Origin of the sequence: Ensifer sp. Root954 (assembly GCF_001429005.1) — a bacterium.
Lineage (GTDB): Bacteria > Pseudomonadota > Alphaproteobacteria > Rhizobiales > Rhizobiaceae > Ensifer > Ensifer adhaerens.
In genome coordinates this window covers 1-56,463 of sequence record NZ_LMJM01000050.1, presented here as the reverse complement: position 1 = coordinate 56,463, position 56,463 = coordinate 1, and the positions used below count along the sequence as shown (strand labels likewise).

The window sequence follows — 56,463 nt, the reverse complement described above, 5'->3', positions numbered from 1 at the left end:
CCCGCAGCCGGTCATAGCAGCCGTCGACGGCATCTGCGCCGGCGCCGGCGCCATTCTGGCCATGGCCTCGGACTTCCGTGTGGCAACGCTCGAGGCGAAGACGGCCTTTCTCTTTACCCGCGTCGGGCTGGCCGGCGCCGACATGGGCGCTTGCGGCATTCTTCCCCGCATCATCGGCCAGGGCCGCGCCGCCGAACTGCTCTTCACCGGCCGCGTCATGACCGCGACGGAAGGCCACGCCTGGGGCTTCTACAATGCTCTGCACGAGCGTCCATCGCTGCTTGCCGAAGCCCAGAAATTTGCACGCAGTATCGCCGACGGCCCCTGGTTTGCCCATGCGATGACCAAGAAGATGCTCGACCAGGAATGGGCGATGGGTATCGACCAACTGATCGAATCGGAAGCCCAGGCGCAAGCGATCTGCATGGCGACCGGCGACTTCCGCCGCGCCTTCGAGGCCTTTGCCGCCAAGGCGAAGCCTGAATTCAAGGGGAACTGAGCATGAGTTCCCATGGCACGACCTTGCGCCCACCTTCCCGCGATCATCTCGACTGGCCGTTCTACGATGACAGTCACCGTGCGCTCGCTGCGGAACTCGACGCCTTCGTGGCTCGTGGCGGCCTCGGCGAGATCGATCACGCTGATGTCGATGCCGCCTGCAAGCAGCTGGTCGCGGCACTCGGTACTGCAGGCGTGCTTCGCCATTGCGTGCCAAAGGCGTTCGGCGGTGCTAGCGACGAGATCGACAGCCGGTCGCTCTGCCTCATCCGCGAAACGCTCGCCTACACAGACGGGCTTGCCGACTTTGCCTTCGCCATGCAGGGCCTCGGGACGGGTGCGATCAGCCTGTCCGGCTCCGAGGCGTTGAAACACGCCGTCCTGTCCAAGGTCGCCCGCGGCGAATGGATCTCCGCCTTTGCGCTTTCCGAACCCGAGGCCGGCTCGGATGTCGCGGCGATGGCGTGCGCTGCGCGCCGGGATGGCGATCATTTCGTACTCGACGGTGAAAAGACCTGGATCTCGAACGGCGGCATCGCCGACGTCTATACCGTCTTTGCCCGCACAGGCGAGGCGCCGGGTACGCGCGGCATTTCCGCCTTCGTGGTCTTCGCCGATACGCCGGGCTTTACCATCCCCGAGCGCATCGAGACGATTGCGCCGCATCCGCTCGCCCGCCTTCGTTTCGACAATTGCCGCATCCCGGCGTCGCAACTTCTGGGCGCGTCTGGCGAAGGCTTCAAGATCGCCATGCGCACCCTCGACATTTTCCGCCCGTCCGTGGCAGCCGCCGCGATCGGATTTGCCCGGCGCGCGCTTGACGAGGCGGTGGCCCACGCGAAGAGCCGCAGGATGTTCGGCGCGACCCTTGGCGATCTGCCGACGGCGCAAAGCACGCTTGGCGAGATGGCGACCGCTATCGACGCGGCAGCCCTTCTGACCGGCCGCACGGCGTGGCAACGCGACGTGCAGAAACGACCAACGACGCGCGAAGCGGCGATGGCCAAGATGACCGCGACCGAGAACGCGCAATGGGTCATCGACCAGGCGCTGCAGCTCTTTGGCGGCCGCGGCGTGCGCGTCGGCGAGATCACCGAGCGGCTCTATCGCGAGATCCGCGCGCTCAGAATCTACGAGGGCGCAACCGAGGTTCAAAAGCTCATCATCGGTCGCGAGCTGATGAAGGGCACGGGACGATAACAAGGGGTGTCGAACATGCATGGTTCGAAGGCGTCATTCGACTGGCAGGACCCGTTCAACCTGGATCAGCAGTTGAGCGAAGAAGAACGCATGGTGCGCCAGACCGCTGAGCGCTATGCAGAAGACCGGCTGGCTCCGCGCGTCCAGGAGGCATTCCGCCACGAGAAAACCGATCCGTCGATCTTCGCCGAGATGGGCGAACTTGGCCTGCTCGGTCCGATGGTGTCGGAGGAATACGGTGGCGCCGGCCTCAACTACGTTTCCTACGGCCTGATCGCCCGTGAGGTCGAACGCATCGACAGCGGCTACCGCTCGATGATGAGCGTGCAGTCTTCGCTTGTCATCGTGCCGATCCATACCTTCGGCAGTGAAGCGCAGAAGCGCAAATACCTGCCAGGACTGATTGCCGGCACAAAGATCGGCTGCTTTGGCCTGACCGAGCCAGACCACGGTTCTGATCCCGGATCGATGATCACCAAGGCCGCCAAGGTCGATGGCGGCTATCTGCTGTCCGGTTCAAAGACATGGATCTCCAATGCGCCGATAGCCGACGTGTTCGTCGTCTGGGCAAAGACGTCAGATGGCGCCATCCGCGGCTTCATCCTCGAAAAGGGGTGGAAGGGTCTCAGCGCGCCGGCGATCCACGGCAAGGTGGGCTTAAGGGCATCGATCACCGGCCAGATCGTCATGGACGGGGTCTTCGTGCCGGACGAAAACATGCTGCCTGAGGTGACAGGACTGAAGGGCCCCTTCACCTGCCTCAACTCCGCGCGCTTCGGCATCGCCTGGGGCGCCCTTGGTGCAGCCGAGTCCTGCTATGACACGGCGCGGCAATACGTGATCGACCGCAAGCAGTTCGGCCGGCCGCTTGCCGCCAACCAGCTGATCCAGAAGAAGCTTGCGGACATGGCAACCGAAATCGCCCTTGGCCTGCAGGGCTGCCTGCGCCTCGGGCGCATGAAGGATGAAGGCAATCCGCCGGTCGAACTGACCTCGATCCTCAAGCGCAACTCCTGCGGAAAAGCGTTGGAAATCGCCAGAACTGCGCGCGACATGCTCGGCGGCAACGGCATTTCGGACGAATTTCCGGTGGCCCGCCACCTCGTCAATCTGGAAGTGGTCAACACCTATGAGGGTACGCACGACATCCATGCGCTGATCCTCGGCCGTGCCATCACCGGCATTGCCGCCTTTGCGAACTGAGGTCGGCATCGATGTTCAGGACCACGAGACCACTGCGGTTCGGAGACTGCGACCCCTCGGGGATCGCCTACTTCCCGTCCTATCTCAATATTCTTGTCGGGGTGACGGAGGACTTCTTCGCCTCGCTCGGCTTTCCCTGGAAAGCCATGAACGACGAGCGGCGGATCGGCGTGCCGACGGTGCGCCTCGATCTCACCTTCTCTCGACCGGGCTTCCAGGGCGACGATCTGGATTTCGCGCTGGCGGTGCGCGGCATTGGCCGCTCGTCGCTCGACATGGAGCACACGGTCTCGGCGAGAGGCACCGTGCTCTGGACAGCAAAACAGCGGGTCGTTGCCACCTCGCTCGACAATCACGCTTCTTGTGCCTGGCCGGACGATATCCGCGCCGCGCTGACACAACATCTGGAGACGACCGATGCACACCATCCTGCAACCTGAAGGCTGGGCTAAGCCCATCGGCTATGCCAACGGCGTCTCGGCCAAAGGCCGCACCGTCTTCATCGGCGGCCAAATCGGCTGGAACGCGCAGTCCGAGTTCGAGACCGACGATTTCGTCGAGCAGGTGCGCCAGACGCTGAAGAACGTGGTCGCAGTGCTTGCGGCCGGCGGCGCCGAGCCGCAGCACATCACCACCATGACCTGGTACTTCACTGACAAGCAGGAATATGTCGGCAATCTGCGCGGCATCGGTCAGGCCTATCGCGACATCATCGGCCGGCATTTCCCGGCCATGGCTGCGATGCAGGTCGTCTCGCTCGTCGAAGACCGCGCCAAGATCGAGATCCAGGCAACGGCCGTCGTCCCCGATTGAGGTTTGGCAGCATGGCCGAGATCCGATTTTCCGAAAGCGTTTCCGCCCGACTTGAAGGTGGCGTTCTCCTCGTTACCATCGACAACGCGCCCGTCAACGCGCTCTCCGCGGATGTCCGTTCCGGCCTGATGGCGGCGCTTGACCATGTTGCCGAACGGTCGACGATTGCGGGTCTCGTCATCACCGGCGCCGGCAATACCTTCATCGGCGGCGCGGATATCAGGGAGTTTGGCAAGCCGCCGGTCGACCCGCTGCTTCCCGAAGTGATCGAGCGCATCGAGACCTTCGACAAGCCGGTTGCCGCAGCCGTCGACGGCCCCGCCCTTGGCGGCGGCTGCGAAGTGGCGCTTGCCTGCCACGGCCGGATTGCCGGCGAGAAGGTGTCGTTCGGCCTGCCCGAGGTAAAGCTCGGGCTTGTCCCGGGTGCTGGCGGGACGCAGCGCTTGCCACGCCTGATCGGCACGGTCATGGCGATCGATCTCATCGGAACCGGTCGTGCCGTGAAGGCCGCCGAAGCTGTGGCGCTTGGGCTTGCCGACAGCATTGCCGCCGATCCTGTCGCTGTCGCTCTGGCTTTCGTTCAAGAGCAAGCTGGCAAGCCGCTCCGTCGGACCGGCATGATCGCCGTCCCGCCTGCGCACGCCAAAGCCGTCGGCGCGGTGGAAGCGAAGGTTCTGGCAAAGGCCCGCGGCCAGGCTGCCCCCGCCGAGGCAATCCGCCTCGTTAAGGCAGCCGGTGAACTCGACCTGAAGCAAGGACTGGCTGAGGAACGCGCGACTTTCCGGCGTCTGCGGGATTCGGTCGAGTCAGCGGCCCTCAGGCATGTGTTTTTTGCGGAGCGCGCCGCCGGCAAGGTCGAAGGGCTCGACAAGGTTTCGCCTCGGCCGATCGCGATCGTCGGTGTCGTCGGCACCGGGCTGATGGGGTCCGGCATCGCGGTCTCCGCCTTGATCTCCGGCTACCGCGTGGTCGCCTTGGAGCAGACGGAAGAAGCCGCAGCCGGCGGACGGGCACGCATTGCCGAGACGCTCGACAAGACCGTGCGGGCTGGACGATTGACTGCTGACGGACGCGACGAATGCCTCGCGCGGCTGCAGACCACCGCAGAAGCCGTTGAGCTCGCGAAAGCTGACCTCGTCATCGAAGCGGTGTTCGACGACCTCCAGGTCAAGACGGAGTTGTTTCAGAAGCTCGACGGCATCGTCGCACCGGGCGCCATCCTCGCGACCAACACCAGTTATCTCGACCCCGATGCGATCGCGGCGGCGACGGTCGATCCATCACGGGTGGTGGGCCTGCATTTCTTTTCGCCCGCCAACGTGATGCGGCTCGTCGAAGTCGTTGATTGCGCCAAGACCGCGCCGGACGTCCTGGCGACGGCGCTTGCCTTCGTCAAACGCCTCGGCAAGCTGCCGGTCGTAACCGGGGTCACCGAAGGCTTCATCGGCAACCGCATTTTCTCGGCCTATCGCCGCGAGGCGGAGTTCATGCTGGAAGATGGGGCACTGCCGCAGGAGATCGACGCCACGCTCGAGGCCTATGGCTTTCCGATGGGCATCTTCGCCGTCAACGACATGGCCGGACTGGAGATTGCCTGGGCACGACGCAAGCGACAGGCGGCAACACGCGATCCTGCCGCACGCTATGTCGAAATTGCCGACAGGCTCTGCGAGGCCGGCCGTCTCGGCCGCAAGAGTGGCCGCGGCTGGTACGCCTATCCCGATGGTGAGCGCACCGTTGATCCCGACGTCACGGCGGTGATCGAGGCCGCGCGCGCAGCCAAGCGCATCACGCCGCGCGCCTTTAAATCCGATGAGATCATGAACCGGCTTCTGAACGCCATGTGCGACGAAGGCAAGGCGCTGCTCGCCGAAGGCATCGCGGCACGTCCCGACGACATCGATCTCGTGATGATCAACGGCTACGGATTTCCCGCGCACAAGGGAGGGCCGATGTTTGCAGCCGGGCAAAGCAAAGGATAAATCTCATGGCTGAAGCCTACATCGTCGGCGGCGTGCGCACCCCCATCGGCCGCTACGGCGGGGCACTCTCGAGCGCCCGCCCGGACGATCTTGCGGCCCATGTGATCCGCGAGGCGCTGGCGCGTGTTTCGTCCATTCCGGCCGAAGCGATCGACGAGGTCGTACTTGGCTGCGCCAACCAGGCGGGTGAGGACAATCGCAACGTCGCCCGCATGGCCGCCTTGCTCGCCGGGCTACCGGAGACGGTCGCCGGAACGACGATCAACCGGCTGTGCGGTTCCGGTCTGGACGCGGTCGGTTATGCCGCTCGCGCGATCCGGCTGGGAGAGGCCGAAATCGTGGTCGCCGGCGGCGTCGAAAGCATGTCGCGTGCGCCCTTCGTCATGCCGAAGGCCGAAAGCCCGTTCCAGCGCAGCACCGAGATCCACGACACGACGATCGGCTGGCGCTTCATCAACACGGCCATGAAAGACCGATACGGCATCGACTCGATGCCGGAGACCGCCGAAAACGTCGCCGCCGAATTTTCCATCTCCCGCAAAGATCAGGACGCCTTTGCACTGCGCAGCCAGGCGCGCGCGGCAGTTGCGCAAAAGAGCGGGCGTCTCGCTCGCGAGATCGCCGCCTACGCGATCAAGGGACGCAAGGGCGAGACGACCCACGTCGAACACGACGAACATCCGCGCGAGACGACGCTCGAAAAGCTTGCGAGCCTGCCGACGCCGTTCCGCGCCAATGGCACGGTAACCGCGGGCAACGCATCGGGCGTCAACGACGGCGCGGCCGCGCTCATTCTCGCCTCAGCCGGCGCGGTCGAGCGCTACGGACTTCAGTCCTTGGCCCGCGTCGACGGCATGGCAACGGCCGGTGTTGCCCCACGCATCATGGGCATCGGACCGGTCTTTTCCACGCACAAGCTCCTGGAACGTTTTGGTCTCGGCATCGGCGACATCGATGTCGTCGAGTTGAACGAGGCCTTTGCAGCGCAGGCGCTCGCCTGCATGCGGCAACTGGGGCTTGCCGACGATGCGCCCCGTGTCAATCCGAACGGCGGCGCCATCGCGCTCGGCCATCCGCTCGGCATGTCCGGTGCACGCCTGGCGTTGACCGCCGCGTTGGAGCTCGAAGCGCAGGGTGCCAAGCGTGCGATCGCCACCATGTGCATCGGCGTCGGACAGGGCATCTCGATGCTGTTGACACGGCCGTAGCGGCTGCACGCTTCGTGCCGTCAGCCGAAGGCCGCTCAAGACGATGAGAAAGCTGGGCTTGCTACTCAGCTGATGGGACTGAGACCGAGCCGCAAGCGGCTCGGTCTTCAAGCTTATTTTCCACCCCAGGCGGCGGGATAGTCCGGCAGCTTCTCGCAGCCGCACATGGCGTGATGCAGCGGGGGCATCTTGGCGTCGACATATTGATCGAGCGTTTCTGCCGTGATCGCCGGCTGCGGCATTACCCATTCCGGACCCGGCACCGCCTCGCCCTGCAGCACCTTCACTGCCGCGATGATTGGCGTGCGCCATTGGTAGGTCGGATAGGTCGGGGCTATCGCCTTGAAGCCTTCCGACTTCCACTTGACCAGGAAGTCCTGCTGGTCCTCGCCGGTAATGATCGGGGGCGGCAGGCCCGCATCCTCGAAGGCTTCGAGGGCTGCAACTGCTGTGGCACCAGCGTCCATCCAGATCGCGTCGATTTTGCCGCGTTGCAGGTAGTCTTCGACGATCGACTTGGTCTTGGCATTGTCGCCCTCGGTGAATTCCTCGCCGATGACGTTCAGCCCTGTCTCCTTGAAAATGCGCTTGGCCGCGGACGCGCGGGTCTCGAGCACATCGACACCCGGTACGATGCGCAGCATCAGGACGTCGGCGCCCGCGGGTGCCGTCGCCGCCACGAACTCGCCTGCCTGGATACCGAAGCCGTAACCACCCACCGGATGGATGAAGGTGACCGGGCATTTGGTGTTGACGCCGCGGTCAAAGACGATCACCGGCAGCTTGGCACAAGCCTTCTCGACTGCAGGCGTCAGGGCTGCCGTCGTATTCGGCGAGACAATCAGGGCCGAACATTTGCCGCCGTTGATGAGGTCGTCGATGTCGGCGATCTTCTTGTCGTCGGACCCTTCGGCATCGACGTGAATGAGCTCCTTGATTTCCGGATGGAGCTTTACTTCGGCCTGCATGTTCGTCCAGCCGGTTACCCGCCACGCATTGTTCACGCCGGCGTTTGAAAAGCAGATCGTGTAGGGACCTGGCTTCTTGTACTTTGCGGTGTCGGCCATCTGGTCGCCGTAGTACTGCTCCCAAGGCTCCCCTTCCGGACCATTGGCCTTGGCCGTCAGCAGCGTCCGCTGTCTGTCGAACTCGGCAGTATCGTCGAAGTTCAGCTGTTGGCTATGCGCCGTGCCGGCGACGAGCGCAGCCGAAAGTGCGGCGGTCAGCAATTTTTTCATGTCTCACTCCCATTGATCATGATTTTTCAGTTCCTCCCGATGGCCTGGAGCGGAATGCGGAAAGTGCCCGCAACCGCTCTGACCCTCGAAATCAGGTCCCGCCGGCGCGGTTGCGCCGGTAGGTTGCAAGCACGACTGCGGCGATCAGGATCAAGCCCTGGACGACATCGCGCGTCGGCTTCGGCAGTCCGATGAAGTTGAGCAGCGTGAAGATGGCGGTCAGCGTCAGCGCGCCTGCAATCGAGGCGGGCACGGAGCCGCGGCCGCCGAGAAGCTGCGCTCCGCCGATCACGCAGGCGGTGATCGCCTGCAGCTCGTAGCCGACGCCGACATCGGTTGATACGCCCGCAAATCCACCGAGCAGGATGCCGGCCGTCACCGCGCTCAGCGACGAGGCGACAAAGGCGATGATGCGCACCCTCTCGATCGGCACACCCGACATTTGCGCCGCGCGCGGATTGTCGCCGAGCGCATGCAGCATGCGCCCGAGATTGGTGCGATGCATGAGCCAGAAGAAGACGAAGCCGACGACCAACAGCACCAGCAATGCCACCGGCAGGAACTGGATCAATGGAATGCCCTGAAGGCTGGCGCGCCCGAAGAAGCGGAACGTCTCCGGCACGTAGCCGCGCGGTGATCCGCTCGACCACATGAAGGCAGCACCATTGAGCGTGATCATCATGCCGAGCGTGGCGATCAATGACGGCACCCGCAGATAGGAAACGACCAGGCCGTTCACCACGCCGACGGCGAACCCCACCGCATACATGACCGCAATCACCCACCAGGTCGCATCGGCACTGTTGTCGAGCAGCATCGACGAGCCGACGACCGTCAGCGTGATGAGCGAGCCAGCCGAAAGGTCAAAGCCGCCGGAGACGATGACGTAGATTTGGCCGGCCGCAAGGATTGCAAGAGGAGCGGCTCGCTTCAGAAAATTCATGTAGCCCGTGGGCTCGATGAAGTTCGGGTTCGAAAACGTGATGGCGACGAGAAGGGCTGCCAGCACGAAGAAGACGGGATTGATCTTCGGCAGCCGCCCAATGCTTGCCACGCCGCGCGTCTTTGCGGAGCCGACGGTTTCCTGGATCATGCCACTATCCTCTTTGAACGGACTGCGTAAAAGGCGACGGCGGCGACGATGATGATGCCGCGCATTACCTGCTTGGCGAAGGCGTCAATGCCGGCGAGATTGAAGATGGAATCGATCAGCGAGAAAATGATCACGCCGGCAACAGTGCCCCAGATCCCACCCTTGCCGCCGGAGAGGATTGTGCCGCCGATGACGACGACGGCGATCGATTCCAGATCATAGGCGCCCTCCGTGCCGATCCAGGGCGAACCGGATTTCAGGCGGCTGGCCAAATAGAGGCCGGCAAGCGCCGCGCAAAGGCTGCAGATGATATGGCTCGCCATGACGACCCGCGTCGTGTTGATGCCGGCCGCGCGCGCCGTGTCGCGGTTGCCTCCAACCGAGTAGATGTTGGAGCCAAAGCGCGTGAAGCGCAGGACGATCCATGCGCCAAGGACCAGCAGCGCCAGAACGACCAGGCTGACCGGCAGCCCGAGCACCTCGCCATAGGCGAAATACTGGAACGCATCCGGTACCGAGCCGCCGAACCGGCCATGAAAGGAGGCAAGACAGCCCTGAATGATCAGCGCCATGCCGAGCGTCGCGATAAGCGGGTTGACATCGAGGCGGGTGATCAGGAGCCCGTTGAGCGTTCCGACAACCGTCCCCATGACAAGCACCGCAGCAACGGCCGGCACCATCATCGCCGGGTCGCCGTTCATGATCGCAGAGGACACCACGGCCGAGGCCGAGATGAGATGGGCCACCGACAGGTCGATCGAGCCGACGAGGATGGTGAAAGTCTGTCCAACGGCGGTGATGCCGAGCGCGATGGACCGGTTAAGGATGGAGACGGTCGCCTCCGGTGTCAGGAAGCGTGTCAGGCCGAGGCTGAGCGCAATCGCCGCATAGATCAGGACGGCCAGACCGAGCAGAAGCGCCGGCGCGTAATGTTCCATGCGCCAGGCGGGACGCCGAGTGAGAGTTGCCTTGTTCATGCTGCCACCGCCTCCTCGCCAGTTGCCGCCAACATCACATCGGCTTCAGAGGCCCCGCGCGAAAACGCCGCGACGAGTTCGCCGTTCCGCATCACAAGGACGCGGTCGGATGCGCCGAGAACCTCCGGGAGATCGGACGAGACCATCATGATGGCCGTGCCCTTGCGCGCGAGATCGCGCATCAGGTGGTAGATCCCGGCCTTGGCATTGACGTCGATGCCGCGTGTCGGCTCGATGAAGATCAACAGCCGAGGCGCCAGCGCCAGCCAGCGCGCAACGATGGCTTTCTGCTGGTTGCCGCCCGACAGCGCCTTGATGTCCTGGGCAAAGCTGCCGGGGCGCACGTCGAGTTCGCGCAGCAGCTTTTCCATCGCTTCCGCCGAAACGAAAGGCGTCGCATTGGCATTGCCGGAAAGGCCGGAGAGTGCGCGAGACGTAAGCATGCCGTTGTCGACGACCGATTGCATCAACACCAGCGCTTCGGCCTTGCGATCGCCCGGCAGCAACCCGACCCCGGCGCTGATCGCCTCGCGCGGACTGGTGAACCGCGCCGGCTTGCCGGAAAGGGTGATCTCACCCTTGGTGAAGGGAGAAAGGCCGAATATCGCCTGCGCGAGCGCGACGCGCCCTGCCCCTTGCAAGCCCGAAAAACCGACGATCTCGCCTGCGCGCAGTTCGAAGGACACATTTTTCAGCCGTTCGTTGCCGGCGTTGCGGACTGAGAGCACGACGCCGCCGATCTCCTGCGGTGCTGCCGGTTCCGCATAGAAATCGCCAAGGTCGCGGCCCACCATGGCTCGTACGATCGCCTCGGGCTCAGGCACATGGTCGAAGCGAACCGCCACCTCGCCATCCTTGAGCACGGTAACACGATTGGCCAGCCGCGTGATTTCGGGCATGCGGTGGGTGATGTAGACGATCGCCACACCGCTTTTCTTCAAGGTGTCGACGAGACCGTAGAGCACCTCGCATTCGGCCTCGTTCAGCGCTGCCGTCGGCTCGTCCATCACGATCACCTTTGCCTCCAGCGACACCGCCTTGGCGATCTCCACCAGTTGCTGGCTGGCGACGTCGAGGTCAGCGACAACGGTGCTCGGCTCGATCCGGTGCGCCGAGCCGAAGAGCGCAAGCACGCGCCGCGCTTCGTCGTTCATCGCCCTGTGGTCGATCAGACCGCGGCGCGTCGGCTCGCGGCCGAGGAAGATGTTCTGTGCGACGGTTCGCTCGGGCAGCAGGGAGAATTCCTGATAGATGACGGCAATGCCCGCGCGGATCGCCGCAAGCGGATGCGTGAAATGCCGTTCCTCACCGTTTACGACAACCGCACCTGCGTCCGGCCGATAGATGCCGGAGAGGATCTTCATCAGCGTCGACTTGCCGGCACCGTTTTCTCCCGCCAGCGCATGGACCTCACCGCAATGCGCGGAGAAGCTGACGTTTTTCAACGCCTTGACACCGGGGAAACTCTTGGCGATGCCGCGCATCTCGATAGCGGGGTGTTTCGTGTTCATGCAGCAGCCCATGTCTTGCGGATGAATGTCGCGCTCTCGGAAAAGAGCGTATCGAAGTCGGGAAACAGCGGCCGCCAGACGCGGGTCGCCGTCGCGATCGCCGGCAGCCCGGCGCCGAATGCCTCAAGCGTCAGCCAACCGTCATAGCCGATCTCCTTCAACACCGTGAACATCGCGCCAAATTCGATATGCCCCCGCCCGGGAATGCCACGATCGTTCTCGGAGACATGGAAGACCCCGATATCCTGGCCAATCAGGCGGATCGCCGCCTCCGGCCGACGCTCCTCCACATTGGCATGGAACGTGTCGTACATGATCTTGAAGGCAGGATGCGCCACGCGATCCACATAGGCACGCGCCTGCTCCATCGTGTTGAGAAAATAAGTCTCGAAGCGATTGAGCGGCTCGAGGCTCAAATGCATGCCGTTGGCCGCCGCCCGCTCCGCCAGCGCATGGTGCGCGTCTGCCCCATACTTCAACTCGTCTTCGCTGGCGCCCCTGCCGGTAAAGAAGCCGATCGGGGCATGAAACGGCCCGCCCATGCTTTCAGCACCAAGCGCTATTGCGCAATCCAGCGCCCAGTCGAGATGGGAAAGCCCGCGCGCCCGCACTTCGGCATCGCAACTGACGGGGTTTGCCTCAGGCGTTGGCACGATCGATGTGGTGGATCGGCCAAGGCCGAGCCCGTCCAGTTCGCGGCCCAGGCGTTCGTAGTGACTGACCTTGCCCGACAGAACCGGCACTTCGACGCCATCATAGCCGAGATCGCGCAACCGGCCGATATTGTCGAGATGCCTCTCCTCGACGAAATCGGTCAGGCAAAGGAGATTGATACCAAGCTTCATGACGCGCTCACTTCAGCGAAATGCCGAGATCGCGACACGTCGCGCGGATCCAGGCCAGTGACGTTTCGATCATCGGGCCGGCGGCGCCTTCGCATTCGAGGCTGAGTACGCCGTCGTAGCCGTGGTCGCGAAGCATGGCGAGACAGGTCTTGATATTCTCGGCATTGACGCCATCGCCGAGCGCACAATGGCTGACCGCGATCCCGGTCTGTCCGCCACGGGCAGCCGCTGCCAGCGACGGTGACACGTCCTTAAGATGGACATGAGACACCCTGTCGATGAACCGCGACAGAAACTGCGGCGGTTCCTGGCCGGCGATGAAGGTGTTGCCGGTGTCCATGTTCATGCGCAGCCACTTGCTGTCTGCGAAGGCGAGCATGCGCTCCATGAATTCCGGACGCGTCGTGAAATGACCATGAGGCTCGATGTTGACGACGATCTCGTGCGCTTCAGCGACTTCGACGATCTTTTCGTAGCTGCGCTTCATCAGCGCCATCGAGTCTTCTTCGGTAAGTCCGGGCGGCATGTGGAGCCCGTCGGTCGTGTCGACGCAGGGACTGCCGGCCTGCGCGGCCCAGGCAATCGACTTCAGCACATAGGGCACACCTCTGAGCGGTCCGTCCTCACCAGACAGCGGATAGGCCGCATCGACCTGGGAAAAGCGCACGCCGTAACGCTCCATCTTGCGACGCAAGAGGACCGGGTCCTCGTAGAGCGCGACATGCGGTTGATAGCCCAGTCCGTGGATCCAGCTCACGCCGTCGATCAGACCACACTCGATGAAGTGCAAATCGTTGTCGCTTGCCCATTCCAGGCATTTTTCAAACGACCAGTAGGCCGAGTTGAACGCGTCCGTGTGGAAGCCTATCCGCACCGGCAAAATCCTCCCAATTTCCCCCATGCCATTGAGTTTCAATGGCAAATCATCAGCGTCTCCAAAATGGAGCTTGATGATGTCCAAGCATTGCGCAATAAATCGCTGCCTGCGTTCGAAATAGACGACTGGTAAATTTTAAACATCAGCGGGGGAGCGGGATGACGAAGAGCAGTAACGAACGGGCGGTCAATCGGCCCGCTGTCTTCCGCGAGCCGGGCGCCCTGCTCTATGCCGGCAATTGCCAGGACCTGATGAAGGCCTCGCTTGCCGGCCAGGTGTCGCTCAACGCCTGGACGCGACGCGGCTATCCCGGCATCGACCTCGGCGCGGCGCTGCCGCAGGTCTGTTCCGTCGGCGGATGGGATGCGACGACCCCGCAGGACTGGGGCCTGCGCGAACATTGCAACGAGGGGGTCAAGATCGCCTATCTGGCGCGCGGCTCATTGACGATCACCATGGATGGCCGCAGGACGACGATCAATGAAGGCCAGATGTTCGTCGTGCGGCCCTGGCAGTTGCACGCGCTCGGCGATCCCAATGTCGGTGCCAGCCACATAATCTGGGTGCTCATGGATATGGGCGTGCGCCGACCACACGAAACCTGGCTGTGGCCCGACTGGATCGGCTGGCCCGAGCGCGACCGAAAGCGCCTGAGCGAACTTCTGTCGAAGAACGAACAGATTTCCTACAACGCCTCCCGCGAAGTTACCCGCACCTTCCTCGACATCCACGAGGTGGTGGCAGGCGGCGATATCGACGGTGGAGAGGCGCACCTGCGCCTCTTGATTTCGATGATGCTGCTGCAATTCCGCCAGATGCTGGAAAGCCAGGCACCGGTTCTCGATCTTGCTCTTGCAAGCTCGAAGCGCACGGTCGAGATCTTCCTGAAGCGGCTGCGTCATGCGCTCGACGAGGACTGGACGCTCGAGAACATGGCGGCGGAGTGCAATCTTTCCCGCACGCAATTTTCGCAGCATTGCCAGGTGCTGACCAACATGACGCCTGTCCGCTACCTCCAGACGCTCCGACTCAACGCCGCACGGCTGCTTCTTGAAAGCGGCGCACAATCGGTCACCAACATCGCGTTTGATTGCGGCTTCTCATCGAGCCAATACTTTGCCACCTGTTACAAGAAGCGCTTCGGGTTTTCACCAATGGAAACGCCGCGTCAGTCGCTATCGATCGCCAACTGAAAGTGGGCCGCCGCGACCGGATCAAAGCCGAATGGACAAGAAAGCTCTCCTGACGCCACGAAAGGTCGCTTCGCAGCAACGCTCGCGAGCGATGATCGAGGCCTTGGTCGAAGCGACTGCGCGTGCATTGATCAAAGATGGATTTGAACGCGCCAACACAAACCGGATTGCCGAAGAGGCCGGCGTCAGCATCGGCTCTCTCTATCAGTATTTTCCGGGCAAGGAAGCGCTCGTCGTTGCCGTCATCGAACGCCACAAGAGCGAGATGGTGGATGTCTTGCGGGGTACGCTGGCCAAAGTGGCGACGCTGCCGCTCGACAGTGCCGTGCGCGAACTGGTCAAGACGATGATCGATGCTCATCGTGTGAACCCGGACCTTCATCGGGTGTTGGTCGAGGAAACGCCACGTGCAGGGCGGATCGGTACGATCGACGGTTTTGACAGAGAGTTCTACGGGTTGATCAGGGCTTATCTCGAATTGCACAAGGCAGAACTGCGGCCGATGGATCTGGATCTGGCCGCTTACATTTGCGTCAGCTGCACGGAGGCGCTGACGCACGGCGCGGTGGTCGACAGTCCAGAGAAGCTAAACGATGGGAACGTCGACGCCTTCATCAACGAAGTGACGACGCTGATCACGCGCTACCTGAAGTAACGTCCTTCAGGTAGCAGACATCCAAGATGCGAGCTGGGTCTTGGCGACTTGATGTCGCTCCGTGAACGCCGGCGTCCAACTGCGCGAACTACCGGGGGAATATGAACCGGGAGCGCTCGCAGAGACAGCTTCTCGAACGCGAGTAGATTTTTGCGAGTGATCGCTCACAATTAGGGCTGCACGCGGCCAGTCCGACAGCCGACCTCGTGTCGAAATCAAATGCAGCACGAGCGGTCGAACGACCGCTTCTCGAAGCTCCATACCAAGGTAACAAGAGATGTACGCACACGTCGTGATGATTCATGCCGCGGCCATGGGCACGGCATTTCTGCTGTTTGCAGCAAGGGAGCTCCTTTTCATTTCTGCCCGGCGAGGGCAAATCGGGGCTGCAAAGTTGGCCCTGACCGCAAACAGGATTGCAGGCCTGCTCACCGGCATAGGGATTGCCGGAGGCATTGGCCTCATCGTTTTGGGTGGGTGGCCGCTATCGACACCCTGGCTACTGATATCATTCCCCCTGATCGCCGCCTTGATGATTGTCGAAAGCAGGGTCGTGCGGCCATGGGAGGCACAGGTGCATCCAGCCCTTGAAGGCACGATCGACAAATTGGAAGTCCGAACGCTTCTTAGAAACAAGCGCGCTTTGGGCGGCCGCCTGGCATCGATCTCGCTTTTTGCTCTGATAATAGCGCTGATGGTCGTCAAACCCGACCTACTCGGCGCCTAGGGCGACGCCATCGGACGCATCGGTCGCTCATCAACGGAGTTGAACTCACCGCCCCTATGTGCGGAGCGATGAATTCTCTTTTCAGGGCGTCATCACGCCAGCGCGGGCAGCAGCTGGTCGATGCTCTTCTTGGCGTCGCCGTAGAACATGCGGGTGTTGTCCTTGTAGAACAGCGGGTTCTCAATGCCGGAGTAACCGGTTCCCTGGCCACGCTTGGAGACGAACACCTGTTTGGCCTTCCAGACTTCGAGCACCGGCATGCCGGCGATCGGTGAGTTCGGATCCTCCTGGGCGGCCGGATTGACGATGTCGTTCGAGCCGATGACGATGACGACATCGGTTTCGTGGAAGTCTTCGTTGATCTCGTCCATCTCGAGCACGATGTCGTAGGGAACCTTCGCTTCGGCCAAAAGCACGTTCATGTGGCCCGGCAAACGGCCGGCGACCGGATGAATGGCAAAGCGCACGTTCTTGCCGGCCGCCCGCAGCTTGCGGGTGAGCTCGGAGACCGATTGCTGCGCCTGCGCCACCGCCATGCCGTAGCCCGGCACGATGATGACGCTGTCGGCGTCGTTAAGGGCTGCGGCCACGCCATCGGCATCAATGGCGATCTGCTCGCCGGTGATTTCCATGGCCGGCCCCGTGGTTGCCCCGAAGCCGCCGAGGATGACCGACAGGAACGAGCGGTTCATCGCCTTGCACATGATGTAGGAGAGGATCGCACCCGATGAGCCGACCAGCGCGCCGGTGACGATCAACAGGTCGTTGCCGAGCGTGAAGCCGATGGCCGCGGCCGCCCAGCCGGAATAGCTGTTCAGCATCGACACCACCACCGGCATGTCGGCGCCGCCGATGCCCATGATCAGGTGATAGCCGATGAAGAAAGCGGCGAGCGTCATGACAAGCAGCGTCCAGGTGCCGGCACCATTCACGTAGAGCACCAGCAGCACGAGCGAAAGAAGGGCCGCACCGGCATTGAGCAGGTGACCGCCCGGCAGCTTCTTGGCCTTGCCGTCGACCTTGCCGGCAAGCTTGCCGAAGGCGATGACGGAGCCGGTGAAGGTGACGGCGCCGATGAAGACACCGAGGAAGACCTCGACCTTCATGATCGACAGTTCCACCGGTTCCTTGTGGGCAAGGATCGCGGCAAAGCCGGTCAATGCAGAGCGGGCCGCCGCATCGAGGCCGGCGACATCAGCCGCTTCGATATGGGCGTTGAAGCCGATGAAGACTGCGGCAAGACCGACGAAGGAATGGAGTGCTGCAACGAGTTGCGGCATCTCGGTCATCTGGACGCGGGAGGCGACGAAGTGGCCGAGCAGGGCGCCGCCCGCGATCATCAGCGCGATGATGAACCAGTTGCCGACATCAGGTCCGAAGACCGTGGCGACAATGGCAAGCGCCATGCCCGTCATGCCGTACCAGACGGCGCGCTTGGCGCTTTCCTGGCCCGAAAGCCCGCCGAGCGAGAGGATGAAGAGGACGGCTGCCGCAATATAGGCGGCCGATACGATACCGATCATCATAATGTTTACCCCTGCCCGATCAGGATTTCTGGAACATGGCGAGCATGCGCCGCGTGACGAGGAAGCCGCCGACGATGTTGATCGTGGCGATCAGCACCGACAGCGCCGCAAGCAGCACCACCAGCCAGTTGCCAGACCCGATCTGCAGCAGCGCGCCGAGAATGACGATGCCGGAAACCGCGTTGGTGACGGCCATGAGCGGGGTGTGCAGCGAATGCGAAACGTTCCAGATGACCTGGAAGCCGACGAAGCAGGCGAGCACGAAGACGACGAAGTGGCTCATGAAGGCAGGCGGAGCAAAGGCGCCGACCAAAAGCAGCAGCGCCGTGCCGACGGCGAGAAGCGTCAGCTGGCTCTTCGTCTGGGCCTTGAAGGCTGCGGTCTCGGTCGCACGCTTTTCCTCCGGCGTCGGCTCCTTCACCTTCTCCTTTGGTTTCTGCGCCGCGATCGCGGCGATCTTCGGCGGTGGCGGCGGATAGGTGATCGCACCCTGGAAGGTGACGGTCGCGCCACGGATGACGTCGTCCTCCATGTTGTGGACGAGCTTGCCATCCTTGCCCGGCGTCAGGTCGGTCAGCATATGGCGGATATTGGTGGCATAGAGCGTGGATGCCTGCGCGGCCATGCGGCTCGGGAAATCGGTATAGCCGATGATGACGACGCCGTTGTCGGAGACGATCCGCTGATCGGCAACGGTCAGGTCGCAGTTGCCGCCACGCTCGGCCGCAAGATCGACCACCACCGATCCCGGCTTCATCGCGGCGACCATGTCGGCAAGCCAGAGTTTCGGTGCATCACGGCCTGGGATCAGCGCCGTGGTGATGACGATATCGATCTGAGGCGCAAGCTCGCGGAACTTGGCAAGCTGCTTCTCGCGGAACTCCGGCGAAGAGGGAGCCGCATAACCGCCGGTGGCAGCGCCATCCTGTTGAGCGCCCCCCTCACCATCGGCAAAATCGAGATAGACGAACTCGGCTCCCATGCTCTCGATCTGTTCGGCAACTTCCGGCCGCACGTCAAAGGCATAGGTCTGAGCGCCAAGCGAGGTGGCGACCCCGATCGCCGCAAGACCGGCGACGCCCGCACCGATCACCAGGACCTTGGCCGGCGGCACCTTGCCGGCGGCCGTCACCTGGCCGGTGAAGAAGCGACCGAAATTGTTGCCCGCCTCGATCACCGCGCGATAGCCGGCGATATTGGCCATCGACGACAGCGCATCCATCTTCTGGGCGCGCGAAATGCGCGGGACCATGTCCATGGCGATGACGTTGGCGCCCTTTTCCCTGGCGAGCCCCAGAAGTTCGGCATTCTGGCCCGGATAGAAGAACGAGATCAGCGTCTTGTCCGCAGACAGATAAGCGACCTCGCTCGGCGCAGGCGGCCGTACCTTGGCGACCACATCTGCCGAAGCCCACAGCGCCTCTGCCGACGGGGCCACCTCGACGCCCACGGCCCGATAGGCATCATCGGAGAAACCGGCCGCAACGCCCGCGCCCGTCTCAATGATGCTGCTATAGCCAAGTTTCGCAAGTTGCACCGCGCTGTCAGGTGTCAGCGCCACGCGCGCCTCGCTTGCGGTTACCTCCCGCGGCGCGCCAATTTTAATCGCCATGCTTGTCTGTCCTCTCCTGCCGACTAGGCAATGCCTTGTCCCTCAACAATGCGACAGCAGAACAAGCAAACCTTGAGAGTACTGTCCAGTACGCTTTGCCGCGAATCCGTCCATTCTTGTCGCTTTTTAGTTTTCACTAATCGTTTTTATCGGCCAAGCACTCAGCCGACGGGCCGCTCGGGCACCGATGGCCAACAAAAAGGGGACGGCGACGGCCCCACGAAGAGGGTGCTGCATCGGCTCCAGGGGGCCGCCGATTGCGTATGTGAAGCGACGCTTCACCAGAGAGGGGTCCCGACCTGCGCGCGTTTCATGAAACGATCGTGCCGAGCCGCGACTGACAATCCGGCGCCTGGCGTCGACACGCTACGGGGCCGCTGCTGCAAGCCCTCCTTCGGAGGTTTTTATTTCAATGCCCTCGGCACGGCACGGCGACGCGGTCTCGCCGCGTGCCGCGCCGTGCGGCCCCTTGGGAGGACGTTCTAGTTGCGGCTTTCGTTGCTGCTCAGATTTAAAGGGGTGACGAGCTCGAACGTGAGCGACCCGCGCGTCCACGTCCTCAAAGGGATTCGTCGACAATGACGACCGGTCGCCCCAGGGAGCAGGCCTCCACCCGCGCCTCGACGCGATAAACCGAGCGCAGCATATCCGCGGTGATGACGTCGTGGGTGGGGCCGCTCGCCAGCACCGACCCGCCACTGATGACGATCGTGTCGTTGCAATAGCGCAGCGCATGGTTCAGGTCGTGCAGCGCGATCAACACCGCCATACCCGACTGCGCCGACAAACGCTTCATGAAGCCAAGGACCTCGATCTGGCGAAAGAGATCGAGCGCCGAGGTCGGTTCGTCCATCAACAGCACTTCGGGCTTACGCACGAGAGCTTGCGCGATGGAGACGAGCTGGCGCTGGCCGCCTGAGAGCTCACCAAGGCCACGAAAGGCGAGATCGGCGATCCGGAGTTCGCCCAGCACTCGGTCGATCTCGGCGAGTTCGGCGTCCTTCACCTTCCAGCCTGAGCCTTGCTTGGCCGACAACAGCACCGACTCGTAGACGGTCAGCACGGCATTGGCGCCGGTATCCTGCGGCATGTAGCAGATGCCTTCGGATCCCTTGGCCGTATCGGACAGGTGGACAGTGCCGGGACCGGAGGTCAGGTTTGCTATGCGCTTGAACAGCGTCGACTTGCCGGCCGCATTAGGACCAATCACCGCCGTCAGGCCACCGCCGCGCAAGACACCGGTGTTGACATCTAAGAGCACCGTGCGCCGGCCATAATTCGCGCCGACCTTTTCCAGCGACAGGCTTACCATGCGCGCCTCCTGTTGGTGAAAATCAGCACGAAGAAGAAGGGCACGCCAACGAGCGCGGTGATGACTCCAATCGGCAGGACGGCACCCGGAATAATCATCTTGCTGACGACCGAAGTGACCGAAAGAAGGAGCGCGCCGCACAGCACAGAAGCTGGCAGGAAGAAGCGCTGATCCTCGCCGACCAGCATGCGTGCGATGTGCGGAGCGACGAGACCAACAAAGCCGATCGTGCCAACGAAAGAGACCGGGATCGCCGCAAGCAGGCTGACCGTCATCATTGCTTCGAGCCGGAGCCTTCGAACATTGATACCGAAGCTCGCAGCCTTATCGTCACCAAGCCGAAGCGCGGTCAGCGCCCAGGCGTGCCGTGCAAACAGCGGCAAGGCGAACAGCAGCACGGCGCCGGTGATCCAGACCTTTGGCCAGGTTGCCTTGGTGAGACTGCCCATCGTCCAGAAGACGACGGCGGCCAGCGCCTGTTCGGAGGCGAGATATTCGAGCAAAGACAGCGCGGCATTGAAGGTGAAGACGAGCGCAATGCCGAGCAGAACGATTGTTTCGACCGTAACGCCGCGCATGGTGGAGGCGAAATGGATGAAGAGCGCCGCCAACATCGCCATAAGGAAGGCGTTGATTGGCACCATGTATTGGACGGCGACGGGAAAAACCGCCACGCCGGCAACGAGACCGAGGGCCGCACCGAAGCCGGCAGCGGCGGAAATGCCGAGCGTGAATGGACTTGCCAGTGGATTGGCAAGGATCGTCTGCATCTGCGCGCCTGCGACCGACAATGAGGCACCCACCGTCACGGCCATCAGGGCGATCGGCATGCGAATGTCCCAGATCACCACCCGGAGCTGGTCGCTTACAGTTTCCGGTCGAAAGAGCGCGGTCAGCACATCCGCGAGCGGATAGTTCGCAGGCCCGAGAGCCATGTCGACTGCAACCGACGCAAAGAGCGCGACGATGAGGCAGAAGATCAACACCAAGCGGCGCAAAACGAGAGAGCGGTAGCGCCCTCGCCCTTCAACGCCGGATACTTGTTCGGTCATGGCAACCATCATTCACCACTCTTTGGAAGCGAGGCGAAGTAACCCGCGCGGTAGGTCACCGGCAGAAACTTCTCATGGAACTCGCGGAAAGTCCGGTCAGGGTCTATGTCGGCAAAGAGCTCCGGATGGAACCACTTGGCAAACTGCTGGATCGGAATGAACTCGTAAGGGGCGCCGTAGAACTGATGCCAGACGGCATGCACATTGCCCTCCTTCACCGCCTTCAGGCCGGGAAAGCCCGGGCGCTGCATAAGGCCGCGCAGGCGATCTTCTGCCGCCGCCGCATCGGCGCCGCGTCCGACGCTAACGAACTGGTTGAGATCGGATTCCGCCGACCAGTTACTGCCGGTGATAATGACATGATCCGGATCGCTGACGATCAGCTGCTCAGGATTGAGGTCGCCGAAGGTCCCCTTGATGACGTCAGAACCGATATTGTGGCCGCCGGCCTCTTCCACCATTTTGCCGAAGTTGGCCGGACCGAAGGTGCGGCAGCAGACAACGTCGCCGGTGATGCCGGGAGAGCGCTCGATGAAGACTTTCGGCCGCACAATTTCCCCCGCCTTCTTGAGGCGGTCCGTCACCAGCGCGATTTGAGCATTGCGATAGTCGATGAATTCGCGGGCCTTCGCTTCGGCACCGAAGAGCTGGCCGAGGATTTCGACCGATTTTTCGCTATTGGCGGCAGGATCCACGCGGAAATCGAGATAGACGACGGCAATGCCGGCGGCAGCGGCCTTTTCGATGAAGCCCGATTCTTCGACCGCCTGCTGCGCTTCGAGATTGAGCGTCAGAACGTCAGGCTTGAGCGCAATCGCTACCTCGAGGCTAAAATCGCCCGAAGGGATATAGCCGAACCGCGGCAGTTTCTCGATTTCGGGGAAGCGCTCCACATAGGCAGCGTAGGAGTCCGGATCCTTCTTCAAAAGATCATCGCGCCAACCGACGATCGTGTCGAAGACATGCTCGCCTTTCAGCGCTGCGGCCACGTGGATCTGCCGCGCCTCGCCCAACAGGACGCGCTTGGCCGGAAGCGCAATTTCGACCCGACGGCCGGTGACGTCGACGATTTCAGCCGCACTGGCGGGCAAAGCCGCCAATACCAAGGCTGCGACCATCGCCGACGCGATTTTCCCGAAGATCGACATTCTCATTCCTTTTTAGTTGCGACGCCGGAGTCCTCCCCTCCTCCAGCTGTCGAACCGCTTACTTGGCTGACGTCAGCGAGACGAAGTAGCCGCTCTTGTAGGGAAGCGGCAGGAAGCGCTCATGCAACTCCTTGAACGTCGCCTCCGGGTCGAGGTCCGCGAAGAGATCCGGGTGCAGCCACTTGGCGATCTGCTGGATGGCCACGAACTGGTAGGGATTGTTGTAGAACTGGTGCCAGATGGCGTGAACCTGGCCGTCTTTCACGGCTTCAACGCCGGTGAAAGCCGGGCGCTTGGTCAGGTTTTCGAGCTTGCGGGCCGCTTCCTTCTCATCGGCGCCATAGCCGACGCCAACCCAGGCACCACCCGGCACATAACCCTGCCAGTTGCCGCCGGTGATGATGATCTGATCGGGATTGGCAGCGATGATCTGCTCCGGATTGACCACGCCGAAGGTGCCGGGAATGATGTCCTTTGCCATGTTTACGCCGCCGGCGAACTCGACCATCTTGCCGAAGTTCTCGTTACCGAAAGACATGCAGCAATCGTCGGAGTAACCACCGGCGCGTTCGACAAAAACGAGCGGCTTCTTCGGATTGGCCTTCGCCAAAACGTTTGTCACCTTGGCGATGCTCTCGGCGCGAAACTTGATGAACTCCTCGGCCTTCTCTTCCTTTCCCAAAAGCTTGCCCATCACGCGCATGCTCGGCTCGGTGTTTTCCATCGGCTTCTCGCGGAAATCGACGTAGACGAGCGGGATACCGACCTTGGCAAGCTTCTCGATGTAGCCAGCCTCCTCCGTCGCCGTCTTGGCGTCGACGTTCATCAGAACGACATCGGGTTTCAAGGCAACCGCCTGCTCGATGTCGAAGGTGCCATCCTTCATGCCGCCGAAGGTCGGCAGCTTGGCAATGCCAGGGTACTTTGCGAGATAGGCGGTATAGCTTTCAGGGTCTGCCTTTGCCAGATCATCGCGCCAGCCGACGACGCGCTTGAACGGCTCGTCGCGGTCGAGCGCGCCGAGGAAATAGATCTGCCGCCCTTCGCCGAGAATCACGTGCTCGACGGGTACGTTGACCTCGACATCGCGGCCCGTGACATCCTTCAACGTCACGACATCAGCGAAGGCTGCCGTAGAAAAAAGCACGCAAAGGCTTGCGGCGGCCGCAGCCACCCTGTTGAAAAACCGCATTGTTTTAGCTCCGCTGGAAAATTCAGGCGATCTAATGTTTCATGACTTTATTAGTCAACATTTATCTTTTAGAACGCCTCCAAACAGGAACGAGCGGTATCGACATGAGCGACGTGACGGAGCGGCAGAACTACAACCTGCGCGATGAAATCAAGGCCTACTGGTCGGACCGCGCGGCTACCTTCGATCTGTCCCCGGGCCACGAGATCTTCTCGGAGGAAGAACGCGCGGCCTGGCATCAACTGTTTCTCCGTCACCTTGGGCCGGGCGCAGGGCGTGCCGCGCTCGATCTTGCGAGCGGCACCGGCGTCATCTCGCATCTTCTCGATGAACTCGACTTCAAGGTGCAGGGCCTCGACTGGGCCGAGCCGATGCTCGAACGCGCCAGGGATAAGGCGCGCAAGCGCGGGCGAGCGATCCGCTTCGCCCTCGGCGACGCCGAAAATACCATGGAGCCCGACAACCACTACGATGTAATCGTCAACCGGCATCTGGTCTGGACGCTCGTGGACCCGGCCGCAGCCTTTGGCGAATGGCTACGGGTCCTGAAGCCCGGCGGCATGTTGCTGATCGTCGATGGCGACTTCGTCAATACAACCGCGCTCGAGCGGCTGTTCTCCAAGCTCAGCACATGGGGACAGCGCCTCGGCCTGTTCAAGGCTGAGACGCCAACCGGTTCGCCGCAGATGACGGCGACGCACCGCAGCATCCTCTCCCGCGTGCATTTCGCACAAGGCGCCCGCGCCGAGGCCGTCGTCGCGCTGTTGCGCGAAGCCGGCTTTACCGAGATTACGATCGACAGGGACCTTCGCGAAATCCATCGCACCCAGGCCGCGAATTGGAACCTTTTCAAGGGCTTGGCGCGACAGTCGCAGCATCGCTACGCCATTCGCGCGACGAAACCTTAGGGTCGAGGCAAACCCTACGCAGTCAGTGACTGTGTTCATGCGCAAAAACGACCAGGCTCACGGCTGCGCAATCTCCCTGCCAATCCGCAGGACCTCCGAGATTAAAAGGTTCAGGTCGTCCGGGCGGGTGCGATGATTGCAGATCGCCGCGCGCAGGCAATGCTTGCCCCGGATCGTCGTGTCGGAAAGCGCCGCCACGCCGGTTTCCTGCAGGCGCAGCATGATCTCGAGGTTGGTCTTCTTCAGTCGCTCCTCATTTAGACCTTCGGGCGCATAGCGGAAGCAGACGATGTTGATCTCCGGTTCAACGATGAGTTCCAGAGGCGGATTCCAACGGACGAGATCGGCGAGGAAGGCGGCCTGCGCGACGTTCTGGTCGATCAGCCGGCCGAACTTGGCGATGCCGTGCTCCATCAGCGCCATCCAGACCTTCAGCGCCACGAAGCCGCGACTGGTCTGAAAGCCGAATTCGTGCAGCCACTGACCGGAGGCGATGCCACGCGGCATGCCCTGCAGAAACTCCGGCGACACCGCAAAGGTTTCCCGGTGCCTCGCCCGATCCCGCACAAGCGCGCAACCGACCTCAAAGGGGGCATGCAGCCATTTGTGCGGGTCGAGCGCGACGGAATCCGCCCGCTCGATGCCCTTGACGCGCCAGGCGTTCTCGGGCGCGATCGAAAGCAGCGCTCCGATACACCCGTCTACGTGGAACCACAGGTTCTCCTCCGCGGCGATCCCGGCCAAGGCGGTGAGATCGTCTACTGCACCGGAATTGACCGTACCGGCAGTACCAATGACGCAGGCAGGCCTGAAGCCCCGCGCGCGATCCTCGGCGATCGCCGCGCGAAGCGCCTCAAGGTCGATGCGGTAACGGGAATCGGTCGGGATCCGTCTGAGTGCCTTGTTGCCGAGGCCGAGCGTCTCGACCGCCTTGCGATGGCAGGAATGAACCTGATCCGAGGCGTAGAAGCGCATGGGTTCCGTGAGGGCCGCAACGCCCTCTTCGCGCAGATCGATGCCCGCCATGGCGTTGCGGGCAACCGTCAGCCCGACGAGGTTGGCCACCGAACCGCCACTGACCAGCGTGCCGCTCGCTGCCTTGGGAAAGCCGATCATATCTCGCAGCCATCCGACGACCTGCTGGTCGACGAGGGCAGCGGCATGGCGTCCGCCCCCGAGATTGGAACCCTGGATCGCTGCGAGAAAATCGCCGAGCGCCCCGGTGAAGTTGCCGGAGCCCATGTACCAGGACCAGAACCGTGGATGGATGTTGCCCATTGGATAGGCGAGCACCGTGTCCTTGACCTGTCGGTACACGTCCTCGAGGGGCGTCGGCCGATCCGGGACCGGCGCCTGGTACAGCGCTTCGATCTCCTCCGGCAGCGGTTGCCAGACCGGACGCTCGCGCACGCGGCCGAGATGGCCGACGGCATCGTCGATGATCCGGTGGGCGAGCGCCGAGACGGACGACCAATCGGGTGGGTCGAGGGTCTCGAGCGTAGCCAGGAGTTCCGGTTGCGTGAAGGCTCCCACGCTTTGCCTCGGTGATCGCGCTCCCATCGTTCCTCTCCCTATTCGGCGGCGAGCTGGAAGCCGGGCGTGGATCGCGACAGCTCCATCTCCTCGTCATCCATGTCCGCCGGGATCGTTTCGAACAGCGGCGTCGACAGATAGCGCTCCCCTGTATCAGGCAGCATGCACAGGATCACCGAGCCGGCCGGCGCGTGCTCCGCGATCTGGCGCGCAACGCCGAAGGTCGCGCCGCCCGAAACGCCAGTGAAGATGCCCTCTTTCTGTGCGAGCGCCTTGGCCCATTCCATCGCCTTCGGACCGGCAATGGGGACGAGTTCGTCATAGTAGCGGTTGTCAATCGCCTCCTGCAGGACGTCGGGTATGAAGTCCGGTGTCCAGCCCTGGATCGGATGCGGCTCGAAGGCGGGATGGCTGGCGGCCGGCGCACCGCCCGTTCCGCGCTGTTGCGCATGACCGCTGCCGAGCAACTGCGCGTTGGCGGGCTCGGCAAGCACGATCTTCGTCTCCGGACGCTCACGCCGCAAAACCCGGGAGACGCCAACCACCGTGCCGCCGGTGCCGTAGCCTGTGACGAAGTAATCAAGACGGGAGCCGGCAAAGTCGTTGACGATTTCCCGGCCGGTCGTCGCCTCGTGGATCGCGGCGTTGGCTGTGGTCTCGAACTGCCGGGCGAGGAACCATCCGTTCTTCTCTGCGAGTTCGATCGCCTTGCGGTACATGCCGAGGCCCTTCTCGGCGCGCGGCGTCAGAACGACCTTGGCGCCCAGCATGCGCATCAGCCGGCGGCGCTCGACGGAGAAGCTATCGGCCATGGTGACAACCAGCGGATAGCCTTTTTGCGCACAGACCATCGCCAGTCCGATGCCGGTGTTACCGCTGGTGGCCTCGACTACGGTCTGTCCGGGCTTCAGCTTGCCTGTGCGCTCGGCCTCCTCGATGATCGCAATCGCCAGCCTGTCCTTCACCGACGAAGCCGGATTGAAGAACTCCGCCTTGACATAGATGGTCGCGTTGCCGACGCCGAGATTGTTGACGCGGATCGCCGGCGTGTCGCCGATCGTCTCCAGCACGCTGTCGAAAAGCCGCCCGCGGCCGCTCGTGGTTCTCAGTCCAGAATTGTTTGGCATGGGTCCTCTCACTCTTCCGGATGCTAGGTTCGGCGAGGGATGCTAAAGTGCTGGCGTGGGAGCCGGCGTGGGAGTGCGCATGGAAACGGATGGCCCGGACGTGGTTTTTTCGGCAAAGGAGCTGGAACTGCGGCTGCTCGGGCCGATGAAACTCATGCGCCGCGGGGTGGCCGTGCCGTTACCGCCGTCGCGCAAGGTGCGCGCGCTGCTCGCTTATCTGGCCCTGACGCCAGGTTCGGTTCCTCGGGAACGGCTCTGCCATCTGCTCTGGCAAGTGCCGAGCGATCCGCGCGGTGAATTGCGCTGGAGCCTGAGCAAAATCCGCTTGCTCATGGACACGGATGGCCGCAAGCGCGTGATCACGGCTAACGACCGGATTTCACTCGATCTCGAAGACTGTGACATCGACGCACGCCACATCCAGGAAGCAAGGCGGCGCGGTATCGGAAACCTCGATCTGGAGGCGTTGCGGCCGATTGCTGGACGATGCGGAGGCGATCTGCTCGAAGGGGTCGAGATCGACAACAGCCCTGCCTTCGAGCACTGGCTGACATCGGTGCGGAGCGAGTTTCGCCTATACGCGCTGGAGATCGCGGCAGAAATCGGCAAGAAAACACCCGTCGGCGGTGAGGACGGCTTGCCGGCAGCCCGGCAATGGCTCGACCTCGCGCCGCTCGACGCAGACGCAAATCTCCGCTTCCTGGCGGAACTGTCCCGCAGGCGGATGGGCGACGCCTGCAACCGGCATCTCGATGCGGCAGCGCGCCTCTTTGCCGATGAGGGCGAGGACTTCGCGCCGATCCGAGAAGCATGGGAACGCCTCAGGCCCCTGTCCCGACAACCGGCGGTCGTCGTCGTTTCTGACGGTGTTGGCAGACCTTCCGAGCCCATCCACGTGACGGTCGCGCGCCGCGCCTCGATTGCCGTCATGCCGTTCCGCGAACTTGTCGCGGGCGGGGCGGGCCGGAACGATCTCGGCAGCGCGGTCGCGCATGACGTCATCAGCAAGCTGGCGCGCCTGCGCAGTCTCTTCGTTATTGCCCGAGGCTCTGTTTTTGCCATCGCTGGCGAAGGGCTCGAACTGCCGGAAATCGGCCGCCGGCTCGGCGTCGACTATGTCGCCACCGGCTTCCTGGAACAGCACGAACTCGGGATCGCCGTGAACGTGGAGGTCGCAGAGGCGGCCACCGCCCATATCGTCTGGACTGAGCGATTCGAGGCGCGCGCGGCCGAGCACTTTGCCGTCGTCGACGAGATCAGCAACAGCATCGTGTCGTCGATCGCCGCTGAAATCGAGAACGAAGAGCGCAACCGCGCGATCCTGAAGCCTCCGGATTCGCTCGACGCCTGGGAGGCCTATCATCGCGGCCTCTGGCACATGTTTCGCTTCACCGCCGAGGAAAACGAGCGCGCCGCCGAGTTCTTCCGCCTTTCGACACGCCTCGATCCAACCTTCTCACGCGCCCATGCAGGGCTGTCCTTCACGCACTGGCAAAGGGCCTTCCAGCGCTGGGGCGACCGCGACGGCGAGACCCGGGACGCGCTCAAGGCCGCCGGGCAGAGCCTCTTGGTTGACGATCAGAACCCCGCCGCGCACTGGTCGATGGGGCGTGCCCTCTGGCTGACCGGAGACCACGACCAGGCGGTGCGCGCACTGGAGCACTCGGTCCTTCTCAGCCCCAATTTCGCCCTCGGGCACTATGCGCTCTCCTTCGTGCACGCGCAGTCCGGCGACCCCGCAGCGGCGATCACCGCATCTGATTACTCGCGGCTTTTGAGCCCCTACGACCCGCTGCTGTTCGGCATGCTCGGCACCCGCGCGATTGCCCTCATCCGGCTGGACGCCTTCGAGGAGGCTGCAGACTGGGCGATCAAGGCGGCAGCCCGTCCGAACGCGCATGTGCACATCCTCGCGATCGCAGCCCATTGTCTTGCGCTCGCCGGACGCCTCAGTGAGGCTCGCAGCTACGCGGCCCGCATCCGGCTGCAGAACCCGGATTACCGTACGGACAATTTCCTCGACGCCTTCCACTTCACACCCGACGTCATCGCCCGATATCGCCAAGTGGCGGCCTTGATCGGGCTGGCGACCTGAGTGGTCGGTGCCGGCCAAATTCGCCTGCGTGTCTTAGAGCCGCTAGAGAAGGCGGTAGCGTTCAAGGATTTCAGCGATCTGTTCGTCCTGTGCCTTGTTTGGCAGAAGTGCTGGCTGTCGGCTTGCGCCGACAGATGCATCCTGCAGGTAGAGGGCGCGCTTGACCATCGCCGGGGCAAAGCCGAGTGCATAGAGGTCGGTCCGAAAGGCAGCAAAGGTTGCCTGCTGCTTCTGCGCTTCGACAATGTCGCCGGCATTGAAGGCCTTCAAGATACCTGCAAGCACATCCGGCATGGCGTTGCCGAGGCCCGAGATGCAGCCAGCCGCACCATTCTGCAGTGCCCAGAGCACGAGATGATCGGGGCCGGAGTAGACTTCGAAACCATCGACCTCGTTGGCAATCTGCAGATAGGCTTCCAAAGTTTCTTTCGCGCCGCCGGAATCCTTGATGCCGGCAATGTTGCCGTGGCCGGCAAGGGCGCGCGCCGTGTCGGGCTCGATATGGTTCTGCGTGCGGGCGGGTATGTCATAGAGGTAGACTGGCGTCTTCACGGCATCGGCGACGGTCGAGAAATGACGGACAAGGCCATCCTGGGTGCAGGCAATGAAGAACGGCGTGATCACTGCGATCCCGTCGACGCCGATCCGGTCGAATTCTCGGGCGAGTTTTACTGTCTCGAAGGTGGCAGGCATGCCGGCATTGACGATCACCTTGACGCGGCCGCCGACCTCATCAACCACCTCCTCCGTGAGGCGCACCTTTTCCTCGTATGTCAGCGCGGTGAAGTCACCGTTGGTTCCGGCGCACATGATGTTGTTGCCGGCTGCGACCTGTCGGCGGACCTGGGCGCGCGTCGCCTGGTAGTTAATGGTCTCGTCGTCGTTGAAGCAGGTCACGAGGGCGACGAAGGCTTGCTTGGTCATGCGGATTTTCCTCTCAATGGACGGCGCCTCAGGACGCGCGCTGAAGACGGGCGGCGCGATGAGCGGCCTGGACGTCGGGATCGGGGTCGAGGCCGGCTGCAAGCAGCGCACGCGTATAGTCTTGCTGCGGCGCGTCGAACACCTCGCGCACCGTGCCAAGCTCGACGATGTTGCCCTTCTGCATGACCATGACGTGGTCGGCAAAGTCGCGCACCACCGGCAGATCGTGGGCGATGAAGATAAAGGCGATACCCATTTCCTTGCGCAGCCGGTCGAGCAGCGCGATCACCTGCGCCTGCACCGAAACGTCAAGCGCCGAGACCGCCTCGTCGCAGATGATCAGCTGCGGCTCGAGTGCGAGTGCGCGGGCAATTGCGATGCGTTGGCGCTGGCCGCCGGAAAACTGATGTGGGTAGCGGCCCATGTGCTCCGGGCCGAGACCGACCTGCACAAGAAGATCAGCCACCCGCTCGCGCCATTTCGCCTTGGGCAAGATATCCGAATGAATGACCCAGGCCTCGGAAATGAGCTGGTAAACGGTCATACGCGGATTGAGCGACTGCGTCGGGTCCTGGAAGACCATCTGCAGGTCGCGGCGCAGCTTGTAGAGTTCCGTGGGCGACATCGTGAAGAGGTCGCGGCCCTTCCACAAGGCGCTGCCACTATCCGGTTCGTCGAGGCGAAGCAGGATGCGCGCCAGCGTCGACTTGCCTGACCCGCTCTCGCCGACGACGGCCATGGTCTCGCCGGGCATGAGGTCAAAGGACAGGCCCTTCAGCGCCTCGAAGGAGCCATAGCGTTTGCGCACGTCGCGAACTGAAAGAACGGGTTCGGCGCGAGCGGCTGGCACATGCATCTCGCCCTTGCCTGGGGCGGCGGCAATCAGCTTCTTGGTATAGGGATGCTGCGGGTTCTTGTAGACCTCGCGCACCGTGCCGGCTTCGACCAGGACGCCTTTTTCCATCACCACCACGCGATCGGCGATCTCCGCGACCACGCCGAGGTCGTGGGTGATGATGAGGACCGCCATGCCGGTCTCTCGCTGCAATTCCTCAAGCAGCGCGAGCACTTCGGCCTGCACGGTGACGTCGAGCGCCGTCGTCGGCTCATCGGCGATCAGGAGATCTGGCCTGAGTGCCAATGCCATCGCAATCATGACGCGCTGGCGCTGGCCGCCGGAGAATTCGTGCGGATATTTGTCGAGCGAGCGCTCCGGGTCGGGGATGCCGACCCGGGTCAACAGCCGCAACGCCTCGGAAGCGGCTTTCGCGGCGTCGGTCCCGTGGGTGGTGAGCGCCTCGCGGATCTGCCAGCCCACGGTATAGACCGGGTTGAGATGGCTCAGCGGGTCCTGGAAGATCATGGCGATACGGCGCCCGTTGACCTTTCGCCTTTCCTGCGCCGGCATTGTCAGCAGGTCGACGCCGTCGAGCAGGATCTCGCCCGAGCTGATGCGTCCCGGCGGCATGTCGATCAGGTTCATGATCGCCGAGGAGGAGACCGACTTGCCGGATCCGCTCTCGCCAAGGATTGCGAGCGTCTCGCCACGGTCGAGATGGTAGGAGATATTGCGGACCGCTTTCACGACGCCGACTGCGGTGTGGAATTCGACCGACAGGTCGCGAACTTCCAGGAGATGGTCAGCCATTCTTGCGACCTTTCATTTCAAGACGCCAGCGCTGCACTGGGTCGAGCGCGATGCGCAGCCAGTTCGACAAGAGGTTTAGCGACATGGTGGTAAGGATGATCGCAAGGCCGGGCCAGAACGAAAGCCACCATGCGTTGGTGAGGTACTGACGTCCCTGCGAGATCATCAGGCCCCAGGTGATTTCCGGCGGCTGGATGCCGATACCGAGGAACGAAAGCGCGCTTTCGGCCAGCATCACATAGGCGAAGTCGAGCGTCGCAAGCGTCGTCAGCGTCGGCAGCACGACAGGCAGAATGTGGCGGAACAGGATGCGCTTGCTTGATGCGCCCATCACGCGCGCGGCCTGCACGAACATGCGTTCACGGATTTCCAGCACTTCGGCGCGTGTGGTTCGCAGGTAAACCGGGATGCGTGTGATCGCCAGCACCAGCATGAGGTTCAGGATCGACGAGCCGAGAATATAGAGAACGATGACCGCGATCAGCAGCGACGGAAAGGACATGATCACGTCCGCAAGCCGCATGATGATCTGATTGACGCGCGGCGAGGAAAAGCCGGCGACAAGGCCGAGGAAGGTGCCGACGGTTGCTGAAAGCGCGACGGCACCGGCGGCCACCATCAGCGTGTTCTGGGTGGCAACGATGATGCGGGCAAGCAGCGGCCGCCCGAGGGCATCGGCCCCCATCCACCAGACCCAGCCGCGCTCCCAGTCGAAAGGCACGGCGTTGCGGCCTCTAAGGTTCTGTTTGGTCGCGAGATCGCCGAGCCAGGTCGGCCCGATGATTGCGATGATGAGAACGAAAAGCAGGAAGATCGCGGCGCAAAGCGCGAATTTGTCGGCAAGCAGCATGCGGAACATGCGGGTCGCAAAGCGCGGTTCTTCGGTAACAACGGTATCGGCGGTCTGCAGGGTCATGGTCCCCTCCTCAGTGCCGGATGCGCGGATCGAGCAGCGCGTAGGCCAGATCGATCAGCAGGTTCATGAGGAAGATCGCCAGCGCCGTGACGAGGATGGCGGCGAGCACGACGTTGAAATCGCGCTGCAAGATGGAATCGATCATCAGCTTGCCGACGCCCGGAAACCCGAAGATCGTCTCGACGATTACCGCGCCGTTCAAAAGGCTCGCGGCCTGGTCGCCAATGACGGTGATGACCGGCAGCATGGCGTTGCGCAGCGCATGCACGAAGATGATCGGCCCGGATTTGACGCCCTTGGCGCGCGCCGTCTTCACATAGGCCGAGGAAAGCGCCCCGATCATCGAGCCGCGCACCACCTGGACGATGATGCCGAAAGGCCGGATGAACAGAACCGAGATCGGCAGGATCCAATGAAGCAGCGACCCCGTGCCCGAAGTCGGCAGCCAGGCGAGGTTTACCGAAAAGACGACGATCGCGACGATGGCGATCCAGAAATCGGGAACGGAAGCGCCGACCAGCGAGATCAGCGAGGAGAGCCGATCGAAGAAGCCTCCAGCGCGGAAGGCGGCAAGCGAACCGACGACGATCGCAGCACCAGCGACCAGCGTCATGGTGATGACTGCGAGCCAGAGCGTCCAGGTGAAGGCCTCAAGCACCACGTCCAGAGCAGGACGCGCCTTGCGCAGGGATTCGCCAAAATCGCCGGTGACGACGTCGCCGACATAGCGTCCGAACTGCACCAGCATTGGATCGTTCAAACCATGCAGCTCGCGGAATTGCGCCTTCATCTCTGCGGAGGCTTCGACCGGCAGGAACAAGGCGGCCGGATCACCTGTCAACCGCGACAGGAAGAAGACCATGACGAGCAGCCCGACGAGCGAGATCAGACTGGCCACGGCGCGTTTTCGAACGAATTTCAGCATGGCGCCCTCGAAGAAATCCGGCGGCGGGATCATCCCACCGCCTTGATGGCTGTTGTGATTGGCGAACCTGTCGTTCGCCAGGGCAGATTACTTGATCTTGATCTCCGAGAGCTGCAGCGTCCCGTTGGTCGCCATCGTCGGCTTGAATTCGAGCCGCTCGGAAACGCGGGAGAAGCCTACCATGTGGAAGAGCAGGACGTCGGCAACGACATCGTCATGCACATAGGCGATCAGTTCCGACCAGAGCTTGGCACGCTCGTCGCCGACGGCAGCCGACGCGCGCTTGATCAGGTCGTCGACCTTCGGATCGGAGAAGCCGGACTGGGTGCCTTCGGTTGCGTATTTGAAGAACATCGAGAACGACGGATCGCCCTTGGAATTGTCGTGCATGGCGGCAACGATCTGCGGGCCGCGACCTTCCTTGAAGGGCTTGGAATAGTACTGCTCGTGCTCGGCGACCTCGACGAATTTCAGCTCGACCTTGAAGCCGACTTCCTCAAGCTGCGCCTGAATGGCCTCCATGATCTCGGTCACGTTCGGAAAGTTTGCAGAACGGGCAATGATGGTGATGGGCGTGTCGACTTTGACGCCATCGGCCTTGGCTTCCTCAAGCAGCTTCTTTGCGCCTTCCGGATCGTAGGGGAAGACCTTTACGTCGGGGTTCCAGCCAAGCGTCGGTGGCGGCACGATCGCGGTGGCGAGCAATGCACTTTCGGGAACCAGGGTACCGAGGAAGGCCTGGCGGTCGATGGCGACGTTGAGCGCGCGGCGGACACGAACGTCGTTCAGCGGTTCGATGTTGTGATCGATGCGCAGGTAGACGGTTTCGCTGTCGAGGTAGGAAAAGTCCGTTGCCGGGTTCGTGGCATCGAGCTGCGAGATCGACGGCGAAAGGTCGGCTTCGCCGGTCTGCACCATGGCTGCGCGCACCGACGGGTCGGCGCGGAACAGATAGGTGGCTTCCGTCACTTCGGGCTTTGCGCCCCAATAGTCGTCACGGCTGGTCAGCACGATCTGCTGCCCCGGCGTCCAGTTGGTCAGCTTGTACGGACCGGTGCCGACCGGTTCGCGCACGAACTCAAGCGGCGTTTCCTCCGGCACGATCGTGACGAGAGACATCAGCAGCGGCAGGATCGGCTGAACCGGATCGGCCTTGAAATCGATGGTGTAGTCGTCGACGACCGTCGGGGTCACCGTGATGCCGCCGAAGTAGCGGCGCGATTCACAGGTGTTCTTGTCGCTCATGATGCGATCGAAGCTGTGCTTGACGTCCTTGGCGTCAAAGGTCGTGCCGTCGGAGAACTTGACGCCCTTGCGCAGGTGGAAGCGCCAGCTGCTGTCTTCGTTCTGCTCCCATTTTTCGGCCAGGCGCGGCATGACGCCCTTGTCACTGCGAACGTCGAGTTCGGTCAGCGTTTCGCTGACGTTCTGCATGATGACGCGGCCGATGTTCGAGCGCGTGGCCATGCAGGGCTCCAGCAGGTCGGCCTCCTCGGCCAGCACGATCTTAATGGGGCCGGACCCGGCGAATGCGGGCGACAGGGCCGAACTCAACATGAGTGCACTCAAGACAAATAATTTCTTCACGGCATTTCCTCCCTAGTGAAATTCGTTCAGCTGGATGTTGCTTTTCCGGATCGCGCGGCAATTAGCGCCGCGCTACCGATGAGCCCGCCGCCGCAAAGGGTGGTGAGGGCGATCTGTTCGCCAAAAAGCGCGAAGCCGCCGAGCGCCACGAGCGGCAAGCGCAAAAAATCGACCGGCGCGACGATCGTGGCGGGCGCGAGTGAAAAAGCATGGGTCATCATACCCATGCAGGCAGTTCCCACGACACCCTGCAGCGCCAGAAGCGTCATCTCCCTCGCCCCAGGCATGGTCCAGAACGGCAAGGCGAAAAGAAGCGCGATCGGAACGGTCAAAAGGAGATTCCAGACGACCAGCGTTGAGGTCTTATCGCCCTTCGACATGGACTTCAGGATCAACTGAATGGTCGACTGGAGCACCGCGCCAGTGAGGGCGAGAAGGATGGCGAGACTGAAGCCGGTTCCCGAGGGGCCGATGATCAGCATCGCGCCGCCAAAACCGAGCACCACCGCACCGATCATAGCCGGGCCAGGCCTTTCGCCCAGCGCCAGTGCGGCACCGAGCAAAAGGAAGATCGGCGACATGAAAGCGATGGCCGTCACGTCAGCAAGCGGCCCCCAGCTGAAGGCAGCGAAGAAGGCGACCATGGCGAGCAGCTTGAAGCCGGCACGGACCGCATGCTGACGCAAGGGGTGGCTCGACTTGAGCACCGATGGGCGCAGGGCAACAAAAGGCAGAAGGATGAGCGCGCCGAAGAACGCGCGGAAGAAGCCGATGACGAAAGGATGCACGGCGCCGTTCAGCGCCCGCACGATCACCGCGTCGGCGGCAGCAAGGATCGCTGCACCAACCGCGAACATGACCGCCATCTTAGCCCCCTTCGGGCTAGCTTCCAGCATCAGACCTCCTCCCGGCATCCTCTTGCCGGCTTGTTCAGACCATCCACCTTTCACAAAAGTTTGTCAAATTAATTCGCAATGTAAATTTTATATGGAAATAATCACCATCAATGTTTCAGTAAAATCAGTGAGTTATGCGTAACAATACACGAGCACTTGTCTATTTGTAACTTTATCAAACTTGACAACTTTGAAAATTGGGTGATTTTCGAAGCACACAGGAGGAACTCATGGACCCTGAAGAAATCGCCCGCCGCATGAATGGCCGGCTTCAAACCGTGTCGCCCGAGCGTATGGAAGCGCTGTTGCCGTCGCCGATGATCCAGAACCATGCAGCCTTCCTGCATCTGCTTTCAGACGGCGCGCTCGCCTGTGCCTGGTTCGGCGGCACGCTCGAGGGCAAATCGGACATTTCCATCTTTGCTTCGGTGCTGCCCAAGGGGGCGACGCAATGGGGACCGCCGCAGCGCCTGAGCTTCGATGCCGCGCATTCGGAGCAAAACCCGGTGCTCTTCACTGCGCCCGATGGCAGGCTGTGGCTCTTTCACACCTCCCAACCCTCAGGCAATCAGGACGAGTGCCGGATCCGGATGGCTGAGGTCCGCCGCGATGCTTCCGATCGGCTGGTACTAACGACCAGCGAAGGCCGTTACCTGGACCTTCCCCGTGGCTGCTTCATCCGCGCGCCGCTCGTGGTGCGCGGTGACGGCGCGTGGCTGCTGCCGATCTTTCGCTGCGTTCAGCGCCCCGGGCAGAAGTGGAACGGCAGCCATGATACGGCAGCCGTCGGCATTTCGCTTAATCAGGGCGAGACCTGGCAACTGGAAGAACTGGATCAGTCCATTGGCTGCGTGCACATGTCGCCGGTGTCGCTTGGCGAAGGCCATCTTGCTGCCTTTTTCCGCCGGCGGCAGGCCGACTGGGTCTACAGGACCGAGAGCCTCGATGAGGGCCGCTCCTGGTCCAGGCCCGAGGCCAGTGACATCCCGAACAACAATTCCTCGATCGCCGCTCTCAGTCTGAAAGACGGCCGGATCGCGATGATCTGCAACCCCGTAAGCGCGGCCGACACCGCCGAACGACGCACGTCGCTTTATGACGAGCTCGGCGAGGACGACAACCGCCCGGACGCCGACCCCACGGGCGGTTGCGTTCCGATCTGGGGTGTCCGGCGCGCGCCAGTCTCTCTTTGCCTCTCTCAAGATGGCGGCAAGACATTTCCCGTGCGCCTGCTGATCGAGGACGGCCCCGGGACATGCCTTTCCAATGACTCGACCGACGGCGGCAACAAGGAGATGTCCTATCCCTGGCTGCTGGAGGGGCCGGACGGCGCCATGCACCTTGCCTACACCTACCACCGGCGCGCCATCAAATATGTCCGCCTGGCCCCTGGCTGGGACCACGCTGACCAACGGAGACCTTCATGAGCAATATCATCGGCATAACCATGGGCGACCCGTGCGGCGTCGGCCCCGAGATTTCGGTGCGCGCGCTGGCCGACATGTCGCCGCAAGAACGCGATACGGTCCGGATCTACGGCAATCTCGCGACGCTCGAGGCGGCCCGCGCCGCTCTCGGCCTTGAGGTTGATCTCACCGGACATGTCGTCGATCTGCCGATTGAAGGTGCGCCGCTTGCCTGGGGACAGCTGAACCCTGTCGCCGGCGACGCGGCCTTTCGCTTCATCGAAAAGGCAGTGCGCGACGCAGAAGCCGGTGTGATCGGTTGCATCGTCACGGCGCCCATCAACAAGGAAGCGCTGAACCTTGCTGGTCACCACTATGACGGCCACACCGGAATGCTGCGCAGCCTCACAGGCTCCAAGGCCGCCTACATGCTGCTTGCCTCCGAGCGCCTCAAGGTCATCCACGTTTCCACCCACGTGGCGCTGCAGGAGGCGATCCGACGCTCGACGACCGAACGGGTGCTCGCCACGATCCGCGCCGGCGACGCTCATTTGAAGCGTATCGGCTACGTAGCGCCCAAAATCGCGGTCGCCGGCATCAATCCCCACTGCGGCGAAAATGGCCTGTTCGGCACCGAGGATGACGACCAGATCGTGCCGGCCGTTGCGCAAGCACGCGCGGAAGGCATCGATGCCTATGGGCCGATTTCCGCAGATACGGTGTTCCATCGCGCCTATTCGGGCGCCTTCGACCTCGTGGTCGCGCAGTATCACGACCAAGGGCACATCCCCGTGAAGCTTGTCGCCTTCGACACCGCCGTGAACGTCTCGGTGGACCTGCCGATCGACCGAACCTCGGTCGATCACGGCACGGCCTTCGACATCGCCGGCAAGGGGATCGCCAACCACGGCAACATGAACTCCGCCATCGCCTATGCCCGCAAGTTGGTGGCAGGCGACGCCAAGCGAGGATGACACCATGACCATCGCTCCCATCACCCTTTATCAGCCGCGCCGCCTCGCCGTCGGCGCCGGCACAATCGCAGAGGTCGGCGCCTGGGCGGCCGATGCCCGTTCAGTGCTCGTCATCGCCACGCCGATCACCGCAGGCTTCGTCGACCGCCTGAAGCTTTCCGGCCGCGTTGCGGTGTTCGACGCCATCCCGGGCGAACCCGATGTCGACACGCTCGATGCCGCACTCGACTTCGCGCGCCAAAACAGCCCGGACCTCATCGTCGGCCTTGGGGGCGGATCGGTGCTCGACGTCGCCAAGCTTGTCGCCGTGCTTTGGGACTCCGAGCAGACGCTTGCCGATGTCGCCGGGCCAAACCGCGTACTCGGCCGCAACACCCGCCTGGCTCAGGTCGCAACGACCGCCGGCACCGGCTCGGAAGCCGGGATCCGCTCGCTCATCACCGACCCTGTCAAGGGAAACAAGATCGCGGTCGAAAGCGCGCACATGATTGCCGACCTGGCTGTTCTCGATCCGGAACTCACCTATTCCGTGCCGCCGGCGGTAACCGCCGCCACCGGCGTCGACGCCATGGCCCATTGCGTGGAAGCCTTCACCAATCGCCGCGCCCATCCGATGATCGACGGCTTTGCCCGAATGGGCTTCGAGCTCGTGGGCAAACATCTCGCCCGCGCAGTCAGGGATGGAGCCGATACCGAGGCGCGAGAAGGGATGATGCTTGCTTCCTACTACGGCGGCATCTGCCTTGGGCCGGTCAATACCGCGGCTGGCCATGCCATCGCCTATCCGCTCGGAACGCGGCTTCGCCTGCCTCACGGATTGGCAAACGCCATCATCTTTCCGCATGTGCTCGCCTTCAACCAACCGGTTGCCGCGGCCAAGACGGCAGAAGTCGCAAAGGCGCTTGGTCTCGGCGAAGATCTCTCCTCCCAGGAACTCCTGGGCGCTGCCCGTGGCTTCTGCCGTGATCTCGGCATCGAGATGTCGCTTGCCGCTCACGGCGCAAGTGCCGACGACTTGCCGCTCTATGCAAGCGAGGCCCATGCCAACCGAAGGCTCATGGACAACAACCCGAGCGATATGAGTGTGGAGGACGTGCTTGCCGTCTACAAGGCAGCCTTTTGATCCATAGACCATGCAAAAAACAAAACCCCGGCGTCTGCCGGGGTTTTTGCTTTGTCGACTACTTGGTCGCTTGGAACAGACGTTCGCGGGATCCGGAAAGGTGGTCATGCATGAGTTGTCTCGCCTTTACGCCTTCACGCGCGGCAATCGCTTCCGCGATCGCTTCGTGCTCCCCGAAAACGCGCGTCAGCCCGGTCGTCTCCCGTTTGACCGAGGCGCCATGAAACCGCATCCCGACCGCGATGTGATCCTTGAGCGCTTCCATTGCCGTGAAAAAATAGCTGTTCTGGGCCGCACGTGCGATCGCAAGATGAAACTGGAAGTCCGCATCCTCCCGGTGCGATTGCCGGTTGGTGGCGTCCCGCATCAGTTCTAACGCCTGGCGGATGGCGGACAAGCTGGCCGCGTCATGCCGCTCGGCAGCAGCCTGCGCGGCAGCCGGCTCGACCGTCAATCGGAACTCGTAGCAGTTCAGAAGATCGGCGACGTTTTCCAGTTGTCCGAAGCCCAGCGGCTCACGCATGCCGACAGCACGAACGAAACTGCCGGCGCCGCGGCGTGAATAGATGAAACCCTGCTCGCGCAGCCGGCGCAACGCCTCTCGAATGATCGGACGCGAAACCTCGAATTCACTTGCCAGTTCGTGCTCGGTCGGCAAGCGCTCGTCCGGCTTGTAGGCGCCGGACTTGATCGCACGGTGCATGCGCTCAAAGACCAGATCGCCGAGGCTCTTGCGTGCTGTTCCGTTCTCCAGTCCCATCCGTCATCCCATCTTGCGAAGGACAGCCTCCGCGATTTCCTTAAGCGTATCCGGCGCGCCGAATCCGCCGGACTTGGCAATGATGCAACGTCCCTCGACCTCAGCCAAGCCCAGGCCGGGCAGGCACTCGCCCAGCAGGCGAAAACGCTGGATGCCCATTTTCCTCAAAACTGCCTCTGCAGTTGCGCCGCCGGACAGAAGCAGCGTCCCTGCCCGTTCGACAAGGCCCGGACAGACGCTCTCGGCAAGCGCCTCGGAAACGGCCTCCGGCGTCAACTCCCCTTCACCCGGCACCGCCTGAACGAGCGTGATTGCGCCGCCGGTGTCGTCTGCGGCCGAAAGCCGCCCGTTGGGCGCGGGCAAATAGGATAAGGCAAGGTCGTTGCGAAGCGTGTCGATCTGGGCAAGGGTAATCGGGTCTCGGGACCCAATGACGAACAAAGCCCTACCGGCAATCACCTGGGCAGCCCGCGGTTTTTGACCGCCACTCATCCGTTCGGCAAGCGCCTCGGCCAGACCGCGCGCTCCAATCAGCAGATCCGTACCACTTCTTTCCGCATTCTCAAGCAAGGCGCGCATCTCGGCTTCAGTGGATACGTCCGGGATGATGGCCTTGGCCGCATGCCGGCCGAGCTTCTCGGCAACGGAGATGGGCGCATCTACCCCAAAGCCTTGCACGCTACCGGACATGACAACCCGACCGAAGGCCGGGATGGCGGGCGCCACGAGCGCCGATCCGAAAGACATTGCGTCGAGTTCGGCGACGATGTTGCCCTTAAGACGGGAGTCGACCTTCTTGAAGATGCGCGAACCCGAAGGCAGCGCAGCGAGCGTGGCAACTGTTCGTTGCCTGGCGGATGCGGGGCTGTGTTCTCGCGATCCGAGATTGACCGAAACCACGTCCGGCCCCGTTTTCAGGACATCATCGATCGCTTCGGGCGCCAAAGCGACTTCGACATAAAAGCCCCTCGCGGCAAAGGGCGCCGCGGCATCCAGAGCGCCGGTCAGATCATCAGCGACAATGACGAGCATCTCAAAATCCAGACGATTTGTTGTTATCTTCAATTGTCCATTTTATATTGAAATGTCAATATTTTTTGGAAAGAAATTACAAATTAGGCGCACTCTGCCGCGGCCGATGTCAGGCATCGGTTCTCGTCCTTGGATCTTCCGTGCGCCGATTTTCAGGAAGCGCTCGCAATAGGATGGCAACGGCAGGTTTCAAGCCGCGATGCCATAAGCCTCGATCACGAGGACTGCGACGGTTTTCGCCGCTCTCGTCTAAGGGCGCCACGTCATCTGACCGAACAACACTGAGCTTCCCGGGCGCCGTCGCGAACGCATGGTGGCTGGACGTCGCGAGCGTTATCGCTGTGCGACTGGGCGTACCAGTGGCGTCACGCGTCGGATGGTCACGCGGCGGTTTTCTTCCGCCGGCTCGGGCGTACTGATCTTGAGGAAACGCTCGCCGTAGCCTTGCGTCACCAGGTTCTCCGCCGGGATGCCGTAGACTTCCGTCAGGAGGACCGCGACGGACTCGGCACGCTCGTCGGAGAGGACGAGGTTCGACCGGTCGGAACCGACAGCGTCCGTGTGCCCCTCGATGAAGAAGGTTTCACCGGGATCCTTGCCGAGCACCTTCTGCATGGCGTCGGCGACCGTTCGCAGCGTCTTTGCCTGTGACATCGACACTTCGGCGCTGCCGGTTTCGAAATGGATCGTGTCGAGATCGATGCGCCGGACCTTGTCACGGAGACGGGCGGAATTGCGGACTTCATCGATGGAATAGACACGCTCCACGCGCTCGACCGGCGGTTCGGACAGAAACGCGTAGTAATCTCGATCCGGCTCCTGCGAATAGTCGACGATGTAGTCATCGACCGGGATCGTCAGGCGCATCGGCGGCAGGTCATAACCGACGTCGACGATCGCCGGGCGCCTTTCGTCCTGATAGTCCGGCGCGTACATCAACACATATTCGTTGCCATCGCTGTCGACGCGCGAGCGCTGCAAGACGTCACCGTAACGGTCATAGACGGTGACGATCCTGTAGCCGCCCGGGCGCACGATCGTTTCACGCACGCGGCCGCGCGGAAGCTCGTCGTAGTACGCCTCCCGCGCGCCGTGGCGCAGGCGCGGACGATCGTCGCCACGCACGAAGATCTGGTCGCCGACGCCAAGGACGACACGATCGTCGAGCCTCTCGACGACGCGCACCTCGGTCACATCATTGTTCGTCGTGCTGTTGACAGTCCTGTTGTTGATGACGGTATTGTTGACGATGTTCGTCGTGTCCGGAACCGCGAATGCTGGCACCGCGTCAACGCGTCGACCTTCCTCCTTCATCCCGGCCTCGATCCTCTGCGCGGCCGTCTGCCGCACGTCGGCCGGGATTTCAGCCTGGGCCGCGGCGTCATCCGTCGGTGGCGCTATGTTCCCCTGGACGCGCAATTCTTCGCGCTGCTTGCGCCGAGCCTCGCGCCCCTGGTTGCCGCCGGACTTGTCGGCGTCCTTGTCACTGTCGAGCACGGCCGCGCCGTTATCGACCGGAAGCACAATGGTTTCGTCGGTCGCTGCCGGATCCTGGGCGATCTTTCGCTTGTCTGCCTTCGTGCGCTTGTCGACGACAACAGGTGCAGGCTTGGCCTGAGGCTCCTCACTCTGGCGCTGTTCGGCCGTCACGGGCTGTTCAGACCCTGCAACGGGCTGCGGCTCACTCTCACCGGTCTGTGGCGCCGGCTTTTGCTCTTCCGGCTGCTGACGTTCAGCTTGCTGCTTGCGCTTCTTGGGCACCGGTACCTGCGCTTCCCCAGCGTTCTGCGGAGTGCTCTCATCTATAGCGGGTTGCTGTCCTTCTGCCTGCTCTTTGCGCTTCTTGCGTTCAGGTGCTTGTTGTTCCTCAGCCTGCCGCGGAGCGCCTTCCTCTATGGCGGGTTGCTGTTCTTCTGCCTGCTGCTTGCGCTTCTTGCGCTGAGGCGCCTGTTGCTCTTCAGCCTGCCGCGGAGCCCCTTCCTCTATGGCGGGTTGCTGTTCTTCTGCCTGCTGCTTGCGCTTCTTGCGTTCGGGCGCCTGTTGTTCTTCAGCCTTCCGTGGCGCGCTTTCCTCGGTACCGGGCTGCTGTTCTTCAGCCTGTTGCTTGCGCTTCTTGCGAGACGGCTCTTCTGCCTGGCGCTGCGGCTCCTCGGCCTGCGGTTGCTGCTGTTCTAACTGCCCTTCCCCCGCGTCCTGCTGCTTCTTGCGCTTCTTGAGCAGCAGCAAATCCTCGGGCGACTGCTGGTCGACGCCTTCCTGAGCGACCTGGAACGGCACCCTCAGGCTCTCGGCCAGCGCCGGCTGTATCACGAATGATGCGGCGAAGACTGGAAGGGCCACCGTTGCGAAAAGTTTGGAAGGCATCGACATGATTTTCACTCCTGTTACTGGGAGACCCAGCGCCCGTTGGCGCTGTACGAACGGCGCGCCTTACGACGCGGCACAAGCGGGGCCATCACCCGAGCCTCCGACTTTTGTGGCCGTCAAAGGCTAGTCCCAACGCAGCAGCGAGCGAACGGTTCCGCCCAGCAGACCCTATTGCGAAACTGCCAACTGCAGGGTCGGGCGGCCGGTCCCGGGAAACGGAAAGGCAAAAATGGGGAGTATTGGCCAGGTGTACGAGCAGCCGTGATCACAAAGATGGCTGTCGGTCGTGGCGATCCACTTGAGCGGCCGCCAGCCGCGACGCAAGCCGATCCGGATTGCCATTCAGTAGAGGCGCGAGGCGGCATTGGGCATGCTGGGGTTCGATAGCCCCATCGGCGGAGCAGACGTCCGTCCTGTTGATCCTGGATGAAGTGGTGTCGGCAAAAAACTCTCTCCGCCGCCACCATTGCTCGCGGAGCTCTCCGGCACGCCGGAAGGCCGCCAGGTGCTGGAAGAGTCCAAGGCCCTGGCCCGCGCTCTTGAGCGACGTCTTGGCAGTTCGGATCCGCGAAGTTTCAAGAAGGAGCTCGATCGTCTGGGGTTGAAAGATCCGGCCGTAGTCGACCGCATCAAGGACGTCGCCAGCCTTGTCAATAGGACACACCGGGCGGAGTTGAGCCGGGCCTATGAACTCACGTGCGGGCTGAAGAAGGGACTGGGCTTGGGCATGTGAGGCATGTCGGCGATGTGAGATACCCAGAACCGCTGAGCCAGATTTAAGAAAGAATGCCCTGTATTTCACGGCGCTGTTCGAGGTGTTTCGCGGGGTTCTGTTCCTTCAGCTTTACGAGGTTGAGGACCTTCCAGCGGACAGCCGGAAGCTCCGCTGCCTGTGGAAGGCCGATCGCGTCGAAATCGGGCTCGCCGTCATGGAGCGTTAGAAGGAACCGCATGGCCTTTTCATCCAGCCTTGCGAGAATATCGCCGGTCAATCGGTTCCTCACCCCTTCCAACTCGTTAAGGCTGACTGCTTCCGATGTCATGCCCTCGAACTCTTTTACGAAAGCCTCGTCGAGCTTCACGAGCGAGGGACGCACCAATTCGTGCGGCGGTCGGCCGGAGCTTGCGACATAAACGAGGAACGTGTGAAACAACGCATCTGTCAGACCTTCGTTCTCGTACAGCAGCTTCACGTCGAACAAGTCACGTGGATGCTGGCGGTCGACAGCTGCATGCAGCTTGCCGCCGAAAAGGTCCTCGAACGAAACGACCTGCATTTCCGCAAAGCCGAATTCGTCTTCGACCGCTTCGCTCACGCGTCGTAGTTCAGGCGGGTGGACCGTCCCTCTGGCGACCGGCGAGGTCTCGATCTTGATTTCGGCGCCTCCTTGCCGCACGAGGACGCGCGTGTCGTTGTTGCCTCCGCCGGCTATCCTCTGCACCGTGACACCCCGGAGGTTTCGCAGTAGGTCGTCGCGGATTTGCTCGAGTGTGGTGTCGATACCTTTCAGCGTCGTCTCGCGATCCTCGATCGGGAGATAGGTCAGATCAATATCGACTGATAGTCGCGGCATGTCGCGGTAGAAGAGGTTGATCGCCGTGCCACCTTTAAGGGCGAAGGTTTCCTGACGTGCAATGAAAGGAAGGGTCCTCACCAGGAGTTCCACTTGCCGCATATATTGCTCACGCGCCACGGGGCGTCTCCTTTGGCATCAGCTCGTCTGGAATGGTGATTCGGTAATCCGGGTGAAGCCGACCACCTGGGGTGAGTGCTCGGTCGCCCGTGCCGAGATCGATCGCCGACATGTCGATGTGCCTGCGCCAGGCGTGCCCGTGCTTGTCTGCATAAACGAAGAAGAGGCGCTTGGTCTTTACACTTCGGCACTCCGCCAGAAGTCTTGTCAGCAGCTTCGGGCGCAGATTGGCCAGGCTCTCGAACGCCATGTCGACGGTGTGGAAGCTTTCGCTCTTTGGCAGCTCATCGAGCATTTCGATGATCGCGCGTTCAGGAGACGACATCGGGATCGGCCAGCGCCACGGGCTCAGGGCGAGCTCGCCGTCGGCATCGTCCGATAGATTGAAATCAGAATGTTCAACGCCGAGGGCCGCGTCTCCAAACAAATTGGCGCTTCTGGTCAGGATCCGCGCATCGGTATGCAGTTTCGACAGCCACAACGGAATGTCGGAGCCGTAGAGGCAAAGAACGAACTCGCCGCTGAGCGAGAGATAGTGACTGTGGCCCCGCAGGGAGAGAGCACTTGCCCCGCCAACGTGGAATTTGTGCCGCATCAGCCATACGGCCGAAAGCAAAGGGATCTTCCATCCCGTAACGGCATCCGGGTTCGTGCCTGGCGAAAATGGACGTCGATAGAGGCCCGTCAATGCTGGTTCCAACCAACCGCGTTTGACGTAGCCCGAAACCGATTGTCGCGAGATGGCGTGACGAGCCATCCACGCAGTGTCCACCAGGAATCCAGGTGGGACGGCTTGGAGAAGCTGCTTTAGCTTTGTCTCGCTTTGTCCACTCATGTTTGACATCGTAGCGCGTCTGTAAAGTTATCGCCACTCCTACTTTAATGAAAGCTGCAAATGTCAATTGAAAATTGACAAAAATCGGCAAATCCAAAGTAGGTCGTCCGTTTTTTCTCTCGGTTTTGATAGCCGCAATCAACGCGCCCGGGAATCGTTGGCCTACTGTCTTCTCGTCCCGTTGCCACCACGAGATCGGATCGCGATAACTGCCGCAGCGATCACCGACGCCTCTCAACCGAGCTCGCATTCGGGATTGCCGGCTCTCTCTACGTTCGGGCGATCACGCGCGTTCCACGGCTCGCGCTTGTGCAGCACTTCGCCATGGCGACAGGCCCAAGCACGAAAGAACGGGCCCCGGACGTTGCCTTTTTGGCAATCGACCTTGCGAATATCTGTGCTTCTTCGGCAAGGGAAACTCTGAATAATTGGCCGTGCAAACAACTCTTCAGAGATCCGCAAGATGGCCTATGTCATTACCGAACCCTGCATCGACGTGAAGGATGGCGACTGCACCGCCGCCTGCCCTGTGGACTGCATTTACGAGGGTGGCCGCACCTTCTACATCCACCCCGACGAATGCATAAATTGCGGGCTCTGTCTTTCGATCTGCCCCGTCGATGCCATTGTCTGGGATCAGGAGATACCAAACAACCAGCGCCATTTCATCGCTGTGAACAAGGAGTTCTTCGGGTCCGATGTCACGGGGATGGGGTCGCGCGGCGGCTGGAGCAAGGAGTGCTCCACGACGCGCGACCATCCTTTCGTTGCCGCCTTCGAGAAGGCAGCCGCGATCGCTTAGCAAGTCCGCCCCCTATAGGAGACCAGCGGGTGACGCCTACCGCCTTGTCGCCGCGCTCACCAGCTGGCGTAATAGGCCCTTGTTGCCGCGGCCAGTTTGGTCACGCGTCCGCGCTCGGCGGTCAGCCGCGGAAGGTCGGCGCGCGCCTGCTGCAGGAGTTCGGCCCGGGCAGCCTCGAAATCGACCCGGGTCAACCGTCCATCGCACAGGATCTCCTGTCCGCCGACATAGAGCGCCTTTGCATGCGCGGCGGTCATCCGGGTAAGCAGCACCTCCGCTTCATCCAGGTCGTCCATCAGGCTGTCGGCAATCAGCGCAGCATAGTCCACGAGCACCAGGTCTTCGTTCGCCGGGGCGTTCACCACCTTGGCGCCGACATGGATCGCGGCATCGAAGACACGTCCCGCCGTAAGGGTTCGCGTCAGGTCGCGGCCGCCATGCAGCAGATGGGCAAGGCGCAATTCGCGCCAGAGATCCTGGTCATCGTCAAAGCCCGTTCCGTCGAGGCCGAACGCGAAAGCGGGGCCGCTTGGCGGAATGGTGGCGACCGGCGCCACGCCTGAGCGCAGGCGCAAATTCGCCGACGGGTTCGAAACGAGCTGCACGCCACGCGCAGCCAGCAGCTCCAACTCGTCCGGTCGCAGCTGGACGCCGTGGGCGACGGCGAGGCGGGGCGACAGGAAGCCGATCTCGTCGAGGTATCGGACAACCCCTTGCGGAAAGCGCCGATCCAGCCATTGCCTCTGCCTCGGGCTTTCAAGGAGATGCATGTGAATGCGCCGGCCGGTTGCGTGAGAGGCCTCGGCGATCGCTTCGAGCAGTGCATTGGAACACCATTGCGGCCCGATCGGACCATACTGCACATCGATCAACGGACTTGTGTTGGCCGCAGCGACCGCGTCGGCTGCCGAGATCTGCACCGATGGCGACGCATAGCTCGGGATCGAGCCGCTGAGATCGTCCCAGTCTGCCGGATCAAGATATGGCCGCAATCGCTGAGGCCCGCCGTCATAGGCCCACGGATCGTTGTCGAGAAGCGGGCAGGAAAGCGCAAGCCTAATGCCTGCGTCGCACGCCGCGCGCATGACCGCGCCTGCCTCGTCGACGAGACGGTCGATGTTCAAAGAATTATGGCAATGCATGGTCGCGCCGACGCCCGTTTGCGCCAACCTTGAGAAGGCCACCAGCGCTTTCAGATAGGGCTCGGTTCGCGGTCGAAGCCGAAGTCCCGGGATCCACACTTCCAGGGCATCGTCCGCGTTGCCAAAATCGAGCGTGCGGATGCCATAACCATGGTCATGGGCGTTGACGGGCGGCGGCATAAGCAGAGCACCGGCCGGGATCGTCGTCCATGAGGCGCCCTCAGGCAAATGATCCAACAGATTTTGCGTGCGCCCTGCGGCCTCGTGGCCCGGTCGCAAGAGAAGTCGCCCGGGAACGGATGCTGTATTCACGGATGGATCGCCTCCATGATCTGGTCGCTGAACCTCTGCAGTTCCGCGCCGACAAATTCGATGACGGCTTCCGCCGCATGCGTGCGCTGCCGGCGTCGCTGCACCAGAATCCCGACATGCAGGTTCTGAAGGCGCGAGCCGGAAAGCGGTATGGCGACGAGATCGCCCGATCTGATCTCGGCGAGGAAACCGATCGGCGTGAAGAAAGCCACGCCCTGACCGGACAGGATGAAAGGTTTGAGCATCATCTGGCTGTTCGAGAGAACAAAAGGCCGCCCGGTCCGCTCGAAGACCGAGAGTTCGATTTCGATGAGCGAGCGGATCGGTTGCGTGTCGAGTTGCAGGAGAAGGTCGTACTGGGCGCATTCGGCAAGCGAAACCTGCCGCTGTTTGGCCAGCGGATGTTCCCGTCCGACGAAGGCCATCAGCGGCATCGGCACGCGAAAGAGCATCTCGGTATCGTCAGGCCGGGCCAGATCGAAGGTCAGGCCCATATCGACATCGCCCTCGGCGACCAGGCTGCTGATATTGCCGTGGCCGGCGGTGTGGATGTGAAAGCTCACGCCGGGATGGATACTGTGGAACGCGTTGACCATGTCCGGCAGGAATTGGATCGCCAGGCTATCGAGGCAGGACATCTGCACCCGACCGGTCTTTTTCCCCTGCAGGGCGCCGAGGTCGCTGCGCAGCAGTTCGAAATTTTCCAGCGTCACCCGGGCGTGGCGCAGCACGTTTTCCCCGGCAACAGTCAGCCTCAGACCATTCGAGAGCCGCTCGAAGAGCGCGATCCCAAGCTCGTCCTCCAGTTTCTTGATCTGCCGGCTGACCGCCGAGGATGCGACATGAAGCTCCTCGGAGGCCTTGCGAATGGACCCGGACCGAGCGACCGAGACGAAGTATTTCAGGATGCTGGCGTGCATTCGATTGGACCCCTCCTCCCCTGGGCCCCGACCTATAACACGCTCACCGTCCCCTCCAAACGGGCGCGCGCTTCTCCTGAAAAGCGCGCACACCTTCCAGCGCATCCTCGCTGTTCAGCGCCTTCACAAGCGCGGGCGTGCGTAATCCCTGGGCTTCCGCCGGAGACAGGTGTCCGGTGCGATTGACCGTCTGCTTGATGGCGCGCAGCGAAAGCGGCGCACAGGCGACGATTTCCTTCACCCAGCGGGAGACGGCCGCGTCGAGCTCGTCCGGTTCGGCAAGTTCGTTGACGATACCAAAGGCGTGCATCTCGGCGGCCGAGAACCGCCGACCGGTCAACAGCACACCCATGGCAAGGTTGTGCGGGATCCTGCGCTGAAGAAGCACCATGCCGCCATCGAGCGGCAGGCGCCCGACGCGAGCCTCGGGCAGGCCGAAGGCCGCCTCCGTCGAAGCTATGACAATATCGCAGCCTAGAACCATCTCGAATCCACCACCGAGCGCATAGCCATTGACCCTCGCGATGAGAGGAACATCCAGAGAGCGGCGAAAGGCCAGTCCTCCAAAGCCGTTCGGCCGGCTTTCGGTCCAGTAATCAAGGCCGGTCTTTTCAGCCCCCTTCAGATCCGCCCCGGCGCAGAACGCCCGTTCGCCGGCGCCCGTCAAGACGACGCAGCTGATATCGTCGCGTGCTTCGATCTCCTCCCAGATCGCATCCAGTTCGCGCTCGGTCGCGGCATCCACCGCGTTCATCCGCTCGGGACGGTTGAGAGTGACGCTTGCGACGCGATCCTCTACCACGAAAGTGACGCTCATGCCGCATCTCCCTGACGAACCGAAAGCCCCGAAAGGATCTCGTCATTGTGCTCGCCGAGCGTCGGCGGCGCGATGCGAACCGTCACGGTCGCCGCCGACATGTCGATCGGCGAACCAACAAGCCGGATCGGACCGGCCTTCGTCTCTCCCGCGTCCAGGATCATGCCGTTGATCGTCGTCTGTTCGTCGTTAAGGGCTTCGGGAAGCGAGCGTACCGGTGCGCAGAGAATGTCCACCTGTTCCAAGCGGCCGAGCCAATGGGCGCTGCTGTTTTTTGCGAACGCCTCGCGGAAGATTTGCTGCAAATCCGGACGGCGCTGCATCTGCGCGTCGAAATCGACAAATTGCGGCTGGAGGGACAGGTCCTCGATCTCAAGGGCATTGCAGATGTCGCGCAGCGGATTCTGCTTGAAGGCACCGACCATGACGATGGCGCCGTCGGTCGTCTCGAACACGCCCGTCAGCGGGAAGGCGCCCCAGTTCAGGTCCTTTTCCCGCATCATGTGCGTGGTGCCTTCCTGCATCTGCATGGCGAGCATCGAACTGTAGAGGCTGACCGCCACTTGCTGGCCGTGCCCGGTCTTTTCGCGATGCAGCAAGGCAAGTAGAATGCCCTGCACCAGGTGCATGCCGGCCGAGTAGTCGGCAAGCGGCGTCGCGTAGATCGACAGCGGATGGCTCGCGTCGGACTTGCGCCGCATGACGCCCGAAAGCGCCTGCGCCAAGATGTCCTGCCCGCCCTTGTGCCGGTAGGGGCCTTCAAGGCCGAAGCCCGTGCCGACGGCGTAGATCAGCCGTGGGTTTGTCCGCTTCAGCTCTTCATAGCCGAAACCCATGCGCTCCATGACGTCAGGACGGAAATTGTTGACGACCACGTCGGCAGTGTCGATCAGCGCGCGGACGGCTGCCCGCGCCTCGTCCTGCTTGAGGTCGAGTGCAAGGCTCTTCTTGTTGCGGTTGAGCGAGGAGAAAACCGGATTGTTGAGGCCATCCGGGTCGGAGCCCAGCGACCAGCGCGAGAGGTCGCCGATCTTGGCCTTTTCGACCTTGATGACCTCGGCGCCGTAATCGGCCAGCATCTGCGTGCAGCACGGGCCAAGCATGACCTGGGTAAAGTCGACGACGCGGATACCGTCGAGGGGAAGAGACGTCATTCTGCGGCCTCCAGATAGGTTGCATTTTCGGATGGTACGTCGCCGGGATCGGCGCCCTGCGCCCGCAGCTGCTTCTGGATCGCCTTGACATCGGCGTCTCGCACCTTGACGCCGGCATTGAGCGCGACGGTGGCGGCAACACCGGCCGCCTCGCCCATCGCCATGCAGGGCGGGATCTCGCGGCTCGATTTTTGCGCCTGAATGGTCGCGGAATAATGCCGGCCTGCGACGATCAACTGATCGACCTCCTTGGGAAGCATGGCCCTATAGGGCGTGTAGTAGTCGCGGCCACGGCACACTGTGTCGGTGAAGTGCTGGCGGTTCATCACGTCGTCCTTGGTGACGACATATTCGCCCTGGAGCAGTCGCGACTGGCGCACGCCCGTCTGCGGCGCAAAGTCGATCACATGGGCATTTTCGAAGCCCGGCAGGTTGGCGCGGGCGAAGTCGAGCAGGCGGGCAATGCGGCCACGGCCCTCGAGTTCCGCATAGGTTAAGTCTTCGACACGGAGGCCAGAGAGCTTCGGCATGTGCGGGCAGTTGAGCCAGATGACGCCCGGCAGCGGGGTCTTCAGCCACCAGAACGACCAGCAACCGCCAATCAGACGCTTGGCCTCGTGGTCGATTGCCTTGAACTTTTCGGGTTCCTCGAATTCGAAGCGCTCGGCGGCTTCAGTGTCGATGCCCCCCCAGCGGGAAACCGTCGTCAGGATGAAATTGCCGTCCGTATGCTGGGCGCCGGCATCGGCCGCGACGTCGAGGTCGCCCGAGGCGTCGATGACGACGTCGCCCATGATGGCCTCGCGGCCGGATTTCGTCTGGCAAACCACACCCTTGATCGTGCCGTTCTCGACGATCGCCGAGGAGAACCAGCTATGGGTCCTAAGCTTCACGCCGGATTCGCGCAGGATGTCATAGGAGACGCGCTTGAAGGCGTCCGGATCGAAGGCGGCCGCATAGCAGATCGGGTGCGGCGCAGACGGCGTGTGGAAGTCGAACAAGCCCCAGCGCGCCCATCTTTGCCAGGCCTCCGGCGTATCGCGAATATCGAGCTGGCGGTCGCCATCCGTCGGCGTGACGCAAAGGCCGAGCGTCTTCATCCGTTCGATCATTTCCATGCAGATGCCACGCACGGTGATTTCGACGCCGTTGACCATGTCGTCGAGCACCAGAACCATACCGCCTGCGGCAAGGCCACCGACATAGGGATAGCGTTCGATAAGCGTGACGCTGGCTCCGGTGCGTGCCGCCGAAACCGCGGCGGAGATCCCAGCCGGTCCACCGCCGACGACGACGACGTCCGAGCGGTCGACGATCCGGGCATTGCGCAGGGGTTCTCTGATTGTTTCCATAGTTGTTTCCTCCATAGGGGAAGCGTCCGGCGAAATGTGAGGAGCTCACAGCCAGTGACTTCGTCGATTGACCGGACCCGGTTATCCAGGTCCGGTAGCAAAGAGTTTGGGGGTCAGTGGTCCGTCGTCGGTTTCCAGCGGACGATCTTCGATTCCGCGTAGGAGACGGCAAAGAAGAGGACCACGGCAAGCGAGGCCGCAATCACCACCGTCGCGTAAAGCAGCGGCGAGCGGAAATTGTAGGTCGCCTCGATGATCAGCGCACCGAGACCGTAGCTGGAGCCGATCCATTCGGCGACGATCGCGCCCATCACGCTGCTGGTTGCCGCAATCTTCAGCGCGGCGAACAGAAAGGGCAGCGAGCCCGGCAGGCGAACCTTCCAGAAGATTTCGGAATTGCTGGCAGACAGGATGCGCATCAGGTCGAGCATTGCGGGGCTCGCCGACTTCAGTCCCTGCACCATGTTGACCAGCGTCGGGAAGAAGCAGATCAGGCCGGCGATGATGATCTTCGGCGCGATGCCGTTGCCGACAAGCAGCACCAGGATCGGGGCAAGCGCGATGATCGGGATCGACTTGATGATGACGGCGATCGGATAGAAGGCGCGTTCCGCGAGCGGGCTATAGACGAACCAGACCGCCAGAAGGACGGCGATGACATTGCCGAAGATGAAACCGAGAACGGCCTCCATGAGCGTCGGCCAGAAGTTCGTCCAGAGCACGCCGGCGTTTTCGCCGAAGGCCTTGATGACGTCGACCGGTCCGGGCGCCATGAAGGTCGGCACCGAAAAACCCCAGACGACGAGTTGCCACAAAAGGATGCAGCCAAGGATCGCGAGTGTCGCCGGAAGATGTCGCAGGATCGCAGCGGCAAGACCATCGAGTATCCGGAACCGGTTGCCGTCGGTCAAAGCGCGGCCTTCCGCCTGTGAAGGAAGGGCATTCGCCATCAGCATTCTCCCAAAAGTTTGCGCAGGTGGGCGGTCACCTGGATGAACTCGACCGTGTCGCGCATCGCGAGAGTTCGCGGATAGGGCAAGTCGACTTTCATGAACTCTTTGACGCGGCCGGGATGGGCGGCGAGCATCAGCACATGTTGACCGAGGAAGACGGCCTCGGGGATCGAATGGGTGACGAAGAGGATCGTCGTGCCGGTTTCCTGCCAGAGGCGCAGCAGTTCTTCGTTCAGCTTGTCGCGCGTGATCTCGTCGAGCGCGCCGAAAGGCTCGTCCATCAAGAGAATACGCGGGCGGGTCACCAGTGCCCGGGCGATCGCCACGCGCTGGCGCTGGCCGCCCGACAATTCGTGCGGCATCGCCTTCTCGCGCCCCTTCAAGCCCACGAGGGCGAGAAGCTCTTCCGGATCGGCATAGGTCGCGCCCGGTTCGCGTTTCCCCACCAGCAGCGGGAGACGCACATTGTCGATCACATTGCGCCACGGCAGCAGCGTCGCTTCCTGGAAGACGAAGGCGAAATCGCGTCCCTCGCGCGCCTTGCGCGGTGTCTGGCCATGGACGGACACCGAACCGTCGGTGATGTGCACGAGATCGGCCACCGTACGCAGCAAAGTCGACTTGCCGCAGCCGGATGGGCCGAGCATGGTCACGAGCGAGCCGGCCGGTATCTCGACCGAGACATCGGAGAGTGCGGTGAAGCCTGAATCATCCGCGCCAAAGCGAATGTGAAGGTTTTTCACCGACACCGCGGCGTTGCCGAGCGAAGCCTGGCCGGGTCTGATAAGCGTTTCCAACATCGCCTTATCCTACGCTCTTGCGGACATCGGCTGTCGCATCCAGGATTGCCATTGTGTAGACGTCGTCGACGTTGGGAACCGGACCTGTGAACTGGCCGAGGTCCGCATAGGTCTTGATTTGCTCCGCCCAGTTTGCCTGGTCCATGCCTCCCCAACCCTCGCTCGCGGTGGTTTCGTTGAACACGAACTTCATCAGCGGTCCGATGGCCTCCAGCTCGCTCGCCTTGTCGAGGTTGGGGTAGGATTCAAGCAGGATGTCGACGGCCTCTTCCTGATGGTCGCGGGCATAACCCCACCCGCGCGCCGAACTGGATACGAAGGCTGCGAGCTGGTCCGCGTGATTTTGCAACTGGTCGTCGGTGGTATAGTAGACGTTGGCATAAAGCCGGATACCGCCATCCCAGAGCGTCAGATCGACCCGGTCATCCCCAAGCACTTTCAGGGCGTTGACGTTCGTCAGCCAGCCACAGACCGCATCGGCCTGGCCGGTCACGAGCTGGTTCATGTCCGAGCCCATGTTGACGATCTTGACCTGGTCTTCCGATATGCCGTTCTTGGCGAGAAGCGCGCGCAGAAGAATGACCGAGGTCGGGATCGCGGCGATCGTCTTGCCAATCATGTCCTGAGGCTTGGCGATCGGATTTGCCTTGCGAGAGAAATAGGCGAAGGGATGTTTTTGGTAGCCGGCGGCAAATGCCTTGATCGGTGCGCCGGCCGAACGAGCCAGCATGACTGACGGGCTGGAGGAAATCTGACCGATGGTCGACTGGCCAACGGCAACACCCGCAACACCATCGACATTCGGTCCGCCGGGCACGATTTCGAGCTCTATGCTCTTCTCGGCGTAGTAACCCTTCTTGCGGGCCACGAGCTCTCCGAGAAGCCCGTTCGATGGCAGCCAACCGAGCTGCATGCGTATCGTCGCGGAATCGGCCGCAAGGCCTGGTGAAACATTGATGAGGCTATGGGTTGCGGCAATCGCGCCCATTGCGGCCGCATTCGAAAGGAAACCTCGGCGGTTCATCATAAAACGAGACATATCGTTCCCCTTGCTTGTTATGGGAGCGATGATGATGGAATTTGGCATCTCATAAAGCACAATTTTTAGCGGTTGGTATTGCCGATACGGCAACGCTCGGGTCGGAATTTAGGTTTGCCGTTTTGGCAATGGCGGGGTCGAAAGATTGTTCTTTCTGCCGGATCCATCGCATCCGATAAGCAGAGACATGATCAAAGTGTGAGCGCCGCGGAGGATAGATATGGTGCAGAAAAACCTGATCGATGGGGAATGGATCGCCGGTAGCGAAGCGTTCCGCAACATCAACCCGTCCGATACCAACGACGTGGTCGGCGAATACGCCCGCGCGTCAGCCGAGGATGCGCGTTTGGCGATCGCGGCTGCCAAGGCGGCGTTTCCGGCCTGGTCGCGCTCGGGTATTCTCGAGCGCCACGCGATCCTGAGGAAGACCGCCGACGAGATCCTTGCGCGCAAGGACGAACTCGGAAAGCTCTTGTCGCGTGAGGAAGGCAAGACACTGGCCGAAGGCATCGGCGAGACGGTGCGCGCCGGCCAGATCTTCGACTTCTTCGCCGGCGAGT

Annotated in this window: 51 protein-coding genes (1 of these 51 only partly in view); 18 read left to right on the top strand and 33 right to left on the bottom strand. The window is 62.4% G+C overall.

Features of this window, described 5'->3' with window-relative positions; all coding sequences use genetic code 11:
- The 7 genes in view from ASE71_RS28815 to pcaF are tightly spaced (at most 15 nt apart) and all read left to right on the top strand, a layout consistent with a single transcriptional unit that may run on beyond the window.
- A protein-coding gene (locus ASE71_RS28815) for an enoyl-CoA hydratase family protein (RefSeq protein ID WP_060518019.1) crosses the window boundary here: on the top strand, positions 1–499 show its 3' portion. 344 nt of this gene lie to the left of the window's left edge; the window shows 499 of its 843 coding nt (coding positions 345–843); its start codon lies beyond the left edge, outside the window; the stop codon is at positions 497–499.
- A gap of 2 nt (positions 500–501) precedes the next feature.
- Entirely contained in the window at positions 502–1,698 is a 1,197-nt protein-coding gene (locus ASE71_RS28810) for an acyl-CoA dehydrogenase family protein (protein WP_034796257.1), read from the top strand.
- 15 nt (positions 1,699–1,713) lie between these two features.
- Positions 1,714–2,901, top strand: coding sequence for an acyl-CoA dehydrogenase (locus ASE71_RS28805; RefSeq protein WP_060518021.1), 1,188 nt, complete (start codon positions 1,714–1,716; stop codon positions 2,899–2,901).
- 11 nt (positions 2,902–2,912) lie between these two features.
- On the top strand, positions 2,913–3,341 hold the full coding sequence (locus tag ASE71_RS28800) for an acyl-CoA thioesterase (RefSeq protein ID WP_060518023.1): 429 nt from the start codon (positions 2,913–2,915) through the stop codon (positions 3,339–3,341).
- On the top strand, positions 3,319–3,714 hold the full coding sequence (locus ASE71_RS28795) for a RidA family protein (protein ID WP_034796252.1): 396 nt from the start codon (positions 3,319–3,321) through the stop codon (positions 3,712–3,714). Before ASE71_RS28800 ends, ASE71_RS28795 begins: the two co-directional genes overlap by 23 nt.
- An 11-nt stretch (positions 3,715–3,725) precedes the next feature.
- Positions 3,726–5,696, top strand: coding sequence for a 3-hydroxyacyl-CoA dehydrogenase NAD-binding domain-containing protein (locus ASE71_RS28790; protein WP_060518025.1), 1,971 nt, complete (start codon positions 3,726–3,728; stop codon positions 5,694–5,696).
- A gap of 5 nt (positions 5,697–5,701) precedes the next feature.
- Positions 5,702–6,904: a 3-oxoadipyl-CoA thiolase gene (pcaF, locus tag ASE71_RS28785; protein WP_060518027.1), complete on the top strand. Its 1,203-nt coding sequence runs from the start codon at positions 5,702–5,704 to the stop codon at positions 6,902–6,904.
- Positions 6,905–7,017: 113 nt separating this feature from the next.
- On the opposite strand, the gene ASE71_RS28780 is transcribed toward pcaF, so the two are convergent.
- The 6 genes from ASE71_RS28780 to ASE71_RS28755 all read right to left on the bottom strand — a co-directional run bounded on the left by ASE71_RS28780 (position 7,018) and on the right by ASE71_RS28755 (position 13,442).
- Positions 7,018–8,142, bottom strand: a complete 1,125-nt coding sequence (locus tag ASE71_RS28780; RefSeq protein ID WP_060518029.1) for a substrate-binding domain-containing protein — start codon at positions 8,140–8,142, stop codon at positions 7,018–7,020.
- Between the two features lie 91 nt (positions 8,143–8,233).
- Positions 8,234–9,235 carry an ABC transporter permease gene (locus tag ASE71_RS28775; RefSeq protein ID WP_060518031.1) on the bottom strand — a complete coding sequence of 334 codons (1,002 nt, stop codon included), beginning with the start codon at positions 9,233–9,235 and terminating at the stop codon, positions 8,234–8,236.
- Entirely contained in the window at positions 9,232–10,212 is a 981-nt protein-coding gene (locus tag ASE71_RS28770) for an ABC transporter permease (protein ID WP_082566303.1), read from the bottom strand. The genes ASE71_RS28775 and ASE71_RS28770 overlap by 4 nt, the downstream gene beginning before the upstream one ends.
- Entirely contained in the window at positions 10,209–11,723 is a 1,515-nt protein-coding gene (locus ASE71_RS28765) for a sugar ABC transporter ATP-binding protein (protein ID WP_060518033.1), read from the bottom strand. The genes ASE71_RS28770 and ASE71_RS28765 overlap by 4 nt, the downstream gene beginning before the upstream one ends.
- Positions 11,720–12,568, bottom strand: coding sequence for a sugar phosphate isomerase/epimerase family protein (locus ASE71_RS28760; protein WP_060518036.1), 849 nt, complete (start codon positions 12,566–12,568; stop codon positions 11,720–11,722). The genes ASE71_RS28765 and ASE71_RS28760 overlap by 4 nt, the downstream gene beginning before the upstream one ends.
- A gap of 7 nt (positions 12,569–12,575) precedes the next feature.
- Positions 12,576–13,442, bottom strand: a complete 867-nt coding sequence (locus ASE71_RS28755; protein ID WP_060518038.1) for a sugar phosphate isomerase/epimerase family protein — start codon at positions 13,440–13,442, stop codon at positions 12,576–12,578.
- 161 nt (positions 13,443–13,603) lie between these two features.
- Here ASE71_RS28755 and ASE71_RS28750 point away from each other — a divergent pair, with 161 nt between their 5' ends.
- The 3 genes from ASE71_RS28750 (at position 13,604) to ASE71_RS28740 (ending at position 16,020) form a co-directional block, all read left to right on the top strand.
- Entirely contained in the window at positions 13,604–14,638 is a 1,035-nt protein-coding gene (locus ASE71_RS28750; RefSeq protein WP_060518040.1) for an AraC family transcriptional regulator, read from the top strand.
- A gap of 31 nt (positions 14,639–14,669) precedes the next feature.
- Positions 14,670–15,293, top strand: coding sequence for a TetR/AcrR family transcriptional regulator (locus ASE71_RS28745; RefSeq protein WP_060518042.1), 624 nt, complete (start codon positions 14,670–14,672; stop codon positions 15,291–15,293).
- 277 nt (positions 15,294–15,570) lie between these two features.
- Positions 15,571–16,020, top strand: a complete 450-nt coding sequence (locus ASE71_RS28740; RefSeq protein ID WP_060518044.1) for a DUF2269 family protein — start codon at positions 15,571–15,573, stop codon at positions 16,018–16,020.
- 92 nt (positions 16,021–16,112) lie between these two features.
- Here ASE71_RS28740 and ASE71_RS28735 read toward each other — a convergent pair whose 3' ends face one another.
- The 6 genes from ASE71_RS28735 to ASE71_RS28710 all read right to left on the bottom strand — a co-directional run bounded on the left by ASE71_RS28735 (position 16,113) and on the right by ASE71_RS28710 (position 23,862).
- Positions 16,113–17,546: an NAD(P)(+) transhydrogenase (Re/Si-specific) subunit beta gene (locus ASE71_RS28735; RefSeq protein ID WP_034796222.1), complete on the bottom strand. Its 1,434-nt coding sequence runs from the start codon at positions 17,544–17,546 to the stop codon at positions 16,113–16,115.
- A 19-nt stretch (positions 17,547–17,565) separates the two neighbouring features.
- A complete protein-coding gene (locus tag ASE71_RS28730; RefSeq protein ID WP_060518098.1) occupies positions 17,566–19,152 on the bottom strand; it encodes a Re/Si-specific NAD(P)(+) transhydrogenase subunit alpha in 1,587 nt (528 codons plus the stop codon).
- Between the two features lie 565 nt (positions 19,153–19,717).
- The gene (locus ASE71_RS28725; protein ID WP_060518046.1) at positions 19,718–20,470 is read right to left on the bottom strand and encodes an ABC transporter ATP-binding protein; all 753 of its coding nucleotides are present in this window, start codon (positions 20,468–20,470) and stop codon (positions 19,718–19,720) included.
- Positions 20,464–21,531 (bottom strand): FecCD family ABC transporter permease, encoded by a 1,068-nt coding sequence (locus tag ASE71_RS28720; RefSeq protein WP_226020927.1) that lies wholly within the window; start codon positions 21,529–21,531, stop codon positions 20,464–20,466. Before ASE71_RS28720 ends, ASE71_RS28725 begins: the two co-directional genes overlap by 7 nt.
- Positions 21,531–22,670: an ABC transporter substrate-binding protein gene (locus ASE71_RS28715; RefSeq protein ID WP_113544737.1), complete on the bottom strand. Its 1,140-nt coding sequence runs from the start codon at positions 22,668–22,670 to the stop codon at positions 21,531–21,533. Before ASE71_RS28715 ends, ASE71_RS28720 begins: the two co-directional genes overlap by 1 nt.
- A gap of 58 nt (positions 22,671–22,728) precedes the next feature.
- Complete coding sequence (locus ASE71_RS28710; RefSeq protein WP_060518050.1) at positions 22,729–23,862, bottom strand: ABC transporter substrate-binding protein; 1,134 nt, start codon at positions 23,860–23,862, stop codon at positions 22,729–22,731.
- Positions 23,863–23,966: 104 nt separating this feature from the next.
- On the opposite strand from ASE71_RS28710, the gene ASE71_RS28705 reads away from it, so the two are divergent.
- Positions 23,967–24,770, top strand: coding sequence for a class I SAM-dependent methyltransferase (locus ASE71_RS28705; protein WP_034796179.1), 804 nt, complete (start codon positions 23,967–23,969; stop codon positions 24,768–24,770).
- A 57-nt stretch (positions 24,771–24,827) separates the two neighbouring features.
- Here the strand turns inward: ASE71_RS28705 and ASE71_RS28700 are convergent, their stop codons facing one another.
- Together ASE71_RS28700 and ASE71_RS28695 are read right to left on the bottom strand one after the other, a co-directional pair.
- Positions 24,828–26,330 carry a pyridoxal phosphate-dependent decarboxylase family protein gene (locus ASE71_RS28700; RefSeq protein WP_060518052.1) on the bottom strand — a complete coding sequence of 501 codons (1,503 nt, stop codon included), beginning with the start codon at positions 26,328–26,330 and terminating at the stop codon, positions 24,828–24,830.
- 11 nt (positions 26,331–26,341) lie between these two features.
- Positions 26,342–27,430, bottom strand: a complete 1,089-nt coding sequence (locus tag ASE71_RS28695) for a PLP-dependent cysteine synthase family protein (RefSeq protein WP_060518054.1) — start codon at positions 27,428–27,430, stop codon at positions 26,342–26,344.
- 79 nt (positions 27,431–27,509) lie between these two features.
- Here ASE71_RS28695 and ASE71_RS28690 point away from each other — a divergent pair, with 79 nt between their 5' ends.
- Positions 27,510–29,525: a transcriptional regulator gene (locus tag ASE71_RS28690; RefSeq protein WP_060518057.1), complete on the top strand. Its 2,016-nt coding sequence runs from the start codon at positions 27,510–27,512 to the stop codon at positions 29,523–29,525.
- Between the two features lie 42 nt (positions 29,526–29,567).
- On the opposite strand, the gene ASE71_RS28685 is transcribed toward ASE71_RS28690, so the two are convergent.
- From ASE71_RS28685 to ASE71_RS28660, 6 genes are all read right to left on the bottom strand, one after another.
- Complete coding sequence (locus tag ASE71_RS28685) at positions 29,568–30,449, bottom strand: dihydrodipicolinate synthase family protein (RefSeq protein ID WP_060518059.1); 882 nt, start codon at positions 30,447–30,449, stop codon at positions 29,568–29,570.
- Between the two features lie 28 nt (positions 30,450–30,477).
- Positions 30,478–32,097, bottom strand: a complete 1,620-nt coding sequence (locus ASE71_RS28680; RefSeq protein WP_060518061.1) for an ABC transporter ATP-binding protein — start codon at positions 32,095–32,097, stop codon at positions 30,478–30,480.
- On the bottom strand, positions 32,090–33,013 hold the full coding sequence (locus ASE71_RS28675; protein ID WP_034796145.1) for an ABC transporter permease: 924 nt from the start codon (positions 33,011–33,013) through the stop codon (positions 32,090–32,092). Before ASE71_RS28675 ends, ASE71_RS28680 begins: the two co-directional genes overlap by 8 nt.
- A 10-nt stretch (positions 33,014–33,023) precedes the next feature.
- Positions 33,024–33,938: an ABC transporter permease gene (locus ASE71_RS28670; RefSeq protein ID WP_034796335.1), complete on the bottom strand. Its 915-nt coding sequence runs from the start codon at positions 33,936–33,938 to the stop codon at positions 33,024–33,026.
- A gap of 87 nt (positions 33,939–34,025) precedes the next feature.
- The gene (locus ASE71_RS28665) at positions 34,026–35,495 is read right to left on the bottom strand and encodes an ABC transporter substrate-binding protein (protein WP_210333340.1); all 1,470 of its coding nucleotides are present in this window, start codon (positions 35,493–35,495) and stop codon (positions 34,026–34,028) included.
- A 56-nt stretch (positions 35,496–35,551) separates the two neighbouring features.
- Positions 35,552–36,421, bottom strand: coding sequence for a DMT family transporter (locus tag ASE71_RS28660; protein WP_063891152.1), 870 nt, complete (start codon positions 36,419–36,421; stop codon positions 35,552–35,554).
- Positions 36,422–36,651: 230 nt separating this feature from the next.
- On the opposite strand from ASE71_RS28660, the gene ASE71_RS28655 reads away from it, so the two are divergent.
- From ASE71_RS28655 to ASE71_RS28645, 3 genes are read left to right on the top strand one after another with little or no spacing between them, the layout of a single operon-like run.
- The gene (locus ASE71_RS28655) at positions 36,652–37,848 is read left to right on the top strand and encodes a sialidase family protein (RefSeq protein WP_060518065.1); all 1,197 of its coding nucleotides are present in this window, start codon (positions 36,652–36,654) and stop codon (positions 37,846–37,848) included.
- On the top strand, positions 37,845–38,801 hold the full coding sequence (pdxA, locus tag ASE71_RS28650; protein WP_060518067.1) for a 4-hydroxythreonine-4-phosphate dehydrogenase PdxA: 957 nt from the start codon (positions 37,845–37,847) through the stop codon (positions 38,799–38,801). Before ASE71_RS28655 ends, pdxA begins: the two co-directional genes overlap by 4 nt.
- 4 nt (positions 38,802–38,805) lie before the next feature.
- A complete protein-coding gene (locus ASE71_RS28645) occupies positions 38,806–39,924 on the top strand; it encodes an iron-containing alcohol dehydrogenase (protein ID WP_060518069.1) in 1,119 nt (372 codons plus the stop codon).
- Between the two features lie 58 nt (positions 39,925–39,982).
- On the opposite strand, the gene ASE71_RS28640 is transcribed toward ASE71_RS28645, so the two are convergent.
- From ASE71_RS28640 to ASE71_RS28630, 3 genes are all read right to left on the bottom strand, one after another.
- Positions 39,983–40,684, bottom strand: a complete 702-nt coding sequence (locus ASE71_RS28640; RefSeq protein ID WP_034796126.1) for a FadR/GntR family transcriptional regulator — start codon at positions 40,682–40,684, stop codon at positions 39,983–39,985.
- 3 nt (positions 40,685–40,687) lie between these two features.
- Complete coding sequence (locus ASE71_RS28635; protein ID WP_060518071.1) at positions 40,688–41,716, bottom strand: four-carbon acid sugar kinase family protein; 1,029 nt, start codon at positions 41,714–41,716, stop codon at positions 40,688–40,690.
- A gap of 333 nt (positions 41,717–42,049) precedes the next feature.
- Positions 42,050–44,086: an OmpA family protein gene (locus tag ASE71_RS28630; protein ID WP_060518073.1), complete on the bottom strand. Its 2,037-nt coding sequence runs from the start codon at positions 44,084–44,086 to the stop codon at positions 42,050–42,052.
- Positions 44,087–44,549: 463 nt separating this feature from the next.
- On the opposite strand from ASE71_RS28630, the gene ASE71_RS28625 reads away from it, so the two are divergent.
- Positions 44,550–44,816 (top strand): hypothetical protein, encoded by a 267-nt coding sequence (locus ASE71_RS28625; protein ID WP_164475048.1) that lies wholly within the window; start codon positions 44,550–44,552, stop codon positions 44,814–44,816.
- A 43-nt stretch (positions 44,817–44,859) separates the two neighbouring features.
- On the opposite strand, the gene ASE71_RS28620 is transcribed toward ASE71_RS28625, so the two are convergent.
- Positions 44,860–45,777 carry a nucleotidyl transferase AbiEii/AbiGii toxin family protein gene (locus ASE71_RS28620; protein ID WP_060518075.1) on the bottom strand — a complete coding sequence of 306 codons (918 nt, stop codon included), beginning with the start codon at positions 45,775–45,777 and terminating at the stop codon, positions 44,860–44,862.
- Positions 45,767–46,612 carry a type IV toxin-antitoxin system AbiEi family antitoxin domain-containing protein gene (locus ASE71_RS28615; protein ID WP_060518102.1) on the bottom strand — a complete coding sequence of 282 codons (846 nt, stop codon included), beginning with the start codon at positions 46,610–46,612 and terminating at the stop codon, positions 45,767–45,769. Before ASE71_RS28615 ends, ASE71_RS28620 begins: the two co-directional genes overlap by 11 nt.
- A 463-nt stretch (positions 46,613–47,075) precedes the next feature.
- Here ASE71_RS28615 and fdxA point away from each other — a divergent pair, with 463 nt between their 5' ends.
- Complete coding sequence (fdxA, locus tag ASE71_RS28610; RefSeq protein ID WP_060518077.1) at positions 47,076–47,414, top strand: ferredoxin; 339 nt, start codon at positions 47,076–47,078, stop codon at positions 47,412–47,414.
- A gap of 56 nt (positions 47,415–47,470) precedes the next feature.
- Here fdxA and ASE71_RS28605 read toward each other — a convergent pair whose 3' ends face one another.
- From ASE71_RS28605 to ASE71_RS28570, 8 genes are all read right to left on the bottom strand, one after another.
- Complete coding sequence (locus tag ASE71_RS28605) at positions 47,471–48,736, bottom strand: amidohydrolase family protein (protein WP_113544740.1); 1,266 nt, start codon at positions 48,734–48,736, stop codon at positions 47,471–47,473.
- Between the two features lie 128 nt (positions 48,737–48,864).
- Positions 48,865–49,788, bottom strand: coding sequence for a LysR family transcriptional regulator (locus ASE71_RS28600; protein WP_034796085.1), 924 nt, complete (start codon positions 49,786–49,788; stop codon positions 48,865–48,867).
- A 43-nt stretch (positions 49,789–49,831) separates the two neighbouring features.
- A complete protein-coding gene (locus ASE71_RS28595; protein ID WP_060518081.1) occupies positions 49,832–50,605 on the bottom strand; it encodes an enoyl-CoA hydratase-related protein in 774 nt (257 codons plus the stop codon).
- Positions 50,602–51,759 (bottom strand): CaiB/BaiF CoA transferase family protein, encoded by a 1,158-nt coding sequence (locus tag ASE71_RS28590; protein ID WP_060518083.1) that lies wholly within the window; start codon positions 51,757–51,759, stop codon positions 50,602–50,604. Before ASE71_RS28590 ends, ASE71_RS28595 begins: the two co-directional genes overlap by 4 nt.
- Positions 51,756–53,111 carry an FAD-dependent oxidoreductase gene (locus tag ASE71_RS28585; RefSeq protein WP_034796075.1) on the bottom strand — a complete coding sequence of 452 codons (1,356 nt, stop codon included), beginning with the start codon at positions 53,109–53,111 and terminating at the stop codon, positions 51,756–51,758. The genes ASE71_RS28590 and ASE71_RS28585 overlap by 4 nt, the downstream gene beginning before the upstream one ends.
- A gap of 113 nt (positions 53,112–53,224) precedes the next feature.
- Positions 53,225–54,061, bottom strand: coding sequence for an ABC transporter permease (locus tag ASE71_RS28580; protein ID WP_034796058.1), 837 nt, complete (start codon positions 54,059–54,061; stop codon positions 53,225–53,227).
- Complete coding sequence (locus ASE71_RS28575; RefSeq protein WP_034796056.1) at positions 54,061–54,864, bottom strand: ABC transporter ATP-binding protein; 804 nt, start codon at positions 54,862–54,864, stop codon at positions 54,061–54,063. Before ASE71_RS28575 ends, ASE71_RS28580 begins: the two co-directional genes overlap by 1 nt.
- A gap of 4 nt (positions 54,865–54,868) precedes the next feature.
- Positions 54,869–55,903, bottom strand: coding sequence for an ABC transporter substrate-binding protein (locus ASE71_RS28570; protein ID WP_060518084.1), 1,035 nt, complete (start codon positions 55,901–55,903; stop codon positions 54,869–54,871).
- Between the two features lie 220 nt (positions 55,904–56,123).
- On the opposite strand from ASE71_RS28570, the gene ASE71_RS28565 reads away from it, so the two are divergent.
- The coding region (locus ASE71_RS28565; protein ID WP_156411764.1) for an aldehyde dehydrogenase family protein at positions 56,124–56,463 on the top strand (340 nt) is incomplete at its 3' end.

What these genes read in the sequence shown, in the direction of transcription:
- ASE71_RS28725 (WP_060518046.1), bottom strand. Translation starts at nt 20,470, where the DNA reads ATGGTAAGCCTGTCGCTGGAAAAGGTCGGCGCGAATTATGGCCGGCGC.
- ASE71_RS28750 (WP_060518040.1), top strand. Translation starts at nt 13,604, where the DNA reads ATGACGAAGAGCAGTAACGAACGGGCGGTCAATCGGCCCGCTGTCTTC.
- ASE71_RS28795 (WP_034796252.1), top strand. Translation starts at nt 3,319, where the DNA reads ATGCACACCATCCTGCAACCTGAAGGCTGGGCTAAGCCCATCGGCTAT.
- ASE71_RS28700 (WP_060518052.1), bottom strand. Translation starts at nt 26,330, where the DNA reads ATGGGAGCGCGATCACCGAGGCAAAGCGTGGGAGCCTTCACGCAACCG.
- ASE71_RS28655 (WP_060518065.1), top strand. Translation starts at nt 36,652, where the DNA reads ATGGACCCTGAAGAAATCGCCCGCCGCATGAATGGCCGGCTTCAAACC.
- ASE71_RS28800 (WP_060518023.1), top strand. Translation starts at nt 2,913, where the DNA reads ATGTTCAGGACCACGAGACCACTGCGGTTCGGAGACTGCGACCCCTCG.
- ASE71_RS28680 (WP_060518061.1), bottom strand. Translation starts at nt 32,097, where the DNA reads ATGGCTGACCATCTCCTGGAAGTTCGCGACCTGTCGGTCGAATTCCAC.
- ASE71_RS28685 (WP_060518059.1), bottom strand. Translation starts at nt 30,449, where the DNA reads ATGACCAAGCAAGCCTTCGTCGCCCTCGTGACCTGCTTCAACGACGAC.
- ASE71_RS28600 (WP_034796085.1), bottom strand. Translation starts at nt 49,788, where the DNA reads ATGCACGCCAGCATCCTGAAATACTTCGTCTCGGTCGCTCGGTCCGGG.
- ASE71_RS28645 (WP_060518069.1), top strand. Translation starts at nt 38,806, where the DNA reads ATGACCATCGCTCCCATCACCCTTTATCAGCCGCGCCGCCTCGCCGTC.
- ASE71_RS28760 (WP_060518036.1), bottom strand. Translation starts at nt 12,568, where the DNA reads ATGAAGCTTGGTATCAATCTCCTTTGCCTGACCGATTTCGTCGAGGAG.
- ASE71_RS28595 (WP_060518081.1), bottom strand. Translation starts at nt 50,605, where the DNA reads ATGAGCGTCACTTTCGTGGTAGAGGATCGCGTCGCAAGCGTCACTCTC.
- ASE71_RS28765 (WP_060518033.1), bottom strand. Translation starts at nt 11,723, where the DNA reads ATGAACACGAAACACCCCGCTATCGAGATGCGCGGCATCGCCAAGAGT.
- ASE71_RS28635 (WP_060518071.1), bottom strand. Translation starts at nt 41,716, where the DNA reads ATGCTCGTCATTGTCGCTGATGATCTGACCGGCGCTCTGGATGCCGCG.
- ASE71_RS28585 (WP_034796075.1), bottom strand. Translation starts at nt 53,111, where the DNA reads ATGGAAACAATCAGAGAACCCCTGCGCAATGCCCGGATCGTCGACCGC.
- ASE71_RS28710 (WP_060518050.1), bottom strand. Translation starts at nt 23,862, where the DNA reads ATGCGGTTTTTCAACAGGGTGGCTGCGGCCGCCGCAAGCCTTTGCGTG.
- ASE71_RS28740 (WP_060518044.1), top strand. Translation starts at nt 15,571, where the DNA reads ATGTACGCACACGTCGTGATGATTCATGCCGCGGCCATGGGCACGGCA.
- ASE71_RS28660 (WP_063891152.1), bottom strand. Translation starts at nt 36,421, where the DNA reads ATGCTGGAAGCTAGCCCGAAGGGGGCTAAGATGGCGGTCATGTTCGCG.
- ASE71_RS28780 (WP_060518029.1), bottom strand. Translation starts at nt 8,142, where the DNA reads ATGAAAAAATTGCTGACCGCCGCACTTTCGGCTGCGCTCGTCGCCGGC.
- pdxA (WP_060518067.1), top strand. Translation starts at nt 37,845, where the DNA reads ATGAGCAATATCATCGGCATAACCATGGGCGACCCGTGCGGCGTCGGC.
- ASE71_RS28640 (WP_034796126.1), bottom strand. Translation starts at nt 40,684, where the DNA reads ATGGGACTGGAGAACGGAACAGCACGCAAGAGCCTCGGCGATCTGGTC.
- ASE71_RS28670 (WP_034796335.1), bottom strand. Translation starts at nt 33,938, where the DNA reads ATGCTGAAATTCGTTCGAAAACGCGCCGTGGCCAGTCTGATCTCGCTC.
- ASE71_RS28665 (WP_210333340.1), bottom strand. Translation starts at nt 35,495, where the DNA reads ATGTTGAGTTCGGCCCTGTCGCCCGCATTCGCCGGGTCCGGCCCCATT.
- ASE71_RS28720 (WP_226020927.1), bottom strand. Translation starts at nt 21,531, where the DNA reads ATGGTTGCCATGACCGAACAAGTATCCGGCGTTGAAGGGCGAGGGCGC.
- ASE71_RS28775 (WP_060518031.1), bottom strand. Translation starts at nt 9,235, where the DNA reads ATGATCCAGGAAACCGTCGGCTCCGCAAAGACGCGCGGCGTGGCAAGC.
- ASE71_RS28590 (WP_060518083.1), bottom strand. Translation starts at nt 51,759, where the DNA reads ATGACGTCTCTTCCCCTCGACGGTATCCGCGTCGTCGACTTTACCCAG.
- ASE71_RS28615 (WP_060518102.1), bottom strand. Translation starts at nt 46,612, where the DNA reads ATGAGTGGACAAAGCGAGACAAAGCTAAAGCAGCTTCTCCAAGCCGTC.
- ASE71_RS28570 (WP_060518084.1), bottom strand. Translation starts at nt 55,903, where the DNA reads ATGTCTCGTTTTATGATGAACCGCCGAGGTTTCCTTTCGAATGCGGCC.
- ASE71_RS28695 (WP_060518054.1), bottom strand. Translation starts at nt 27,430, where the DNA reads ATGCCAAACAATTCTGGACTGAGAACCACGAGCGGCCGCGGGCGGCTT.
- ASE71_RS28715 (WP_113544737.1), bottom strand. Translation starts at nt 22,670, where the DNA reads ATGTCGATCTTCGGGAAAATCGCGTCGGCGATGGTCGCAGCCTTGGTA.
- ASE71_RS28735 (WP_034796222.1), bottom strand. Translation starts at nt 17,546, where the DNA reads ATGATGATCGGTATCGTATCGGCCGCCTATATTGCGGCAGCCGTCCTC.
- ASE71_RS28605 (WP_113544740.1), bottom strand. Translation starts at nt 48,736, where the DNA reads ATGCCGCCGCCCGTCAACGCCCATGACCATGGTTATGGCATCCGCACG.
- ASE71_RS28630 (WP_060518073.1), bottom strand. Translation starts at nt 44,086, where the DNA reads ATGTCGATGCCTTCCAAACTTTTCGCAACGGTGGCCCTTCCAGTCTTC.
- fdxA (WP_060518077.1), top strand. Translation starts at nt 47,076, where the DNA reads ATGGCCTATGTCATTACCGAACCCTGCATCGACGTGAAGGATGGCGAC.
- ASE71_RS28770 (WP_082566303.1), bottom strand. Translation starts at nt 10,212, where the DNA reads ATGAACAAGGCAACTCTCACTCGGCGTCCCGCCTGGCGCATGGAACAT.
- ASE71_RS28790 (WP_060518025.1), top strand. Translation starts at nt 3,726, where the DNA reads ATGGCCGAGATCCGATTTTCCGAAAGCGTTTCCGCCCGACTTGAAGGT.
- ASE71_RS28575 (WP_034796056.1), bottom strand. Translation starts at nt 54,864, where the DNA reads ATGTTGGAAACGCTTATCAGACCCGGCCAGGCTTCGCTCGGCAACGCC.
- pcaF (WP_060518027.1), top strand. Translation starts at nt 5,702, where the DNA reads ATGGCTGAAGCCTACATCGTCGGCGGCGTGCGCACCCCCATCGGCCGC.
- ASE71_RS28690 (WP_060518057.1), top strand. Translation starts at nt 27,510, where the DNA reads ATGGAAACGGATGGCCCGGACGTGGTTTTTTCGGCAAAGGAGCTGGAA.
- ASE71_RS28705 (WP_034796179.1), top strand. Translation starts at nt 23,967, where the DNA reads ATGAGCGACGTGACGGAGCGGCAGAACTACAACCTGCGCGATGAAATC.
- ASE71_RS28580 (WP_034796058.1), bottom strand. Translation starts at nt 54,061, where the DNA reads ATGGCGAATGCCCTTCCTTCACAGGCGGAAGGCCGCGCTTTGACCGAC.
- ASE71_RS28745 (WP_060518042.1), top strand. Translation starts at nt 14,670, where the DNA reads ATGGACAAGAAAGCTCTCCTGACGCCACGAAAGGTCGCTTCGCAGCAA.
- ASE71_RS28675 (WP_034796145.1), bottom strand. Translation starts at nt 33,013, where the DNA reads ATGACCCTGCAGACCGCCGATACCGTTGTTACCGAAGAACCGCGCTTT.
- ASE71_RS28810 (WP_034796257.1), top strand. Translation starts at nt 502, where the DNA reads ATGAGTTCCCATGGCACGACCTTGCGCCCACCTTCCCGCGATCATCTC.
- ASE71_RS28805 (WP_060518021.1), top strand. Translation starts at nt 1,714, where the DNA reads ATGCATGGTTCGAAGGCGTCATTCGACTGGCAGGACCCGTTCAACCTG.